Below are 57,671 nucleotides of genomic sequence, written 5' to 3' on the forward strand. Positions count from 1 at the left end.
GCTTACCTAAGGTAAGTCTGGAGGTCGGGTGGCTTTCGCTTGCCCATAATCCTATGAAGCAAGCATAGACCAGAATAGAAAAGTAGCAGCACAGGAATAGCTCTCCTGTACTGCTACCAATACTCCCGTTTAAAGCGAGCTATTCCTCAGCGAGCTTGATGCTTATGGGACAGCCCCCATTCAGCTTCTGCCTATTTTTTAGCTGCCGCCCAAGCGTCCAGCTGTTTTTGTTTCTCTGCGATAATTTTGTCTATTCCCGCTGCTTTCAGCTGTTTATTGAATTCAGGCAGCTTCGAAACAGGATCGACCGTTCCGGTCTCCAGTGCAATTTTGTACTGGTTTTGCACATTCGTTACTGCCGCAATTTCTGTTTTGACGGCATCCGCATTAAAAGTAAAGCCTAGCGCTTTTGATTTCACGGCGTTTCTATTAAACTCAGCCAGCTGATTCCAAAGCTCTGGATCATCGCCATTCCAAATGTGTGAAAGCGATTGGTTGCCAAACATCCAGCCCATTTGGAGGTTGTAGCCTGAGTTTGTGGCATCCACGCCTTGCGGGTAATCAATGACATTGTCGGAAACCTTCACGTAATGCTTGTTCTCAATCCCATAATCCAGCAGGTTGATGAAGTCTTTATCGGTATACATCATATTCAGCAGCATCATCGCTCTTTCTGGGTCCTTCGAGTTTCTTGCGATACTCCACATAACGGAAGTAATATTATACGTCGCTGTTGCTGCAGGGCGGAAATGCACCGATACCATCTCTTTGCCTGTAGATCTTGATTCCTGCGTCTCAATACCCGGCTTCATATGGGATATGAACGAGAATGCCTTGCCGGATTTAACTAGATTGTATTGCGTCTCAGTGCTTGTAGCTGCATCCTTGGCAATATAACCTGCTTGATTCCATCTTCTCACTGTATTCAGCATTTCGGCATATTCCGGCGTCTCATACATGTTCACGACCTTCAGGTCGTTGTCATAGCCTGGAAGCACGCCAAAACCTTCGCCCAAGTTATCAAAGTAGCTGAGAACAAAAATATCGAGAATAGATGTTCCATACTTAACTGTCGGAATCATATCCGGTTCATTATCTTTAATTGTTTTGAATACAGCGTCCAAATCATCCAAAGATTTAATCGCGGCAGTATCAATGTTATATTTTTCAACCAAATCCTTGCGCATCGTGATGCCATAATCTGCTGCCAAATCCCTGATACTTGGTACTGCATATATTTTTCCATCGATTCTCGTCGCATTCAAGAACGCAGTATCAAGGGAATCTAACGCTTCCGTAACCCCTTGTCCATTCTCAGCCAAGTATCCATCAAGCTCAAGAAGCTGCCCTTTAGCTACATCTTGGCTGTAGGTTCCAAGTCCGCTGACGATCAAATCCACCTGTTCATTACCCGACATCATTAGCGTCTTCTGCTGAGCCCATGCGCCAAAGCCGATAGGTACCAGCTTTACCGTCGCATTGATTTTTGCTTTCGTCATTTTGTTGATTTCATCCTGCACCAGCTTTAAGTCCTTTGGCTCGCCCCCGACCGGAAATACCATAACTAGCTCAACAGGCTTGAGCTCCCCGCTGCTGTTGCCGCTTTTTCCTTCTGCTGTTTTTCCGTCGTTGCCTGCATTAGTGCCCTTGTTGTCTCCATTGCCGCATGCACTGATCACCATTGCGAAAGCTAGTACGATTAAGAGAAGCGTTTTTGCCACAAACTTGTTTTTTCTCATTGCTGTGACCTCCCTATTTTTATTTATGATCCGATTCTATCTATAAATGCATGATCCATGCCGTTATAGCGTCTATGAAAGATTTATCCTTTAACAGCACCAATCGTCAGGCCTTTAACGAAATACTTTTGGAAAAACGGATAGGCAATCAACAGTGGAATGACTCCAATTGCGGCCATTGCCATCCGCATTGGCGCAAGCGGAATATTCGCTCCAATATCTGCATTACGGCTGCCTGCCTGCGTAGAAGATTGTAAGAACTGTACGTCCAGCAATATTCGATTAAGAAGGTTTTGAAGGCTATAGTAGTGACTATCTGTAAGATAGATTAAGCCGTTAAACCAGTCATTCCAATATAATATGGTGTAAAATAACCCTACTGTAGCAAGCACCGGCGTCGAGAGCGGCAATACGATCCGGTAAAATATTTTCCATTCCCTTGCCCCGTCGATATAGGCGGATTCAATAATCGCTGTCGGAATTGAGCTTGCAAAAAAGGTTCTCATCAATATGATAAAAAATCCGTTCATCAAAAGGCCCGGTATGATTAAGGCCAGCATCGTATTTTTTAAATCAAAATAGTTGGTGTAAAGCAAGTACGTCGGTACAAGACCTCCGTTAAACAGCATCGTAAAAAATACATAAAATGCGAGCGTGTTGCGAAACGGCATTTCTAGACGCGAAAGCGGATAAGCGACCATCGCGGTAAGCGTAAGTCCAAGCGTCGTACCAATTATAGTCGTTAAAACCGTAATGCTGTATGCCCTTATAATGTCAGAAGAGCTGTTCCACAAATAGTGGTATGCGGAGAAGCTGATTTTATCTGGGAAAAAAGCATAACCGCTGCGAACGAGCTCCATATCATCGGTAAGGGAGGCGGAGAACAGCAGCCAGAAAGGCATGATGCAGAAAAAAGTGAACACTAGCATAACGATATTAATGATCCATTGATAGAGCTTCCCCGATGCTTGCATAATACATCTCCCTTTCTAAAACAACGCGTTGTCTTTGTTGTATTTTCGTACGACCGCATTCGATAAAATAACCAAAATGAATCCGACCAATGCTTGGTACAAACCTGCGGCCGAGGACATCCCGATGTCGCCGAGGTTAATCAATGCTCGATAAACATAGGTATCAATCGTATTCGTTACTGGCATCAGCGCGCCTGTGTTAAGCGGAACTTGAAAGAATAAGCCGAAATCGGAGTAGAATATACGTCCAATGGCGAGCAAGGTCATAATCGTAATAACCGGCGATACGAGCGGAAGCGTAATCTTCGTAATTTGCTGCCACCGGTTAGCTCCGTCGATCGTTGCTGCCTCGTAATACTCATTATCGATGCCGATGATCGCTGCCAAATAGATGATGCACAAATTGCCTACGCCTTTCCACACGCTTACGAGCGTTAGAATCCAAGGCCAATACTTGGTCTCACTGTACCAAGAGATCGGATCAAGCCCCATCATCGGAAGCAAGGTTTTGTTCATGAATCCGTTCTCAACATCGAGGAAGCCGAGCACCAGATAGCCGACAATAACCATCGAGATTAGAAAGGGAAGCAGGATTAGCGTCTGATACAGCCTTGATAAGAAACGTTTGCGAATTTCATTAAGCATGATCGCAAGCGCTAATGCAATCCCCGTATTCAGCAGGATAAAGGTAATATTATAAAGCAGCGTATTTCTTGTAATGATGTAAGCATCCGTTGTTTTGAACAAATACTCAAAGTTTTTAAAGCCAATCCAGTCGCTGCCCATAATTCCTTTGGCAAAATTGATGTCCTTAAATGCGATCACGATTCCGAACATCGGCAAATAGTTGTTAATCAGCAGGTACAAAAGGCCGGGCAGCGCCATCAGTACGAGGGCGCGGTATTTCTTAACCTTTCTCATCTCCGATGCGAATGCTGCTTTCTTCTTCGTCTTCAATGAGACCTGCTTCATATTGGAGGGTGACGTCTCAGGATTTGCTTGCACGGGTCTCAACCACCTTTGGCTTCGTTTAATATGTTGCTTAACTAATAGTAGCGCAAACAAAATAGAGCCACTACTAATAATCCGACATCCGACTTTCGAGTTTCCGACATCTTAAACGGGAAAAGAAAAATGCCGTCAGAGGGTCTCTAATCCTCTAACGGCATCGTTTATTTGGACGGACAGCCTTTGCGATAATACTGGGGTGTCATCGATACTTCTTTTTTAAACAACGTAGAAAAATACGAAAAATTCGAGAAGCCAACCGCGAGTGCGACGTTGCTGATCGTAGTATCGGTTCTTGCGAGCAGCTCCTTTGCAAGATTGATTCTTTCTTTCAAAATATAGTCGGATATCGAGAGCCCCGTCTCTTTCTTAAACAGTTTAACGATGTAATCAGGGCTTAAGCCAATATAATCGGCGATATATTGTCTGGACAGCTCCTCATCGATGTGAAGGGCAATATAGCGCTTGATCTTCTCGACCACCGTCTCCGTCGAATCCAGCTTTTCCATATGGACGAGCGCCTTCTCAAGCACATCCCGCACCCAATTCTGAAGGTTCGTCACGCTTCGTGTCGCTGACAAAATACGCTCTGGCGTCAAATGATCCGAAAAAATTTCATCCGCGCGCAACCCCTGCTCATGCAGCGTATGCAGAACCATTTGCAGAAAGCTTTGATAAAATTGCTGCAGCCTTTTGGCACCTAAGCACTCAATTCGTTTCCACGAATCCAAAAACAGCTGCAATTCATCGAGTACCTTTTTCTTATTTCCTTGCTTAATGAGCTCCGACCATACATTCATGGGCGGCATTGGAATCTGCGATTCCTTCTTTATTGGATCATCGATGAACATCACACAGTCTGCCATATTAACTTGATTCTTTTTAAAAGCAATCAAGCCTTCCACCATATCCCGCACTTCATGGACTTGTGCCGATTTGCCAATATAGCAGGACACATGACAATATAAATAATGATTGCTCATCTCAATAAATGACTGACAGCGCCTTTTAATTTCTTTGCTAAAGAGCTTGCCATCTTCTGTTTGCATAACATCCTGTGCAAACACAATGAGCATGTAATCAGCGTTCATCCGTACGATTTGCGCACTAGCAGCACGCTGAATAACGACCTCCTCAAGGGCGTTGTGTAGCGCATACTCCATAATTTGCAGATCACGGGCGGTTAATGATTTCTCCCAATGCTCGATACTGATAAGAACCGGTAGAAATGTCATAGACCTCGTATACGGAAGCTTCTGCTTGCCGATAACCTCCATCATTTTATGCTGGTTAGACGGAATGGCTTGCTTCAGTACATCCTGCCAAAAACGCTCGGCCGCCATCGTTGCCGATTCCCGTTCCTTCCTGATTTTCTCAATTAGCTTCGTCATCACAAGCTTCAATTCATCATGCGGAACGGGCTTCAACAAATATTCAAAGCTGCCAAGCTGAAGAGCTTTTTTCGCATATTGAAAATCAGCGTGACAGGTTAGAAATACACATTCGGTTTGGGGATATTGTTCACGCACCCATTCAAAGAGCTCCAGCCCGCTGCCCTGCGGCATTTCAATATCACAAATCATCATATCAAATGGCTGAAGACTAAATTCCTCCTTCGCTTGCCGAAGATTATGTGCGAGAGTGACACTTATAATGCCGAGCTCTCTCCAGTTCACACTCGATTTAATGCCATTTGCGATAAAGATCTCATCATCAACGATTAATAAACGGTACATATTCACGACCTCATTTCTTTCGTTAAAGGCATCGTTATTTCAACTGCTGCACCATCTTCGTTATAAAAAGCCATGCTCGCCTTGTCCCCGTATAACAGTCGCAATCTGCGTCTAACATTCCAAATGCCAATATGCTCGCCATCTTCATTCATTAAATTAATTTCCTGCTGCAGCTTCTGCAAAACCTCCTCAGAGAAGCCGCGGCCTGTATCATGAATTTGAATTCGCAATCTCTCTTCTGGCATCAATTCGCATCTTCCAATCGATATCGCAATATGAGTCGGCTCATCCGTGTTAATTGCATGTTTTATCGTATTCTCCGCAAAGCTTTGGATAATTAACGGAGGAATATAACATTCCCTCAGCTCGCCATCAACAGCGATGTCGTACGTAAAGCTTCCGGGAAAACGAAAGGTCTGGATTTTCAAATAGTTTTCACTATGATTTAGCTCATCCTGCAGAAGCACGTAATCCGTCTGGCTGCGGAACATAAACCGGAAGTAGCGGATCAAGGAGAGGGACAGCTCCTGTATTAATTCGTACTTCTTCTCTTGTGCCAAGTAATAGACGATGTTGAGGCTATTCAAAAAAAAGTGAGGGTTAATTTGCAGCTGCAGCTGTTTCAGCTCTGCTTTCTGATTAATCAATTGTTCCTCATATACGTCAATTTTTAATTGTTGAATATCGCAGACCATGCTGTTGAACGTTTCATTCATCATTTCGAATTCATTGGAGGTCGGTTTATTCGGTATTCTTGCCTCCATATAGCCTTCTTTGATTTTGCGCATGGCGACAATAATTCGATTGATCGGCAGCAGGACCACTTTACGCAGAAAATACAAAGCAATCACTAGAATGAGAATCGAGCCTGTCGCAATCAGCACAATGATTCTTTGCAGATAAGGAAGCTTCTCCAAAATATTTTGCTCGGGTACGACAGCTACTAATCCAAATTCACCTTTGCCTGACTTTTCGCCCATGACGAGGTAATTGTTGTCTTCGCCGGAAAGCTGATACGTCTTAGAAATATAGGATAAATCGATTTTATTTTTTTCGAAAAAGTCCTCGTCTTGAAGCGGCCTATTGCTCTCATCAACAAGCAGCGACCTGCCTTCCGATCCGAGGTCTAGAAAGTCCAGCGGGTCCATAACTCCGTCCACATTAACCCCTGCCCCAATGTAAAGGTTGCCAGCCTTAATCATATGCAGCAAATAATTTTGTTCTTTCAAATTCAGCACAGACCATTTATCGTACTGATAGTTTTTCATTGCTTGTTCATCGTTCAGAAGCGCAACAATTCCTTCCTTGATGAAATCATTGTTGGTATAAGCAGAGCCAGTCAGCTTAGGCGCGAACAACAAATCCTGATTCAAGGGTGAATAAATAAAAAAATAGTCCAATGCTTTATAATAAGTCGCATTGTCTCTTAACTCTGTAAATAGCCAAATTCGCTGCAAATTGTATAAATCTACATCTGCTTCTGGGAGACTATCGAGAATATTCAAACCGGATTCTTCCGCAGTAAATTTGAGCATGTAGCTATCTATATCCTCAAGCGTCGTGTCAATCAAACCCATGTATAGATTAAGCATATTGCTGTTGGACTGCGCTACTTGATTACGAACGACATCAATCGAATACAAATTGTTATAAATGAGAAAGGAAACCATCGGAATCATAATAAGCATAAGCCCTGTTACCAGCTTAAATCGAAGCGAATTAAAGAGAGAACGATTAAGTAATTTCAAGTTCTGCTAAGCCCCCATTTGCCTCTTAAATAAAAAATAGAGCTATATACAACTATTAGCCGGGGATTAATCCCCGGCCGCACGTTATCAAACTATTTTTTCTTGCCGTAGTGTTTCGTCCTATCATCCACGATAATCCCGCTCCAGTTTAAGCCATATGCAAAATCATAGGCGTTCCCCTCGGAATCAACATGTACTTCCATATCATGCGCAACATCTTCCAGCTGCTCCTCAACGGTCTTCATATTCGCAGGCATCTGCATCGGCAGCAGCCCTGAAGGCTCAGCTTCACCGGTAATCATATCTAGAATCGCTTGGTCCTGTACCCCAAATGCAGCAATGATTGCATCGGCCTCTGCTTCAAATTCTGCAACGATAGAAGGCTTCGATAATTGAAGCGACACAATGACAGGTTTGCCTTTCATAACCTCTTTCGTTCTCAGTACAGCCTCCAAGTCCGAAGCATTTGTGGTCGTTACCGTTTTCCCCTTATAGGAGCGGTTTAACACATCTCTTTCATCGCCGGCTATACTAATTTCCCTAGCATGCTCTGCAGTATAAGGGGCGTATTGCAAGCTTATCGGAACATAACCGTTTCCACCTGCTTCAGCATCTGCCTTGCTGTATCCGCTGCCGGAATCTGCCCCTGTAATGAACACCATTGCAAAATCAGCTGTCTCCGGGTCATCCGTTACGTTGAAATATTTCTGTATAACATCCATATTGACGGAATATCCGTCAAATGCAGCAGTCGGGAATCCGATCCAATTGGTACCTGCTGGTCTGAAGCGTTTAGGAATATAGACCGTCTTCAGTTTCTGTATCGGGAGAACGTTTCCTTTGTTTTTAAGCAAAACGAGTGATTTGAGCTGCGCTTCGTAGCCTGCAGTCATAAATTCAGCATTGCCGACAATGCGAGTGGTTTGTTCTGGATCACAATATGGGTTCTCGAATAAGCCGACGCGGAACATGTTCTTCAAGAGCCTTACCGCTGACTGCTCAAACCTTGCTCGCATATAGGCTTCACCATGCTCTGCCACACCGATATGATAAGCTTCAATGACAGGACCTGCGTCATTATTTCCACCGAATTGATCTACTCCGGCCATAAGTGCTTTGTAATGACGCTCCGAAGCGGTATAACCTTCCTCAACCCCCCATGCACGTCCTCCTGGAAACAATCGTGTAATATCAGTGCCTTCATCGTCCGTAATTCCCCAGTCCGTGCACACGACACCATCGTAGCCATATTTATCACGAAGCAGGTTTCCGATAATATGAGCATTGTAGGCGTTGCCCACATTCTCGCCATTCACCTGATCTTGATTATAGGAAATTGTATAATAAGGCATAATGGCTGATGCTTTCTCCGTACCCCCCGAGAGCTTGAAAGCGCCGTCCAAGAATGGGATCAGATGCTCCTCGAAGTTGTTGCCTGGATATACCGCAAATTTGCCGTATCCAAAATGAGCATCTCTGCCGCCTTCGCCAGAACCGCCGCCCGGCCAATGCTTGACCATCGCATTTACGCTTCCTGCTCCCCAGCCGTCTGATGGAGACTCTTCTTCAAACGAGGTCTGAAACCCGTCGACGTAGGCTTTTGCCAAATCGGCTGACAGTCTTGAATCCTCTCCGAACGTACCGTCGAAGCGTGACCATCTTGGATCGGTCGCGATATCGATTTGGGGAGAAAGAGCGGTTGCAATGCCAAGCGCCCTGTATTCCTGAGCAGCGATCTTCCCAAACTGATGAACAAGCTCAGGATCAAACGCTGCGGCAAGCCCCAGCGTTTCGGGCCACATGGAAATTGCGCCTCCTGCCCCTGCATTATATTCCTTGCTCGCATCGGATCCATGGCGCGGATCGCTGCTGTTATTCGCCGGGATGCCCAAACCTGTACTTTCGGCCAAGGCTTGTACTTTATTGTTCCAATGAGCAGCAATCTCCGGGCTTTCTACAAAAGTAAGGAGCACATGCCGCAGATGGTCTTGGGTTAAAAACTTTATTTGTTCATCGGATAAATCATGCGGCTTCGCACCGCTCTCCGAATAGGGCTTGCCATTATAAGAGGCGGTGAAAAAGCCATGCGAAGCTGGAACCGCCTGATGCGCGCTGTACAACATCAAACCGGCAATTTGCTCGATGGACATTTTTGAGGCTAAATCCTTCGCTCGCTCTTCTGCCGGCAAGCGCCAGTCCTCGTATTTATCCAGCTTCCCATCCTTATTGAGGTCTTTAAATGCAAAACCATCTTCCACTATAATATTTACGCCTGAATTAGCTGAATACCCGAGTGTTGGGCCACCTTCATTTTTTACATATGTAATCGTTTCCAATTTTGTTTCAGTCCAATGATCACTCATGTCATTACTGCCTCCTAGGACGATTATCATATTCAGACATTAACGTATTCCCTCTCACTAGCGGAAAAACCTTCCCACTGATGGAAAGGCTCCCTTTTATATTGTTTCTCAGCTAATTTAATAAATATTTATTCAAATTCTACAACTTTGCCCGTTTCAGCTGACTTATAGATCGCCTCTAAAATTTGCGTGACCACATAGGCTTGCTCTGGTTTTACGAGAGGCTCGGTATCATTAATAATACTATCCAGCCATTGTCTTGCTTCTTTCACCCCATCATCCTCAGCCCCTGGACCGAAGTAAGCAATGCCTCCGCTAAAGGAAGGTTTCGTCTCCACAAGCTGTCCGTGTTTGGCGCTATTAAAGATGACATCGCTTTTCCCAAACGTTGAGCTAGCTTTCATTTCTGCTCCGCCTTCTGTCCCGCAAAGCGTAGTCATCGCCTCTTTAGCATCGGTTGTATTTAGTATCCACGATGCCTCCAAGAAAATCGTAGCGCCGTTTTCCATTTTAATAAATCCGAAAGCCGAGTCTTCTACATCATATCTTTCCGGGTCCCATGCACCCATCATATTGCCTTCGAACTTATCCGCCATTTTATGATAGACAGAACCACTCACCGATTTCGGCTTATAGTTATCCATGAACCATAATGCCAAGTCCAGCGCATGCGTGCCTAAATCGATTAACGGTCCGCCGCCCTGCTGCTCTTTATCCAAAAAGACACCCCATGTCGGCACTCCGCGTCTGCGCACGGCATGAGCTTTAGTCATATAAATGTCTCCTAAATCACCTTCGCGGCATGCCTTATGCAAAATTTGAGAGTCATTCCTAAATCTATTCTGATAACCAATCGTCAGTTTCTTGCCTGTCCGCTTAGCCGCATCTACCATTTTTTTGGCTTCAATTGAGTTGATCGCCATTGGCTTCTCACACATAACATGCTTGCCCGCTTCTAGTGCATCAACTGTTATATAAGAATGCTGCAGGTTCGGTGTTAATACATGAACAACATCGATTGATTCGTCTTCGAGCAGCTTTTTGTAATCGGCATAAACTTTAGCGCCCTCGCTTCCAAAATCCTGAGCTGCCTTTTGCGCTTTCTCTTCAATAACATCACAGAAGGCAACCATTTCACCCATATGTGAAAGCTTGGCTAACGATGGCATATGCTTCTGGTTCGCGATACCGCCGCAGCCGATGATACCGATTTTAAGTTTTCCTTTGCTCATTGAATATTCTCCTCCTTATGGGCTATACATATTGTTGAAGCACAGTCAGATCCTTGCGAATGCTGGCAAACTTGTCTTCCGACTCGCCCTCGTTCTCCACAAGCGCATAACGGACATGCCCCATTGCGCGGATTTGCTCATACACAGCTGCAAAATCAAACCTGCCTGTGCCAAGGTCAACGAAGTCTCCAGGGCCAATATGCTTCTGATAGATTTGAAATGGTTCAAGCCCTTCTTCGCTGCCTAGCTGCATAGCTTCCATAATATTGAGCTGGCCGGATAGATTATTGCTTATATCCTTCTGGTGGACAATATCACAACGATCGCCAAGCTTCTCTAACACATGAATCGGATCTATGCCTGCACGTACGACCCATGCCATATCGATTTCAAATTTCACATAGGATGGATCTGTATTTTCCAAAATCAAGTCGAACAGCGTTTGATCACCGACCGCTTTAAACTCATGCGCGTGATTATGCAGATAAAACTGGAACCCGCCATCCTTCATTTTTTTGCCGACACTGTTCATTTGCTCCGCAGCTTTCAGCGTATCCTCACGATCTTTGATCCACACGGATGGGAGCACGATTCGTTGGCAACCGATACCCGCGTAATACTTCATAAGCGAATCCCAGTCATGCGAAATCAATTCTTGCCCCGGCATCGTGCCTTCATGAACCGCTACTGCATTTAGACCAAGCTCACGAAACTTATCTCGAACCGCTTCCATAGGAATTTCATCGATATATCGTGTAAAGGACTTCATATTGAATCCAATAAGCTCAATATTTACATACCCTGCGGCAGCAACCTTCTCCAGCGTTCCAAAGTAATCCTCACCAAGTTCCCTGTATACGGAAAAAATATTAATGCCAGCTTCAATAGTCATTCGGCGAAATACCCCCATCTCGATTGGTTGATTGTGTTCTTATTTATTATGATAGAATACCGGAGACTTTCTTTCTTTCACGTATCCGTCATTCTATTATTGAATTTCCGCACTGTGGCTGTCGGAACGAAAGTTTTGCCGCTAACTAGTTGGATAAAAAAAAGGGCTGTCTCAAAAGTAGAATGACCTCCACTTGAAACAGGCCCTGCTTTTTTTGGATAGAGCTTAGGCAAAACGATGTCCTTCCCTTATCATACTTTTAGCTTGCGAACCGAATAACCCTTATTTCGAACATTCATCGTGGTTTATAATTGTAACGAACTCTAGAATCGTTATTTAGAGAAAAGTTGCTCATAACCCCTTATAAAGCATGCTATAACGTTAATAAGGTTCGTTAAAATAAAAGAAAGGACGTTTTCTGCGTAATAAGCATAATACAGTTCGTTAGTGAAATGATCTTGGAATGTTATGCGCTGGGCGAGCCTATTTATAGCCAACCACATTTCTTTCTCTATTAATAAAAAAAGAAAGCCTCAATGAAACAGGCTTTCTCCACTCGCTGAATCTATGCTGTTTACTGAACTTCCTCTACAAACCGATTCGTCAGCGAACCCAGCTTTTCGATTTCGATCGTAACCGTATCGCCAGCCTTCAGCCATACCCGCTTCTCTTCCGGGTAGCCGAGTACAACACCCTCAGGCGTTCCAGTAAGAATAATATCGCCTGGCGACAATGTCATATGCTGTGAGACATAACTCACGATTTCATCACAGCTAAAAACCATATCCGAAGTATTGGACTGCTGACGCACTTCGCCGTTAACCGTGCAGCCAATAGACAGATTGTTAGGGTCTGCAATTTCATCTGCAGTGACCAAATAAGGGCCGAGCGGGCTGAACTTGTCCAATGATTTGCCAAGCAGCCACTGCTGCGTGCGCATTTGCAGATCCCTTGCGGACAAGTCGTTGACGCAGCAATAACCGAATACATGCTCCAGCGCCTGCCCCTTCTCAACATACTTTGTTTTCTTGCCAATGACGATAACCAGTTCAGCTTCATAATCAACCTGACTTGTCACCTTTGTTGGAAGCGGAATATCTTCTCCATGAGCAGCTACGGTGTTATCGAATTTGTTGAACAAAATCGGATACGCAGGAATTGGAGCGTTGGTCTCATGCGCGTGTTTGCGGTAGTTCAGTCCGATGCAAATAATTTTGCCCGGCTCGGTTACACATGGGCCGAATGTAATATCCTCTTCGCGGTATAGGGCAGCAGAATATTGTTCTAAAGCTGCGGACACTTCCTCCACAAACTGGCTTAACGCACCAAGCGTATCCGAACCACCTTCAATCACTTCCATAACTGCTGTCGGTACATTCGGCTTATTGTTGATTTTCAGCGCCTCAACGATATCCAAGACGCCACTCGCTAATTTAACTCCTAAATGAGAGCCATTTTCTTTTTGAATGACAAGCAATTTCATAGTTATCTTCCTCTCTTTTGTGGATGATTCATACTGCCGCGTCAAGCATTTTTGCCAAACACGACGCCTCCATCAATGTAAAGCGGTGAGCCCATCATAAAGCTCGACTCATCGGATGCAAGAAACAGTGCCGCCTTCGCTACATCTTCCGGACGGCCTAATTCATTGCTGAGCTGCCGTGATTTTAGCGATGCGATGGCAGCCTCTGGGTCCTCGTAAGAGGTGCGTAAATAGTTTTCAACAAACGGCGTCATAATCGTACCCGGCAAAAGTGCATTCACACGAATATTGTACTTAGCATAATCGACCTGCATCGATTTGGTAAGTGCCAGTACCGCTCCTTTGGTAGCTGCATAAGATGCGCGGTTTGCAAGACCCATCTCTGCAATACAGGAAGACATGTTAATAATCGTGCCGCTCGCTCGTTCCATCATATGAGGCAGGACATACTTGGAAGGCAAATAAACCCCGCGAATATTGACCCGGATCACGCGATCCCAATCATCCGGCTCCACCTCATGAAGCGCCCCTACACCGCTAATGCCGGCATTATTGAACAGGACGTCAATTCGGTCGTGTGCGGCAAGCGTTTCGCTTACCATGGATTGAACGGAATCTGGATCAGTAACATCCGCATAAACAAACGAAGCCCGCCCCCCTAGGGAGTTGATCTCTTCTACCGTTTCCTTTCCTTTATCTGCGTTCAGATCGTTAACAACAACAAACGCGCCTTCCTTGGCGAATAGCAGCGCCGAGCTCCTGCCAATGCCTGAACCTGAACCGGTAATGAGGACAATCTTATCCGCTAATCTCATATACTAAGCTCCCTTCTATATTCGAATTCACGCCCCAAAACTAACCGCGCGACCTCACAAAATGTTCCTATAGGCTAGGTCCGATACGGTTAATGCTGAATTCTTGATGGCCCAGTGTTTCTGCCTTCGTCCATTTTCCATCCGCTACATCTATGATTTCTTGCCATATTTTCTCTCCTGCCGACTCCAAGCTCAGCATGCCGCCCAGCATATCGCTGACGTCGACGTCCATATTATCTTCCATCCGCTCAAACATCCGTTTGTTCCCTGTAATTTTGATGACTGGCACGACTGCTGCCCCCGTTGGCGTTCCTCTTCCCGTCGTAAAACAAACGATATGAACGCCCCCCGCTGCCATACCCGATACACATTCGATATCATTGCCCGGCGAGTCCATGAAGTAGAGTCCACCCTCCGGTATTTGTTCTGCGTATTCGATAACTCCTTTAATGGGTGCTTTCCCGCATTTGCTAATGCAGCCTAGTGATTTCTCTTCAATTGTAGAAAGGCCGCCTTCAATATTGCCGGGACTCGGATTGCCGCCCCGCATGTCAGCGCCCATCCGCTCTACCTCTTTCTCAAAACGGCCGACAATATGATACAGCATATCCGCTGTTTCCGGCGTGGCACAGCGCTGTGCCAGCACATGCTCGGCGCCGATAATTTCGGTCGTCTCGCCGATAACGATTGTTCCGCCTGCTGCGATTAAAGAATCCGCGGCTTCACCAAGTGCCGGATTCGACGACAAGCCGGAAGTGGCATCGGAGCCGCCGCATTTCACGGCTACCTTGAGTTTTGACAGCGGAACAGGTACTTTCGGCTGAAGCTCTAGCTCCGCCATCATTTTTTTGGCTAGCTCCGTTCCATGCTGGATCGCTTTCACCGAGCCGCCAACCGACTGGATATCAAATACTTCCACCAGTTTGCCGGTTTTACGAATATCCTCTGCAAGCGCGTAAGGATCCACTACCTCACACCCTAGACTGATGATGATCACTCCGCCTACATTTGGATTTTTCCCAGTTCCCGACAGCACCTCGAAAGTACGTTCCTTGTCCGCTCCGATCTGGCTGCAGCCATGCTGATGAGGAATGGCCACAGTACCCGGTACTAGCTGCATGATTCGGTTGCAAACCTGATTGGAACAGATGACTGTTGGAATGATGAGCAGATGATTGCGGATGCCAATATCTCCGTTCGCTCTTTCGTACCCCATAAATGTACTCATGCTTCCACCTTCCCGGCTATGTCGCCTCTGCCGCGTATTCCTTCAATATTGTGGACATGAACATGCTGCCCCGCCAAAATGGCCATGCTCGCTCGCCCGATGGTTTCGCCGTATTTCCGCACTTCCTGTCCTTCGCTAAGCGCCTTAATCGCCAGCTTATGTCCGAATGGAATAGCATCAAGTGCTTTTATTTCATGAATTTCCTCACCATCTCTGTAGCGAATGGTTTCTTCCGCTTCAACATCACGCAGCGCCATCACAACATGATCTCGGTCATCCATAATTAAAGCATCGACGCCATCTGTCATTTGTTGTTTCATTCAGCCACTCCTCCATCTTTTGTTCGTTCATGACTAATCGGTTTACTATCCATTTTGTAATCGTTATCCTTCATAATAATCGAGCATTTAAGATATGAAAATTGCGAGAAAACGCTTAAACATACCCTATTTTGACTATTATTCGGATAGCCATTACACTAGTACCGAACAGCATATTTTTATATCTTTCTCATCAAGGAGGCACCGCCAAAATGAAGCCGATTCGCAAGCAATTTGATGCTGCTGCTTCTTTTCCATTCGAATTCAGCTATCGTGCGGTAAAGGATTCGCATAATGAGCTGCCCAACCACCTGCATGATTGGCATGAAATCGTCTATGTCCATTCGGGAAAAGGCGTGTTTTTTATTGATGGCTCCTTCTATGCCATAGAACCCGGTGATTTATTTCTGCTCCCCGGCAACACCGTCCATCGTGCATTGCCGGATGAAGAAGCGCCGTTGACGGTGAGCGCCATTTATTTTCACGGTCGTATCGTTCAATGGGACTCCTTAGGCGATACTTTTTCTTTTGTTCAATGCTTTGAGGAGGCTAACAAGCGGAAAAGCCAGAAGCTCAGTCTGGATACATCCGACCAGCACTTGATAGAAACAATGCTGGTTCATATTAATGATGAGTTGACGATGGATAAACCAGGGCGCCGCCATGCTGCCGTCCTTCATCTGCTCCAGCTGCTGCTTCTGCTGAATCGCCAAATACCCGCTCCAACAGCCGAACGGAAACATACGGGTGCGCCGGAGTGGATGAGGCTAACGCTTCGTACAATCGACGAACATCCTTTTGGCGACGTCAGCTTATCCACGCTAACCGCCAAAGCGGCAGTGAATCCATCACATTTTACACGTGTCTTTAAGCTCCTTACTGGTATGACGCTAACTGAATATGTCACGGCAAAACGGATCAGTCACGCCAAGGAGCTCCTTCTATCCTCGGATGCGCCAATTCATGCGATAGCGAGCGAATGCGGGTTTGAGAGCCTGCCGCATTTCCATCGCACATTCAAAAAACTAACAGGAACGACGCCAGCCGGCTACAAACGCAGCAGCCTAGCGTCAGACTTTAAATAGGCGCAGCAGGGACTTCATGTTAAGCAGGTTAGCGGATGTATTGATAAATCATCGTACTGTTATCTAAATACAGCTTCAGCTCCTATTTGGTACGATGGGTTCAATTGTTGATAACGAATAGGAGGAAATAAAACATGACAAGTCCATCTAAATTCGGTAGTTTAACGAAAGAACAAATTGATTTTTATAATGAGCAGGGGTATCTTGTGCTTCCAAATCTGCTGTTGGAACAGGACTTAGCACCCGCCAAAGAAGCGATGAATAAGAAAGTATCCATGATTGCAGATGAGTTGATGCATGCAGGACTTATTTGCGATAAACTGGAGCATCGGCCCTTCAAATATAGGCTCGCGGAGTTGTTTGCGGATTTGACCTCAGAGGAATTTCTGAACTACGGTAGAAGCTGGCGTGATAGACTGCCTGGCTACTTTGATTTAATGAGCAATCCAAAAATATTGGACGCTGTAGAATCTTTAATCGGGGGAGAGCTTTTTTCCAATCCGGTCTACAACACAAGACCCAAAATTCCGAAAGTTGCTGCTGGAGCAGTGCCTTGGCATCAAGATAAATCGTATTGGCCCGATGCCAATTCTAATCCTGTCATCACCGTTTGGATTCCTCTTGTCGATGCGAACGAAGTTAATGGCTGCTTGCATATCAAGCCTAAGACTCATCGCACGAAGCTATTGGAATGGCATAGCGAAAGCCATACAGGTACAGGCTACACGGCGTTGCATGAAAGCCAGCTGGGAAAAACAAAAACTGTCGTCTTGCCCGTTCCAGCTGGAAGCGCGATTCTATTTAATGACCGTTGTCTGCATATGTCCACACCGAATGAATCAGACGAGGTACGCTGGAGCGTGGATTTGCGATATCAACCAACGGATCAAGATCCTATGCCATCCCATGGCGCAGGTTTTCTAGCAAGAAGCTATCTTCACCCAGAAAGAGTAGCCACTCTGGAAGATTGGCTTGCAGAAAAGCCCGAACACAACACATAAAATATAAGGGAAAAAGCCGCACTACTTAGCATTTGTTCAGCCAGAAGAACGAGATATGCTCTTCTGGCTGTTTATTTTATAAGCTGCAGAACGTCAGGAATGGCGAAAGCTTAGCCTTGTTTTAAAGTTGAATAACTTGACCTGCACTAATTTTAATAGGTTTATCGTCCACGCTTATCCAGACGTCGAGCGCAGAAGGGTTATGAACAATGCTTCTATCTACTGAGAATCTAAGTCTCTCGAGCGCTTGCATATAGGCTATAATCTCTGCATTCGTAGCGTGCCAGATGGTATCGTTATCCTTTAGCAGCTCCCCCGCTTGATCAATAATCTCCCAGTTATCGTCATTGTCAAACTCATAGCTATGGCCCCAAACATAAAGCAAAGACATTCTTTTAAATCTTTCCTGATAGTCTCTGAAAATTTCAACCTGTTCTAGCAATTGTTTATGATGACATGTTGGATGCCAACGAAGCGGATCAGCTGGCATATCGAATCTGCCATGGCTGTTCACCGTTCTAGCATACTCAATTCCAAGCGCTGGAAGCATAGCAACGACTTTATCATTATAAGTGCCAAAAGGATAACTCATTCCATGTACCGGATATTGTACAAGACTCTCCAGCGTCCGCCGATCCTCCAAAATTTCATGTGCTACTTGATCTGGTGGAGATATTTCTAGAAAAGGGTGACTAACCGTATGTGCTGATACTTCATGGCCCTGAAAGAGCGTTCTAACCTCTTCCGCTGTAATATATCCCTCGCGCCCAAGAAAACCAGAGTTAAGATGAAAGGTACCTTTGAAACCATACTTATTTAATTTCGATACGAGCAGGCGGTCTTGAGTGCGCCCATCATCATAGCTGAAGGTCATCGCCTTCGTTCGTCCTTCTGGAAATAACGTGTACTGAACTTTCATCACATTTCGCCCTCTCTTTTTCTTTTTGCTCAGCTGGACTATACACACTGCTAAAAGAAAAACCCATCAGTTCGATGGGTCAAGCTTCGTGGATAATTACAGCATACTAGGCTTCAACTGCAAAGTAAGCGCTATATCCTCATTATTCCAGCTTGCACTAATAGTTGCAAGCTCTTTTGTACGTTCGATTTGCGGCTTAAAGCTATCAACTTCTTCTCCTATACAAAGAGAGAAAAGAAATGCAGCCTCATTCATTTTTTGAAAATCAATGACCTTCTTTTCACCGGTATGAAGCACAAGGTCGATGCCGAGCAACTCACCCTCCCTAGTTACTTCCCAGCTCCAGTCTCTTACGGCCTCGCCTGCACTCTGATTATCAAAGGCTGCAAACCAGCTGCGCAGCGATACCACAGTCTCCCCTATTCGCAGGCTAACACTGCCTTTCTCCACTACGGTGCTGACCTGATCCAAAGCGCCGCCAATTTCCAGACGGAATCGCAAATCTGAAGCTTCGATTGAGCCATGAATCATATCCAAATTCGGGTGGGTATCTCCGCCATTGACGACAAAATTCACTCCAAACAGCAGATGGTTCTCCCGCTGCTCCCCATGAAAAATAGCCGAGCAATAATCATAACCATCGTGCAGCGCACGCAGATGCAAGTAAGTCGCCTCGCCGCCATTATCAACATAGGCGAGCAAGGTCCTTGTCTGGTTCCACATAATCTCTTTGTTGAAGCTGCCAAGTGAATAGGCCTGTGTCATATAAGTAGTTGCCCACTTCTCTTTACCGTTCCCATTGATCCCGAAGCATTCCTTTATCGTCCGCTGACCGCGCTCAAGGAAATCTTCTACATATTGCTCTGGACATACAGCGCCGCACTTATACCAATCTTCATAATAAGGAAGTTCATCCTCCGTATAGAAAGCCAGTTTTCCTTTGGTTGCTAATTGTAGAAAAGCTTTGCTTTGAGGTGTAAGCAGCGTTTTGTAACAACGGCTGTGCGGACCGGACCACTGCCTTGTACCGGCATGAAAATGATCCGCTACACTTTTCCATGCGATGTTTAGCAAGTCTTTTCCAAGCTTCTTTGCATGAGTATTGCTCGTTTCCGTTACAATAGCAGACAGCTCCAAAATAGCAACATAAGTGTACGTCGGACTATTATATTCTTGAAACGCCTGCCGAGGCATTGTATAGCTATGCAGCTTTTCCAGTCGTTCCAATCCGTATTTCGCATAATCCTGCCGCTCGAACCATTCACCAGCGATGAGCGTAACGAACGCGCCCATAATCGCAATGTTAGTGTAATGCGGTCCTACATTCCGAATGATAATCGCATCACAGGCATTACAAATAGCTTGTTTCACCGACTGCCGCAGCTTCTCTGGCAGCCTTGCGTCGTGCCTTGAAATGATCAGCACAAGCAGCTTGCCGCAAAAGTCAGCCCAGTTCCAATCAGGAGGGGACATTTGATCAAGCGGCTCCTCATAAAACCAAGACCAGATACCGAACGTATTGCGGCTCCGATCTGTATCCTGCAAGGAGACCATTTGCTCAATGATATCGAAAGCACGCTGCTCATACTGTTCTTTCCCTGTATCCAGCAGACCAAGCGCATAGCTGAGAGAACTCCGTGTTGAATGGATAAAATCAGCCTGTTTAATGGTCGTATGATAGCCGGGACTACTGAAGGGTGACCTAAGTAAACGGTTTTCTGAATTGTACTGGGAGTCTAGGGAATCAATCAGCTCAATCAACTTGTTTCTGCTATCGAATGAATTATTGGAATAGTCCACTATGTTCATTTCATCCCTCACCTGTCATCAAGTTATCTTCATTTGTTTGCTCAGAAGTCAGCAAAAGCTTAAATTCTGTCAACAGCTGTAAAGTTAAGCCTTGCCCATAAAGTGTCGGATAGATCGGAATCTGATTATAGGCGTCCACGGATGGCATAATAGGTGTTCCGCCTGAGACACCTGCAACTTCACCATTAGAATTAATTAGCGTTAACACTTCCGATAGTGTTCGCTCAGCCGGCTCCAGAAATGAGGCGTCCAGCAGACCTGTGTTGACTCCTCTAAGAAAACCGCATGCAATTCCAGCACTTGCCGAGGTTTCTTTATACGTATCCGTGCGATCCAGCACCGTATGCCACAGCCCGTCTGCAGCCTGACAAGAGCGTAGTGCAGCGGCAAGAGTGGAATATCGTTTGTTAAGTTCTGTTGGTACGGCTGCTAACCCGCTGATTTCACTTACAATCTCGGGTATGCTCATAACGATCCATGCATTGGCGCGAGCCCAACGAACCGCTGATAAATGGTTGCCTGCCTCGCAGTTCCAGCCATGAAATAACAATCCCGAATTCGAATCCTGCAGCAGCTGCAAGTGAAGCATGGTCTGCTCTAGTGCCTCTGTAGCCAACTGCCTATCACCCGTCATTTTCGCCAGCCTAGCTAGAAATAAGACAGCCATAAATACCGTATCTGCCCAAACCTGTTCACGGAACTCGACCGCCTCCGTAACGGTGTGCTCGAAAGCCCGCTCGCGTGTGCGAGGCGCTTCATTCAGCATCCATTGTGCAATTTCCTGTGACTTGGCGAGCAGCCACGGCTCTTCGGTGCGGCGATATAAGGAAGGAAATACGGCAAAAGGCGCCATTGCATTAATTACTTTCAGAGCATCGGCCTTATGCTTATTCTGCTCTACCCATTTTTCTACGTACTGGATCGCTTCTTCTTGTCCTGACTTCTCACCATAATCCAGAATTGAGATGATACCGACACCAGGAACCCAGTCCCACTGATTCATATCCATGCCCCAATTTCCCTGATGATCATCGGTCATATAACTGTAGATTTTGCTCATCGCCTCTGCAATTTGCCCTGTCATATCAGTTCTCCTCAGTTAATTGATCAATGTCAATGATGCCAATCCATAAGTGCTGATCCTCATCTGCAAAAGTAAACGACACCTTTTTACTATCGGGACTGAACATGGGGTGAGGATGTCCGGGATGATCTCTCCAAAGAGGCAGCTCGCACAGCAGCTTGGAGGTTCTTTTCTCCAAATTGATGAGGACGATTTTGCTTACCTTCATTCCCTCTTCAAACGTATCCGCAACGGCAAAACGCCCATCTGGACTCGGCGCTACATGCCAGTACCTGTAGTCGCCATTGATAAGTTCATAATCTTTGCCCGTTTTTTCAACCCGATATACTCCTGTTGGTTTTAGCGGGCTTTGCGGATACTTGACGAAATACAGATACTCCCCATCTGCTGCCCACATCTCGTGCCCCACATATTCCACATGCTCACCTGTATCCAGCCGCTGCTGACGAAAAATATTACGTATCTCGCGCGTCGTTGTATCCGCAACGTAGATACGATCTGCAATATGGTCTGTCCTGCCCTCATGGGCAAAAAAAACAAGCTGATCATAACGAGGATTAATCATCGAATGATTCGCAATAGGGTAGGGCTCTTTAAACCCCGGTGCAGCAACAATAGAGACCTCACCTGTAAGGACCTCAACAATCCCGACTACCCATTCCTCGCCGCGTTTCCAGTAAGTTCCTATTTTCTTCCCGTCATTTGTGATGGAGAGCGGACCATACACCTCAGTCCCAACCTCCATTTTGCATACGTTGCGAGACAGCATCGTATGCAGATTAAACTCATAAATCGCAGATCCGACATAATAATAGAAATAATCATTTGACGATACAACGCCGCATCCCCAGCTGAGGTTTTCTATCAGTGTTTCAACCGCACTCGTCTCTATATCAAAAAGAACATAACGCCCTTTAAAGCTCTCATCTATATCTGTACAGACCATAATATTGCGGCTGTCTGCCATCCAGGTTTGTGCTGTAAAATAGTTTTGGCCGGTATCCGTACCAGGGTTCCCAACAGCCTGAATAGTGATATTCGTTAAAGGATCCTTCAACTTGCGAATGATCATGCTGCACCTTTCCTCTCCTCTATATTTCAAACTTCTCCATCTTGTTCTCTCCGCGCCCGCTCTCTGAATTCCGTAGGCGTTAGCCCTGTTATTTTCTTGAATAATCTCACAAAGCTATTCACATTTGTATAACCTACGCCCTCCGCAATATCGCGTATTTTCTCTTCCGTATCCTTCAGCAGCTGCTTGGCCTTGTTCATTCGCGTCTCCATCAAATAATCGATAAAATTGCATTCCTGCTGTTCTTTAAACAGCTTGCTGAGATGAGATACGCTCAAATGAAATTCGCTCGCGAGCAAATTAAGCGACAGGTCGCTGCGCATATAATGTTTTTGAATATAGAGCATCACATTGTCAATGACATCATTTCGTTCCCTGCTGCTTCGCTTTTCCTTAATTCGTTCGATGAAGCTCGAGAGGGATTGTATCGTAAAGGCCTCAAGATGGTGCAGCTGCTCATACTGGTTCAACATTTCAACCATATACTGCTCCGGCAAAATCCCCTCGGGGTCAACGCCAATTTCAACAGTGGCTGTCGCGGCCTTCATCAGGCATTGTACAATCAGCTGCATAATCATTTCCGGCGGCACAACATGCTCGGTGAACGATTCGAACCATCTGTGTACTTGCAGCTTCATCTTGTCTGTATCTGACACCTTAACCGAAGCGACAATCCCATCTGTCATGGCAAATAATCGGTAAAATTGCGGGGATTGCTCACTGAACACATCCTCTTTCGTAATAATCGAATTGCTCCCCATTACGAGCTTATAGCTCAGCGCCTCAAGCGATTGCTTATAGGAGCGATGAATTTCGTTGACCGTTTCAACAATATCTCCGATGCCAATCGTAATCGTGCGGTTAAAATACTCCTGAACAAAATCCTTCATTAAATCAGCTACTGCGACCGCCCGCATCATATGGCGCTGCGGATCATCGTGATCGCCGAAGCTCATAATGACAGCGCATTTGCCAATGCTCAGTTCCACTGCAATGCCGCGGCTCTCCGCATTCATCAGCTCCTCTGCTACATTGCAGAGCGCATAGGCATAAAGCTGCAAATCCCGCGGCGAAGCAAATTCATGCTTGTTGTCAAATTCAATGCTCATGACGACATAATGCTCTAGGTACAAACTAATGCCAAGCATATCCATATAAGGCTGCAGCACTGCAATATTTTTGCGTTTCTCAGAAAGCAATTCAGTGAGCAGCTGCCATTTGATAAGCGGCTTGCTCTCAATCACCTGCTTATGCAGCTCTTCCCGATCTTGCAAAATATGCTGTACCGTCGATTCGAAATATTGAAATTCATCCGTGTATTTTCGTGTTGTTCCTTCCTTCGGATGAATTGTCAAATGCCGAGTCATCGCCTGAATAAATCGATTAACTGGCTTGAAAATCCAGCGGCCTACCATCGCTGCCGATGCCGTCGCCACCACAAACAATACAATGGCAAGAATAAGCAGGCCATTACGAATGGCATAAAGCGGCTTTAGAAACTGTGCTTCTGGCACTACCCGAACAATATTCCATCCCGTATAGTCTGACTTCACATAAAAAACGGAGGATGCTGTCCGTTCAACCTGCTCAGAAAAATGGCCGCTCGTTTCCGAGGCATTCAATATTTGGTTAATATACGGAAATTCACTAATGTCCTTGCCCAGCTTGCTCTGGTCTGCATGCAGCACCACAACGCCTTCACTATCCATAATAAAGGTCTGTCCTTTATCCATCGCAGCCGTATTGCGAATCAAGCCATACAGCAGATCCTCCTTAATATTTACGGCGATCGCACCTTCCCGCGTACCTGACGAATGAATAAGCGGATAAGAGCGTACCAGCGTTACAACATTGCGGTATACCGGATATTGCGAGTGATTAAGCTGTACCTTGCGAGTCGACATCCAATTGAAGTATCCATCATACTGCTGAAATTCTGGAATCCATGAGAAATCCAGCTTATAATCCTGTTCAGTCAATACATTTCCTGAAACAAGCCGCTGCGTGCCATAGGAATAAAGATCGATGGAAAAGAGATAATCAATACTATTAATCGCATTCGTAATTAGAGTGGATACGCGAAAAGCATTGTTCTTACTCTCCAAATCGCTCAGCTCATCATTGAAGAACCGTCCCACCTCAGACGTCTTCAGCAGCTGAATTGCCGATTTATCAATATGTTTAAGCGACAGCTCCAGCTTCTGATCCAGTTGTCCTAGCAGTTCCATGTTCGTACTGGTCAACTGCCGCTCCAGCTGTCGGTTGAATACGGAGTATGTCAAAAATGCAGAAGAAAAAACGAGGAAGAACAGCAGCATCGATAGTACTGCAACCGCTTTTACAAGCCGCCGATTTTGTACGAGCTTCATATCTGTTCCTCCTTCATTTTTGTCTTATCGCGCAAATGCTTCGAATTTAAAAGAATCTAGAAGCTGGCTTTATTTTCTTCATACCACTTCTGGGCAATCTCTTCTGCTTTTTCACCGCCAAGGCGTTTCCATTCCTTGCTAATCTGGTCCAGTGCCCATTGACCTGTATATTTGTCTCCTTGGGTTACGGCATTAGCACGTGTTTCCCTAATGAAGGTATCCAGTGTTGAACGGATTTCATTAATTTCATCAAAGCTTGGCTGATATGGAATATCGCGACGGAACTCATTTTTCAACGCAATATCGAGCGATTCCATATCAAGCTTAGCAACGCGTTGTGACAAATCATCGCTGGCCGCTTGAACAAGCAAATTCTCGGCTTTAAAACCGCTCTCGTCACGCAATACAGCGTATTCCCCTGCATAAATAACTTCTTTTGTAAATTTATCCGGATCAAGACGTTTCGCAACGTCACCTACCATTTCATGATGGACGCCTTCCTCTCCATTCACGAGTGTGAACCAGCCCTTCTCCAAAATCCAATCCAAATACTCCATAGCGGCCTTCGGATTTTTCATATCCTTATTGAAAGTGACATAAAATAGCGGCGAAGCCTCCTGATACGTACCATATTTGCCATGCGGAGTAGCAACCGCTTCCAATGGCTCAGGCTTGGCGTCCGGCACATTAATGAGTAGATCCTTCGTTATAATATCGGTATTACCGAGTCCCCATTGCCCCATATAGATTCCAGCTTTACCTGTTGTCCACAACTGAGTTGCACGCTGATTGTTGCTATCCGTTAAATATTCACGATCAACAAGTCCCAAATCATACAGCTGCTTTTCCAGTTCAATCGCTTCACCAAAACGGTCAAGGGTTGCACCATATACCATTTTCCCATCTTCCACATACCATTGATTGTTCATTGCCGCATATAGAGCAGAGTAAATATCGAATGTCGTATGACCGACTATTGGCGTGCTGTCTGGGTAGCGTTCTTTCATCGCTTTGGCTACAGCAACAAGCTCTTCCACTGTCGTCGGCCTCTCAAGCTTCAATTCGTCGAGCCAATCCTGTCTTATCCACATGCCATGGTTTACAATGCCGGTAATCGCACGTTTCGTCACTGCCGCATAAACTTCTCCATTGAAAGTAATATAGGGCAGCAAATCCGGATTTTCTTCCAAATATTTTTTGTAGGTCGTGCTGTATTTCTCAATATAATCACCGATCGGTTGAATAACTCCTTGGGTGACCAGCTTGCCAATATATGTCCGGTCATATTCCCACAGCAAGTCCGGCGCTTGTTTCGATGCAATTAATACGTTAAGCGCATCCTGTGCTTGGTTGCGCGGTACAGGTACGATCGTTACATCAATACCCGATTGCTCGCGAATCCATTTTACCCAGCGATTTTCTTCATAGGTACCCTCATCGCTTGACACTGCTCCTCTATCAAACGTGGAAATGCTGACCTTCTTAGGCATCCCATCATAGGGATCTTTTTCGCCTGTAGAGGACTCGTTGGCAGGTTTGTCAGTGGCCTTGTTCGTTGTATTCGTAGAACTGCTGTTTTCCCCACTGTTGGAACATGCCGTTGCCAAGAGTGCCATAATCATAATCAGCATAAGCAACATTTTTCCTTTTTGTATTCTCTTCTGTTTCATGCTTGACCTCCTACAAAATAATTTTTTTATATCAAAATGTGCATTCTTGGCACCCTTGATATTCAGCTCATGCCGTACATTATCCTTTAATCGAACCTAGCAGCACACCTTTAATAAAATGCTTTTGCAAAAATGGATACACACACAGAATCGGCACGATAGCAAATACGACTGCTGCAGCCCGAATGCCTTCCGGCGTAATCGAGATTTGCGACACACCTTCACCGCTACCACGCAGCAGTTCTGGACTTACCAAATCGATCATCTGGTACAGCTTCACCATCAATGACACTTTATCCGTACTTCGAATGTAGATTAAGACATTCATATAGGAATTCCACCAGCCCACGGCATAAAACAATGTTAATGCAGCGATGACCGGTTTGGAGAGAGGCAATATGATTCGCCATAAAATAGTGAAATCACCAGCACCGTCAATCGCAGCGGATTCTTCCATCTCGTCAGGCAGCCCTTCCAGAAACGACTTCATTACAAACATATTGTAAGCGCTTATAAGTGCTGGCAGCCAAAGTGCCCAATACGTATTGGTAAGTCCAATGCTATTGATTAGCAGAAAATTAGGAATCAATCCGCCGCTGAACAGCATCGTAAATAAAATAGCCATCAGCATGACATTTCTGCCTTTTAATCTCGCTTTAGAGAGCGGATAGGCAGCAATGATCGTAAAAATCATATTCAACGCGGTGCCGATGACCGTAATGATGATGGTGTTCTTCATCGCTACGATTAATTGCCCGTCTTTCAGCAGCTTTAGATAGGCTTCCACATTGAAATCAACCGGCCACATAAAAATTTCCGCCGCATTGATTGCCCTGCTGCTGCTGAATGATACAGCAATCACGTTAATAAACGGAAACAACGCCATGTAAGCAAGCAGCGCCAGCAAGATGTAGTTAAGCCAGCGAAATATGACCGAAAAAACGCTTTGTTTTCCAAGCTTCAGGTTGCATCACTCCTTTCATCCCTTACCACAATCCTCGTTCTCCCAGCGCCTTAATGATTCGGTTCACCGACACAATAAGAATGAGCGCAATCAGTGATTGGAATAAGCCTAATGCGGTTGTGTAACTGTACTGCAGGTTGACAATCCCCCTTGTGTACACGAAGGTACTGATAACCTCCGCCACACTCGTTACCGCCGGATTCCGCAGTGCATAGATCTGCTCGAAGCCAACGTCCATCATTTTGCCTACTTGCAAAATAAGAAGAATCGCAATCGTACTGCGAATGCCAGGCAATGTCACATGCCAGATCTGTCTTATTTTATTGGCGCCGTCAATTTTGGCCGCTTCATACAACGTTGGATCAATTGAGGCCATCGCAGCTAAATAAAGAATCGTCCCAAATCCGGCTTCTTTCCAAATGCCCGACACAATAAACGTCACCGGCCACCATAGCTTATCTGCCATAAAATAAATTGGCTCTATTCCAAACGCCTGCAATAAATAATTCACTATGCCTGTAGATGGCGATAACAGTGCAATAATGATGCTTCCGAGGACGATCCACGAAATAAAATGAGGAATGTACAGCAAGTTTTGCAATGTTCGTTTGTACCACTCCAACCGAACTTCATTGAGCATGATTGCGAGCAGAATCGGAGCAGGAAACGCAAAAAGCAAGCTGTACAGGTTAAGCAGCAGCGTATTTTTTAATACAATATAAAACTCGCGACTGGCAAACAACTTTTCAAACTGCTGGAATCCTACCCAAGAGCTTCCCCAAATCCCATCGGATAATCGATAATTTTTGAAAGCAATGATTTCCCCAGCCATCGGTGCGTATTTAAATAGTAATAAATAGATGGCTACTGGCACTAGCAGCATATAAAGAAATCGATTGCGTTTTAATTCCTTCCGCATGGATCTTATCCATCTCGAGCCTGCTCCTGCTTTGGGCATTTTAGGCATGGGAGCTAGATCTGCTGACTGCGAATGTTGCTTCAAAGTAATCCCCCTTTCTTTTGGCATGTTATCATTCTGTTCAGCAACGCCTTGCCAACTTAACGTAACATGTACAGCTGAATGCGGAAATCTCCACTTTTTGTGCTGCTATTCCTTCACTCTGAAAGCGCACCTTCCATTTTTGTGATGCTATCCCTTTTTCATTATCTATCGGCTGAAATCCCTTTATTTACTTGAGATCTGGGATTTCAGAATACAAAGTCGAAGTTAGAGAGGCAAGCTTGTGAAGCGCTTGAAATTGTTGCCTACAAGGTTTTCATATGAACAACATCTCGCTAATAATAAAAAAAGATCACCCGTATTAGGTGATCTTTTTGTTTCAACTATAAACTTTGCCCACATTTTATGATTTGAAAAATTCGCTCGTATTTATTAATCCTTTTATATAGTCGATCACTTCATTAAGACTTACTCAAATGATTAATTATTATTAGAATGAACTGTGCTGCCTCTGCTCTCGTAGCATTAGATCTCGGATGGAACATATTATTCCCTTTTCCCTGCACGAGGCCCGCTTCATTTAGTGCTGCCACAGAAGGCATTGCCCAAATAGGTATGTCCTTGGAGTCCGCAAACTGAGCGTTCAGGTTTGTATCCTTATTCATGTCTAGCGCTCTTGCAACTAGTACGGTCATCTCCGCACGCGTTATAGGCGCATTAGGAGCAAATAAATCGAGACTGATGCCAGAAACAAAGCCCGCTTTCACAGCGGCTTGCACGCTTGCTGCATACCATGCATCCTCTTTTACATCCTTAAACATCTGCTCATCCTGAGAGGCTTCGAGGTTTAAAGCTCGAACCAAGAGAGAAACAAATTCCGCACGTGTCGTATTGCCTGAAGGCTTGAACATGGAATCATTCACACCATTCACAATATGCTTAGCCGACAACACTTGAATCGTTCTTGAAGCCCAATGGGTAGTGAGCATATCGCTAAACGTCTTTTTGAATTCCAAAACTGCATATTTACTTAAATGCTGAAGTTTAACTGTTAATGTTTTGGCACTGCTGTTTACCTTCCCACCTACATACTCCCAAACCTTAGTCAGCTCGTTATAGTAATAAATCCCGAGAAGCTCCTCATCAACACCATTGGCATCATAGGGTAAAGTAATCTCTACACCGCCTTTTGCCCCTTTAACTTCAACCACGCTGCCGTCTGTCTTTTTTAACTTCATGCTAATTTCATATACCTGACCTGCAATCGTTATTTGTGCAGCTGCATTTTGGGAGGCAATCCGAATGTCTCCCGATTCGGTCACTGACTTAACCTCGACTTCAATTGCTGCCCCTGCACCAAACTGTCCTCTCCACGAATTGAGCAGATTTCGATCAACAGTAACGATTACCGAGCCCGCTTCCACAGATAAAGGATAATCTCCAATTTGCGCTAATGGTATCGATGCGACCGATTCGTCGCTGCCTAGCTTTACTATCGCTTTACCATTTTGAACTGACACTACGCTTCTATTTGCATTTCCATTGCTTCCACTAGAGCCATTATTACCGCTATTTCCACCATTGTTGCTGTCTGTCGAAAAGTCTAATTGATCTAAATATTTGATTTGCCCTTTGGGTTCATTCCCATTAAAGCTCTGAATCCAATTCGGATCCGTAATAACCCAAAGCTTTCCATCCCTAATTCCCCAAGCCTTGCCATCCGCCGAACTATAAAGCACCTGTGTCGTACTTGTCGCATTTGGGTTAAGTACCTGTACCGTTGTTCCATTCTCCAATACCGTAAATTCATTCGTAAAATAGGCATCAATCTCTGGCAACGCTCCTAGGTTTTTGCGGTAGCCCATATAGACGGTATTTCGTTTGCCAGCCTTTAAGCTTCCCTGTGCCACAAGAGCTTCGCCGTAGAGCGTTGTCGCTGGATCGTCCTCCAAGCTGACGACTAAGACATTCGTAGCTATATTGGGATCAAAAGTAGGCACAACCCATTTATTATCGAAGGTTTGAAGCGTGGCTCCGCCCCGATAATCATTACCTGGGAGCACGACATTCCGTCTATTCAGCATCCACCATGTCTCTCCAGCAGGATATACGTAATAGACTTCTGGTAGATAAGTTTCAATATGTGCTAGAGAATCAGGAGCTAGAATCGCATCCTTGTATTCTTTGAGCCAATCGAACTGGATCGGTTTCGCTGTATAATAAGCGTAAGATTCTTGGCATGATGTAAAGTAATCGCAATTAAAGAGAAAATCATAGATGCCTTTGCTCCCTGCCTCCAATACCGAATCAAAATGATTAAACATCGTTTCTTTGTCCGGATAGCCCTTCTCGCCGGATTGATATTTACGTTCCATATTTTCGTCCAGCTGCGTTTCCGTCGTTAAAAACCATAAGGTTTGTGCCGATTGTTCGATTAGCGAAAAGGTATACCCGGATCGTTCTCTCACCAAGTATTCCGTATCGCCGTAAATTTCTCCCCCAACGCCCGCGAACCCTCCAGTCTGCTTGTCATTAATAAAGTATTTCCTTGTGGTTCCAGCGTGTTTGAACACGACGGGCACGTCAACGACACTATTTATCGCATCTGCAAATTTCATTAAATAATCGTTATAGGAGCCCTCTCTGAAATCGACAAAATCATCCCATAAAATGCCGTGATAAGCATCCGCCGCATACGTGGAACCCGGGTTACCCTTGTCAACTAAATACAATTGGTTGTTCCACACAGCCGATCCTTCTCCCCGAACTATGGGCACTAAACGCGCCGCCGTTTCATAAGATTCAATGGGACTGCTCATTTTCCAAGCCTCATTTAGAGCATCCAATGTGGCGTATTTCTGCTTTAACCAATCCACAAATTGAGCACTGTATATGGGAGAGTCGAACAGGTAACCTTCGTCGCTGTTGTATATTCCTGATTCGTTCGTAACAGGATCAACAAACAGTCTAAAATTAGGGCCCAAGGTCACCTTGCCAAGCGTGTCTACCATACTATTAATAATCGAATCTCCAGCATCCCAGATGTTCCTCAAAGTATGGCCAGAATACTTAACCTTAGGGGTAAAATAAACCGTATAGGACGTACTATTCGCACTCGGAAGAACAACATCTGCGTAAAGCTCAAGTGTAGTGGAACCCACCTTCCGAATATTCTCTTCACCGGATTGAATAACTTCACCCGTAGCCGGATTCATGACCACATACAGCGCTGATATAGCATCCTCATAGCCTGAGATTTGAGATGTTGGTACCGTTAAGGTCACTTCTCCGCTGTTCACGATATTCTCTTTCTTTAATACACCCGCTCCTTCATACGCTCTTGGCATATAAGCGGAAAGGGTCAACCCTTGGGCTCCTTGAACTTGCAGGCCGTAAGTAAAGCCTTCCTGGTCTAAGTAATCCAGCATTTTCTGCCATGCCCATGCCGGAACCTCCATGACAGCCGTATTGATATACATATCCATTGCGCCATGTGCCTTCATATATTGCAGCACTTCTACATCCTTATCCCAGTTGACTTTATTGGCTGCAGCATCTGTTTTGGAGTAAAAGAGCAAATAATCCGAAGTAAACATACCGCCGATCGGCACGAACGGTTTACCATCCCAAATCATCGTATGCGATTGGTTAGCATACCAGAAATGAGATTGCCCCAGCTTTCCATCGGTAAAAGTACCGTGCGTTAAGGGCTTGTAATTCGTATTGGACGCAGCGACGTTTACTTCAACTTGTCCTGCTGTCACCTGCTCTGCTTTCAATTTGTGGAGGCCCCATTCCACGGTATAGCTATCAGCAGGCATTCCTTCCGGCAACTTAAAGCTAAACTGTTCCTGTGCTTCAACATTAGCTTGGAGCCCGGAAGTATTCACAGCAGCAAGCTCGGCAACATACCAAAGGACATCGCCTTTATAAAAGCTTAGATATGCTGTCGTATCGAAATCTATGGCTTGATTCAGTCGATAAGCAACAGCCCCGGAAAATGATCTAGCACTTGTCTGGGTCGGCTGCAGCTGCAAGTTAGTGATCGTTGCTCCTAACACAGGTACAGCAGTGTTCGCATCTTCTTGTTCGATATTCAAATTGCCTACTTTAAGCGATCTCTCTCCATCAGCTGCATTAGTATAATGACTATCGACAATGCCGGTACGGATTTCATTTTTTCCTTTTGGAGCATTAAACGGGACCGTTAACTGAATCGTTTCCGTATGCTCCTCGCCAGCCTCCCAAGCTGTTTTATTAAACTCCTTAACCGTCCGTGATACAACTTCTCCCTCATAAACTAATTCAACGAAGAAGCTTAAGGTTGCATTGACTCGCGCTATGGCTTTATTCGTAACCGTAACTCCTACTTGCTCTTCACGATTCGCCAACGATTTATCTAGCGTGCCTGTTACGTATTCATATTTAACGGCTGCCTTATCAAAAGGTTTAGTTAAACCATTTGGCTGCCATTCCCAACCGACAGGTACGACGGCGATTGCATCGATGCCTTGATTGTACAAACCATCACTTGCTCCTTGCCTTGGCGTATTGGTTAAAAACGCTAGGTTATGCTGTCCTTTGCTCAGCTCTGCGCTGCTTAATTTATGCCAGTAAAAGGGCATACCTTCAGCCACAAATATGGAACCCTCCGTCATAACAGGCGGGGTTGCATTGGAACCTTCGTCCAGCTTCCAGCTCCAAGGGGACATCCAAATGCTTATGCCGGTTGCTAGCACCCAGATGTCGTAGCTTCCTGTTTGAGGTATATCCACTTGATACTCCGCAGTTGCCGCGGTAGCTGGCGTATTGGTTTGCAGTAAGAGATAGGTACCACCGCTTGCCAGTGAATCAGCCGTTCCATGATAACCTCCCTGTACTGAATCAGCATTTTCTCCTTCTGTCCATGAGTAACCTTCTTCCACTGGCTGTTCAGGTATAACGGGAGCTGCCGGTTTATTCAAACCATTCGGCTGCCATTCCCAGTCATCAGGTACGATGGCAATGGCATCGATCCCTTGATTATATAAACTATCGTTTGCCCCTTGCCGAGGAGTGTTCGTTAAAAACACTAGATTATGCTGTCCTTGAGTCAGCTCGGTACTATCTAGTTTATGCCAATAAAAGGGCATGCCCTCTGAAACGAAGATCGCCCCTTCCGTAACTACGGGAGGTGCATTATACGAGCCCTCGTCCAGCTTCCAGCTATACGCAGACATCCAAAGACTCATGCCGGTCGCCAGCACCCATATATCGTAGTTTCCTGTTTCAGGGATATCTACTTCATACTCTGCAGTCGCAGATGTGCCTGGCGTATTCGTATGCAAGGCGAGGAACTTTCCTCCGCTTGCTTGCGATTCATCGTTCCGATAATATCCCCCTGGAGAAACAGATAAATAGTCTTCCCCTTCTGTCCACAAGTAAGCGTCTGCCTCTGAGGTACCATCCCTTAAAGTGTTCTCGTCAGATGCTGCCCCATTCGATATAACCGGTAAGCTTGAAAATAATAAGAGGAAGACAATCGTCCATGTCATCCCCTTCTTTAAAGCTTTAAACCTCTTGCTCCTCATGATTAAAACCCCTCTCCTTTTATTAAAGCGCTTACATTAATGATGATATGATGTCGACTCAATACGGTAAATGGAGTATTCGAAAGTCGCAGGGGGAATATTTCACATTCGAACCGCTTGGCAGAACCACTCCATTGCTCTATCGTTTATGTCCAGCTCATGAGCTCCATCAAATACTTCTCTCGACAATCGGTGCATGATATTCAACTGCCCATAAAGCTCAGCTAGTTTATCCAGCTCTTTACGCGCATGCGCATAGTGGAACAGTTCATCCTTTTTGCCCACCTCAATATGCAGAAATCGCGGACAAATTAATCCAGCTACTTCTGCGTCTAGAAACGTATTGCCAGCATTAAACCAAGTAAAATCAGACCAATCATACTTAAAGCGATCGTTGAAAAAACAGGATGAGTACACTGCCTTAATACGAGTATCCGCTGCTGCCGTAAAGAGGGTATAAAACCCGCCATAAGATAAACCGATCATACCGACTTGGTCAGCGGCGATATCATCCCGTGATAATAAATAATCAAGGCTCCGCTGAATTTTATAAATTTCCACCGCAGCAATCGAGCTGCCTACCTGCTTTAATTGTCTATCGATAGACAGTCTGTCATACGGAGAACCATATTCCCCTTCCTTCCAGAGCAGAAGCTGTGGCGCAAATACAGCGATGCTCCTTTGGAGTACTCTCCGCGTCATATCATGATAATTCGTAGGACCATAGAAACCGGAACATAACTCCGGCGTACCTGCTCCTCCATGCTGTGAGATCACGAGAGGAAACGGCCCCTCCGACAGCGGCAAGAATAACAGGCCATACGTCGTCAGACCATATCCCCCTTCAACGATAACCCTATAAATTTTGCTTAAACGATCCTGGGCAACAAATTCAACCCGAGCATTAGGTATGGATGAATCGAGTTTGGCATCACTCAGCGGCCACCCTAGCATCGCTTTGAATTTCTCTCGATAGAGTTCTAGCTCCGCTTCATATGCATCTATCGATGAGGTGTTCGGACGGAAGAATTCCGCCCGATTCTGATCCCCGGCTGCACGCATACGCTCGATGAAGAGCTCGTATTCAAGCTTTTGTTCCTCACGATACCGGTTGCCGATATTTGGAGTTTCTACATATAAGTCGTCCATAGAATCACTCACCCCAGTTCAAAACCACACCCAAACAGGGTTGATTTTTATCCAGAATTAGATTCCATGCTTCTACTGCTTGATCCGCCGGAAACTGATGCGTAATGAGTTTTTCCGTCTGCAGCCAGCCCTCTTCTATCCCACGAATCGTCTCATTCATTCTTTGATTATCCCAGCCCGAGGGATTGTGAAGAGTAACTTCCTTCTCCCGTAGCGATTGGATATCAATTCTGCCATCCGTCCCTAGGAACCCCGCTGATACCAGATGTCCGTTATGACGCAGGTAGGGAAAACATTCGTAGACCGCCGTGAGCGAGCCTACCGTATCAACAATAATGGAAAGATCAGCATGCAGCGAAGTTAGCTGCTCGCTTACGTCATTCTTGGAAGTGTTAATGGAGAATGTTTCATCCGGAAGAAGCGCTAACCGATCCTCATGACGGCCCAGCACGGTAACCTTAGCCCCCCGATGGATCAAGGTTTGAGCTGCCCACTGACCGACAAGACCGTCGCCAATGACGATGGCATGATCCCCTTTCTTCACCGGTGGCCGAGAGCCGCAATTATAGCCAACTTGTGTAAGCACAAGTCCCGCAAACGCCACAGCGCTCATCCCGTCTGGAATTTTCCATACTTGGCTAACATCCGTTACTGCAGGGCTGACATGGCCTCCCTCGTTGAATGCCATCCCCTTTACTTTGCTTACCGTGGCAAAAACACGCTCACCTGCTTGAAACCCATCTACCTGATCACCTAACGCTCTAATTGTACCGACCTTTTGGTAGCCGTTGATCTGTGGAAATGGCAAAGCATCACCCTCAAGGTATGGGACTTCTCCCGCGATTCGTTCGCCCTTTAGGAAGGAAGATTCCGTTCCAATACTAATCCAGGAATGCTCCACGTCGATGACGATATCACGACTCTCTAGCTCAGGAACGGTTACCTCTTGATATTCAACCTTGCCTTTATCAACGAATACAACACCATAGCCTTTCATTGCCAGATCCCCTCCGCCTTGTATATTGGACTTAACTATCGAAATCGGTTTGCGGATAAAAATATACCTTAATCGCTTCCTGCTTATTTAATAAATCAACGGCTTCTTGATACCGATCAAACGTACAATGATGAGTTTGCAGACATTCCATGTTTAATTTCTTATTCCCCACCAGGTCGATCAGCAGCTCATGATCCCTTGGACCAACATTGCGGTATTTATAAGATTCCAGCTTCGTTCCCTTGTACCACAGATGCTCCGGATACTTCACATCTCCGCGAAGAACACCAAATATAACGATATGCTCATCTACGTACTCAATCAGATTTTGCACAGAAGCGGCCGCCCCGACACAATCGTAGCCTAAATTGAATTGCTGACCCTGCAGCTCATCGACAAGGCAAGTCTCGCCAAGTCCAAGCTCTCGAACCTGTCGTACTCGCGTTTCATTAATATCCACTCCGATAACACGTGAAGCCCCCCAGAGGCGCGCCACCTGAATGGCCAGCATTCCCGCAGGTCCAAGACCGGACACGACGATAGATTTACCCCGCAGATCGCCAAATTGCATGATTCCAATTACTACACATTTCAATAGTTCAAGCGATACTGCTTGTTTATCAGAGATGTGATCTGGCAGTTTGATGAGCTCCTCTTCACGGAAGCATAAATACTGCGCATAAGCCCCATTACCATCCAAATGCTCAAGGGCAGCCACACGGTCCCCCACATTCAGCGTACGCACGCTTTTTCCCACCGATTTGACTACACCAGCCAGCTCATGTCCTGGAAACCCCGGGGGTAATGGGTAATCGGGAGATTCATTATAATTAAACATATTGCGGCCAGCCATCATATTCATATCCCAGCGCGGACAAGTCGACACCATCGTTATTTCGACTAATACCTGATCATCATGGGGCTGCGGAATATCATGGTCTAAAATGGTATACGTATTCGCTCCTGTAATTTGCAAAGCTTTCATAGGACAGCATCACCCTTCAATTAGATGTAAAAATGCTTGATAATAAAGCCAATGGCCATAATCATTTGGATGGTTAATATTATTGAGAAGAAGGCTCTCCGGCGTTTTTCCTGCTAGTAGTTCTCTTTTCCATATCTCATTCACATCGGCAACGCCGATATCATATTCCTTCCCCAAACGACGAAGAACTTCAGCGTAACCATCCATCAGCCCACTCGTATATTTCCACAAGGGATTTGGCTCGCAAGGCGTAACAAGCACAATATCTGTTTCACAGCTCCGCATCGTAGATTCTATAATCGTTCGAATATTACTCTCGTAAATAGCATAAGGTACTGCCACTTCTCCCTCGAATAGATTCTGATCATTCATCCCGTACCCTATCGTTAGAAGATCGGGTTGATTAGACACAATATCCTGCTCTATGCGGGCTGCGCCTCCCGTGCTTGTTTCTCCTCCTATTGCTTTATTAACAACACGAAGGTTTCCACCCGAGCTTATAGCAGATAGCCGATGCGCAAAACGTTGATAAAAAGTATAGCTATCCTCACTTGCCTCTCCGCCTTCGCTAATGCTGTCGCCAAAAACCACATAAACAGCTTCTTGTCCGGCATTAAGCTTTTTCATCGTGTTTTTTAATAAACGACTAGCCCCTATGCTCAATCCGGCATTTAATTGATGTTGATGTTGCTCCCTCTCATATTCGTAGTCTATAAATACAGTAAAACTGCGATTACTGTATTCCTCAAACAAATGATGATCGAAGTTCAGGTTTTGAAAGAATACATGGTCAGCCCAATCCCGTATGCTGCTTGCCACCGTTCTTGCAATCAGCCCAGTTTCATAATCAACAATAAAATCCTTTCCTTCTTTATAACTAACCGACTCCACATGCTCGGAATTCGTATGTGTTCTTAAGCTCAAGCTTCCTTTGACGATCGGGTGGAATCGCAGCTGCTGCTGTTCTTGCCCCACAAAAACGAGTGACTCCGCTGTTTGTTTCACGTTATGCACTGACATTTAGCAAACCTCACTCTCCCATTTAACTTTTCACTGCCCCAGCCGTTAAGCCTTCAACGATGTACTTTTGCAAGAATAGATACAATAGAATGACCGGCACGGATACCATAACCAAGTCAGCAAAAACCAGATTCCAATCCGAGGAATGCTGACCAAAGAAAAAGTATACGGTCAAGCTTAAGGTGAAGCGGCTCGCCGTATTTAAGAAATAAAACGGGGTAGTGAAGTCATTCCATACCGACATAAATGCAATAATTAGGACGCTGGCGCTTACCGGCTTCAGCAAAGGGAAAATAATCTTCCAAAACAAGCCGTAAGGGCTAACTCCGTCAATCATTGCGGCTTCATCCAATTCTCTTGGAATGCTATGAAAAAAACCGATGTATACGTAGGTTAGAAAAGCATAATTCCCAGCAATATAAAGCAAAATCACCCCTAAATAAGTACGAACCAGATGCAAATCAAACATCAGCATATACGTCGTAATAATGGAGGAAGGCAATATTAAGCCGGCAATAATAACCGTTTGCAGCAGCCTGCTCACCCGGTTATCTCTCCGTTGAATGAAATAAGCGGACAGTGAACAGAAAATAACGATAAAGAATACACTAATGACGGTTAAAATCGTTGTATTCCATAATGCCTGTGGAATCTTGGCATTTACGAACACATCTGAATAGTTATGCCATAGGTTCCATTTCGTCGGGAAGGATAATCCTAAATCTGAAGCCTCCGCCTGTGTTTTGAAGGAGTTCACAACGACCAAGTAGATAGGAATGGCGATGATACAGCTAATGAACACAGATAGAGCTTCCCATAATGTTTTACGCAATACTCGCATTCCACTCACCCTCTGTTGTCTTTATTTAGATATTTGTTCGTTATGGATACAAGGACGAGAATGATCACAAACAATAACAAGCTAGCGGCAGTCGCTTCCCCATTTCTTCCTTGCGAGAAACTTTTGTAGATCATTGTGTTAATTACGCTAGAAGCATTCCCTGGACCGCCTCCAGTAAGCGCATAAACAATATCGAATACTTTTAATCCGCCAATGAGCGAAATAATAATGTTGGTATTCACAACGGGGAGAATCATCGGGAATATAATATGCCTCTTCTGCTCCCAATTTGTTGCTCCGTCAATCTTGGCGGCTTCAATCATCTCTTTCGGAATGGTCTGAAGTGCTGCCAGAAACAAGATGACCGTTAATCCCGTCCACTTCCATATTTCAACAAAGGAAATGGAATACATCACGATATGGCTATTTGTAAGCCATTGTTGGGTTAGAAAACCAAGCTGAAGTTTCTCCAATAACACATTGATAAATCCACGGCTTGGATGATATAGAGCTGTAAATGCCAGTGATACAGCAATCGGGCTTAAGATAACGGGAAAGAAAAGGGCAGAGCGCAAGAAATTTGTCGTTTTCAGCTTTTGATTCACAAAGTTAGCTAATATAAATCCAAGTCCGACTTTACCGACTGTGGTGACCACTGTGAATATAAAAGTATTTTTGAATGCAATGGAACTGCTCGAATCATCAAATAGGGAAATAAAATTTTCAAACCCTACGAGCCGCGTGTAATGAAAGGTCGCGTCTAAATTGGTGAAGGCATAGAAAAAATTTGAAATGGCTGGCCACACGAAAAAGATTAAAAAGATACAGAGACCTGGAGCTAGCATAGAGTACCTGTAGTAATGACGCTTCAGCATATAGTTGCCCTCCAAAAAAGAGAGAGGGTTTCTTTATTTCAGAAACACTCTCCAAATTTGCTTTTCCTATCGACTATTTCTAGCAAGCTTTACTTGAAGCTTGGATCACCCTTGGCTTTGGCGTTCTTCACTAATTCTTTCTGTTCCGCTTCTTGCACCTGCTCAGGAGTTTTCGCGCCTGCTACTAAATCCTGAAGGAAGGCTGGATAATCCCCAGCTGCATATTGAGTAATGCCACTTGAAGGACTGACACCAACTGGACCGGCTCTCCCTTCTTCTGCAAGCTTCTGAGCATCAAGCTCGGCAGGTGTCAGTAGCGTATTCGTAACCCCTTTAATCGTAGGTATACCACCCTCAGCACCGAAATATATATTCTGAGTCTCTACGGATTCAAAGTAGTTGACGAACTTCTGTGCTGCTTCTTGCTTACTTCCTTTTACTACATACACTGCACTTGGCGGGAAAATCCCGGCCATATTCTTGCCTGTATCATTAAAGGGAATTAGGAATGATCCGATATCATTGACTTGATCTGGGAATTTCGTGGAAATGTCGCTCATGACCCAAGTAGCCATCGGATACATAGCTGCATCTCCATTTGTCAGAGCTTTCTGTGCATTATCATACGTATCGGATAAAAAGTCTTTGTTTACATAACCTTTATCAACAACATCCTTAAGGAACGTAATGCCTTGTCTCTTGGCAGTAAAATCGGACATCGTTCCTTTATTCGTATATGCATTATTTGTTATTTCCTGCAGGTTATCCTGTGCTGCACCGGATTGAAGTGATGGAATTTGCAAGGTCCACGCATCTTTGGCCGACAAATACACCGGAACCTTCCCCGCTTTACTAACCGCCTCAGATAAGGCCCAGAATTCTTCCATTGTGGTTGGGATTTGCAAATTCAAGCTTTCAAAAACCTTTTTGTTATATAGCATAACTGCCATATTTGATCCCCCGAAAGGAGCAGCATAGAAGGTCCCCGACGAAGCAAATGCATCTATCCATATATCCTTGTTGAAGTTAGCCATCCAGGGTTGATCGTCTTGCGGAACGAACTGCTCCTCTGGCTTACCTAAGCCGTCGCTTTCTTTAACAGCTGGATAGAAGAACAATAAATCCGGCTTGTCATTCGTAGCAAATCGAGTTTTGATTAGATTATCTCCATCAGTACCCTCTGGAAGCTTCTCGATTTCTAAAGTGAAGCCCATTTTTTCAGATGCATCCTTCAGTACAGCTTCCATACCGCCCTTTAACCAGCTCGTGTGCATAAGTGCTTTTAATGTGACCTTTTCTATCGGTGCTGATGGTGATGCATTTTCTGTAGTTGGAGCAGCAGTGCTCTCCGATGGCGTATTCGTTGCATTACCGTTATTCTTCGCTCCTGCACAAGCTGCTAAAACAAGCAAGGTAAGAACCATTACCATCCATAACAGCGTTCTCTTTGTGGTGAGACCCCTCATGTTCATTCCTCCAAATTTGTGATGTAAATGCTTACAAAACCAATGTTATGTTTTTTGCTTCTTATCGTAAATGGCGAATTTGAAAGTACTAGGGGAAATATTTCACACTGGCCAAGGCTGCATTTTTAATGTGTTATACTGAACGGGGAGGTCGTCTATGCTGTCTTTCAAAAATTTACAAACGAAATTATATGTGACTTATTCGCTTGTCCTCATCGTCATTGCACTCATTATCAGCACTCCGATGTATGTATATTTGAAAAATAATATTGAAACCAATTTAAAAGAAAATGTGGACAAGCTTGTAAGCGGTTACTCCAATGCTCTGGATGTTTATTCCACCATTAATAACAACGTAACCACCCAGCTATATATTAATCGTGACAATTCCAGCTATACTGCCGTCCAATATTTAAGCTCTATCGCCTATCTCAAAAATACGAGTCCCACCGAAACGTTACAGTCCGAAAAGGCCATTCAAAACTCCCTTTACTTGAATGCTGCCGTCTATCAAACGATTCATAGGATTAATTTGTTTACGTCAAAAGGTGATTTCTACTCAACTAACGAAGCTGACGTAGATATTATGCAAACCATCCTTGCGAATGATGGATTTAAGAATGTTCAAGCTGCGAAGGGCTCTTCCTTATTGAATTTTTCGGAGAAGGACAGATGGCTATCCCGTGATTCCGAAGCCGTCTTTTCATTTCTGCGTCAGATCAGCTGGGACTCGCATCCCGTTGGTTTTCTTGAAATCCAATTCAAAGCCTCCGATTTATTGCATGTAGAGGAATTAGATTCGAAGCAGGATAAACAAATTATGATTGTACAAGCGGGCCAGGTTCTTTATTCGACTACTCCCCTTCCTACAGAAACCTCTTCCCACAAGCTATCTGCTATCCTTAATAAGGTTGGCATAGCAAGTGCAGGGAACGGGTTCATGACTAATGAACAGGGAATAGATGAATTTTTCATGTACCAGACCTCTGAGAAAACAGGCATAACCATTGTGGCCATTATTCCGAAATCCCAATTATTTGCGCCTTTGCTCTTATTTCGTAATGTCACGATCATAAGCGTTCTACTCCTTATTGCCATCTCGGTTTTTGTTTACTTTATTCTCGCCAAAATTTTAACGCATCCTCTTAAAAAGCTAAAAAAAGCGATTGATTCTATTAATTTAGGTGAAACCAATCAAGCCTTTATTGAAAATAAATTTCATATGGGTGAAATCGAAATTATTAACCGTTCCTTTCTAGCCTTGAACCAGCGTTTACAAGATAGTCTTGAGGAGACTGTTCAATTCCGAACCTTGCAAATGCAAGCAAAATTCGATGTGCTTCAAGCTCATATCAATCCTCATTTTTTATTTAATATGTTAGGTGTCATTACCGTTTTATCAGATAGAGGCCAGCAAAAGGCTGTATCGGACACAAGTAGAAAACTTTCTCAATTCTTACGATATTCGATTTCCTCCGGCTCGTCGATCACAACCGTATGTGAGGAGCTAGAATTCGCACAGCATTATTTGGATCTATTAAAATCTCGCTATCAACACCGGCTACATTATGATATAGAAGTTCCTGAATGGCTTTTAAATATTCAAATTCCCAAATTAATGATTCAGCCTATTATAGAAAACGCCATTCAGCATGGTTTATCGGATAGCGATAAGCAATTGAAAATTCAAATTATCGGTAAAATAATTGAAAATAAGTGGGAGATACGAATCAGTGATAATGGTGTCGGGTTTGACCCTGCTTCTTTGGAAACGTTGAAGCACAACATTCAAGGCTATCTTGAACGCATTCAAAATAATCAAACATTAAACGAGCCTATTTCAATTGGAGGAATGGGCCTAGTGAATACGATTGCTAGACTTCAGCTCATGTTCAAGGAGCAATATCAATTCTCCTTCGGCAATAACGAGGATTGCGGAGCCTATGTATGTTTCCATGGCTACATCAAACTTTAACATAAGTTCCCTAACGTATCATGTAATGGAGGCGGCTGCCATGAGGATTATGATTGTTGATGATGAACCCTTCTACATGGATCATCTTAAAGAAGTAATTGAAAACAGCGACTTTAGCAAAAGAGAGCAGACCCAGATTGTCGCCCAATGTATTAGCGCTAGCCAGGCACTGGAAGCCATACCGACCGTTCAACCCCATTTAATCTTTACCGACATTAAGATGCAGCTCATGAACGGGATCGAGTTTGCAGCCATCATTCGGCAAAATTGGCCTCATATCATCGTCGTAATCGTGAGCGGTTACTCATCCTTTGAATATGCCCGGGATGCCATTCGGGCCAATGTGGAGGATTACCTCGTCAAGCCGGTTGATCCTACAATTATCGAACAATTATTAGATAAGACGAACACACGCATCAGCATGGAATCCTATCTTCAGCAGCAATCTTTATTAAATGAATTGCTCGAAAACAAGAGTATAGAGGGAAGTATCCAAACCACTTTACAGCAGTGCTTTCCATTCTCTAGCTATTATGTGTTTTGCTTCAACAAACCTTCACCTTTACAAGACATGGAACGATCTCCTTCTCTGACGGAGCAAGAAATTCACAACAAATTATCGTCAAATCCTTTATTGCTAAAGAACGAGAAGGCTTGGATCATTTCAAGAAATGATTTCAAAAGGGGATTTATTATCCTCGGATTATATCAATGCGGCGACCAGAGGATTAAACAACTTGCTGAGGAAATTGTACTGATAATTGGCGATTCAGGCAGTCACCCTTCCATCGCCGTTAGCCGAAGCTTTAACGATATCAGGCAGCTTCACCAGGTTGCGAACCAGCTTCACGATGAGCTGTACCATCAACTGGTCATTGGACAATCCAAGACGATCTTTTTATCTGAGCAACAACCCACTTTAGAAAAACTCAATCTGCTCCTAAGCAGCACCGATGAGAAGAAAATTGTTATTGCGGTGGATAAAAAGGATTGGAAGCTGTTAAAAAAAATTATTTTCCATTGGTTTGAGCAGTGGGAAGAGCACTCCTGTCCGAACCTCTATATACAAAGAAATGGCAAGCAAATGGTTCAATGGTTAGAAAAGCATTTCCGCACATTAGAACCCCTCACAAGTATCACAACGGAGAAAGAAATGGAGGAAATCATTGAATCCGCCTACTCCTATTCAAATGCTGCTGAGGATATCTGGAACTTGCTATCGCATATTTTCCGATTTGAAGACCATGACCCCGCCAGTAACAAAGGAGTCCGATTAATTGAACAAATCTCCGACTATTTATCCGCAAATTTGAGCGAAACAATTTCAATGACTCATATTATGGATCGATTTCAAATTTCGAGCACCCATTTAGGAAATCTATTTCGCAAGCATCATGGGGAAACCTTTGTCGAATATTTAACTACTCTCCGCATTAATAAAGCGAAGGAGCTCATGCGAATTCATCCAGAGATGCCTCTAAAAGAAATTTCTGAAATTACAGGTTATACAGATCGGCACTATTTCACCAAAGTATTTAAGCTCGTTACAGGTAAATCCCCGACAGATTATAAAGATCAGCTCCTTCAGGAATAGGAGTTCGAGATTTAGGAATTATCCTCCTAATCAGATTTTATAAGTATTAAGACAGACTAAAGCGCCAGCGTTCCATTTCAAACCTAGAAAAAAGAAAAGAACTTCTTACACCCGCTCCCAGCGGAGCGTCTAAGAAGTTCCGATCTATACAACATGGTTTTTGCTACTTTCCTTCATCACCTGCGATAACATGAACATTAGTGAATACTGCCTTATTATCACTTGTACTAGCTGGATTGCTGAGTGCCAAGCCTATATAGGCATCATCATTCATAATCGTTTCAAAACTGCTGACTACCGTCCAGTCCATTCCATTATCTGAAATTGAACCGGTAAATACATTGCCGCTGCGATTCAGCTTAAGCCACAATGGCGGACTCCCATCCATCGTTTGATCGACGGTGCCTCCCCCTTCATTTTCCCGATATTGAAAGGTAGCTCCATTAACTGGGGTAACCATCATGTCTACATGCTTGGCGTCCACGTCCAGCGTCTCACGAATCATCAAGCCTGCTTTGGCCCACTCACTCATTTCTTCCATTACAGTCACTTGCGCTATAATCTCCCCATCCCCGTGCAATGGCTTATAAATATAATTCAATAGATCATTATTTCCCCAAATATCGGTTGAACTTCCTGTTAACGTGAATGTCTCGTCCGCTGCATTATAGGATGCATCGCCAGACTTCAACCCGATATTTCTAGCTTTCCAAGGCTGTGGAAGAACAGCATCATAATCATGCTCCACAGGCGGCTCCCAGCCTGCAGTTGGCCAAGCTCTTCTCGCATCGATTGCCTTAAGCACATTCCAATCCCAAGCGCCATAATTAAAGTAAGAGAGATGTGTAATTGCAGAAAAGTTCTCTCGAATTCCGCCATACACCGCTTGATATTCGTCATCCGTCCAATTGTCATCGAGCGTCGGCACGATCGCTACTCCAGAACCGACAAGAAACGATGTATCGGATAAAATCCCGTTCTTATCATAGACCCATTCCTCATCGAATCCCCAATCATCGAAATAAGCCATCGGAGCGACAAAATTTACTGCATCCTTGAACTTCGAAGCATTTTGGCCAACCTCTACGAATTCCGGAGGCAAAATGAAAACGCCCAGCTCCATGCCCGCTTTAATCTCATCGATATCCTCACGAACATCCTGCACATAGCCGCCGATTTGATCCGTTCTCCATTCATTCCATTCATTCCTGCGAGTAGAATCTTCATCAAAGTTAATCTCAAGCGGCGAATATCCGTATATGCTCTCGTATAGGTTAACCGTGTAGCTGCTTACATCCATATTGTAATTATCGAATCTTAACCAATCGAGAACAACGCCATCTATATCATAATTGCTTACGACCTCTTCAATAATCGAGCGCTCATAAGCTTGAACATCGGGATGGATCGGGTTGACGAAATACTCGCTGCCATTCGAGCCAGTATAAGGAACTGCACTACCGTCTACTAAAGCGTGCATCTGCCAGCTAGGATCCTTATGAAAGGCTGCCTGATCATGGAACTGAGGAATCCATGCACGAACCTCGATACCCTTCAGATGCGCCTGCGTGATCACTTGGGAAAGAGCATCAAAGCTCTCATAGCCATCGGCTATGGGGGCGATCGCACTGTTGTAAAATACATGGCCTGAAGGCACTTCATCGTCTTCGTCCTGCTTGACACTCATATTAATAATATCCACATTGTACTTAACGGCTTGCTCAACAAAGTCCGCTACGTCACTTGCACTCCGAAACTGGTTAACCGTTCGCACCGTGATCTCGGTTTTGAAAGGCGCATTCTCTTCTTTAACTGGCGAGGTTACTCCCCCGTTGCCGTTCCCTCCAGTATTGCCGCCGTTATTACCGTTCCCACCAACATTCCCGTTTTCCGGTTTGATGGGAAGCTGACTTAATTTAACTTGCAGCGAGCGATCCAGGATAACCACCAACTCCGCACGTGTCAATGGATTCAAAGGCTTAAATATGTTTGTAGAATTATAGCCGCGCATTATTCCGTGAATGACCACATTACTAATAGCTTCCTTGGCCCATTCGGCAAATTGTTCACTATCCGAAAACTCCATCATCGCTGCATTTTTGTCCACTTGCAATTGAAGCAACCGATTTATGACGACAGCCGCTTGCTGCCTTGTAATGAACTCTCGAGGCGCGAATTGCTTTGCACTCTTGCCGCTGATATAACCCGCTGCGACAGCCCTTGCAACATCTTGATACAACCAACTATGCTTAGGCACATCTTGGAAGGTCAGCTCCGATTCATTCGTGAATTGAAAGGATCGATTAACAAGCGCTACAAATTCGGCTCTTGTTAAAAGCTGATTCGGCTGAATTGAACCATCCCCGTAGCCTTTCAACCAACCCTTATCCATCCATTCTGTTAATTCCTTATTAGCCCAATGATTGACAATATCCCGTTCCGATTCTGCCTCTGCTGCAAAGCTAAATGAAGTGAATAACATACTAAAAATGAGCATTAATGCAACGATCCTATATGATTTTAATTGACTCATGCTCCGGCCCCCCTAATGTAGATCTGGGTTACACCTTGCTCCAATCAATATTCGGCATTAATTTTCTTAACATTCGCCTGCCATTTCTCGGTTTTAAATTCAAGCAGCCGCTCCAGCCCTGCTTTTTCTGCGTCATTTGCTGTTTTCTCCATGATGGATGCGACCTCATCATCAGATTTAGCAAATACCATATTTGCAAAGGCTACTGTGAAAATATCTGAGATTTGCTGTGAGATAATGCCGAGCTCTGAATCAGGCAGCGGATCCACATTGACGAATTCGGTAATGTCCTTCGATGTCACCCAAGTGACAGAGCTTTGCGCTATCGTCTCCCATGATCTTAGCTTCTCCGACAAGGCCATCTCCAAGCTTACCTTGGCTTTATCGATAAAGGTCGTGTTGCCCGCCCAGTTGAAATCTTCGAATTTTCTCATCGTTTCCGAACGCTTATTGACGTCCCCACTTTTATAGTTTTCATTCGGAATTGGCGATCCGTCCTCATTTTGCTCATCCCAATAAAGGCCTTGCGGTCCGAAGAATAGAACCTTCTGTCCTTCAGGTCCAGTAAGCCAGTCATAATAAGCGAAGATTGCTTCGGGATCTTTGGCTTCGGTCGTAATAACGTTGACATTCCATCCTAAGCTTTCAAATCCACTCACAAAAATATTCTTTTTGTCCAATCCAGCTTTATGAATCGGCCAAATAATTTCGTAACCACCGTCTGGTTTAACCTTAGTCAATTCACGATGCCCTTCTGCTCCGTAAGTTGTAATATTCGATTCGACCATAACAGCCACTCGGCCAGTGTTCACTTTTTCTTTGACTGCATCCTGGGTTTGTGTAATAGCATCTTGGGTAATCAATCTCTCTCGGAATAGCTTGCTAATATACTTCATCGTTTCCTGAAATGCAGAATCCTCATAGATCGAGACTAGCTTGTCGCCTTCCGGATAACCTCTCATGCCGATGAATTTGCTAGTTACACCTTCTTTGAAGCCTCCGTACAACAATTCCAAGCCTGCGCCTTTCTCCCCAACTTCAAGCGGTACAACATCTGGGTACGTGTCTCTGACTTTAATTAAGTAATTGTATAGATCATCGAATGTTTCCAGCTTCGGCCTGCCAAGTTCATTATAAATTTCTATGTTTACCATCCATCCGCCGTTCCCAAAGGTTCCCGATGTATACCAATTTGGAATTTGATAGATTTTCCCATCCTCGGAACGAAGCAGATTGAGCGTAGATTCCTTCACATACTTTTTGAAATTGGGATACTTATCGTAATACTCATCAAGCGGCACAAGCTTACGTGCTTGAACCAAGCGATCGACTGTCGCACCGCGATCCGTAAATATGACATCTGGCAAATCGTCAGAGACAATCATCGTGTTCAGCTTCTCTACCGATGCGCCGCCAGATTGAATCGGCTTAACGGTAACTTTCTTGTTGTCCAGAATCCATTTGGTTGCTTCGTTATCCGCCCAAGGTGCCGTAGTTAACCAATCATAATGACCATAAAATGAAAATGTTACCGGCTTTGGACCGTCGTTTCCTCCTGAATTATCCGGGTTGTTCGATACTTGCGGCCCATTGTTGTTGTTTGAACAAGCAGCCAGAAAAACCATCAGGACAATCAATAACGACACCCATCTCAATCTTGTATTCATTTTTTCCCCTACCTTCTTTTTTTTATTGGGACTATCCCTTTATCGAACCGATCAATACCCCTTTGACAAAATATTTCTGCAGGAAAGGGTAGGTCAGAATGATGGGAATAGTAGCAACCATCATCGTAGCCATCAGAAGAGACTTTGTCGTTATGCTTCGGTTTCTGTTGATATGTTCCATTGCAATTGCATTGCCGGACGACATTTCTGTCATAATATTCGAATTCATAATTTGCCTTAATAAGGTCTGAATGGGCAATAGCTCATCCTTGGAAATATAGATGGCACCGGTAAACCAATCATTCCAATGACCCACCGCCGTAAATAAACCGATGGTAGCTATAATTGGACCCGATATAGGTACAACAATTCGAAAGAAGATTCCATAATTGCTGCATCCATCGATCTTCGCGGATTCTTCCAGACCATCGGGAAGCGCGGAGAAAAAGGTACGGAAAATGATCATATGATAAACACTGATCAATCCCGGAATAATCATGACCCAGAACGTATTCATCAATCCAAGGTTTCGCACCAGCAGGAAGGTCGGAATTAATCCGCCGCTGAAAAACATCGTTACAATGAAGAAAATCATATAGTAGTTCCGTAGCTGTAGATCTCTCTTAGACATCCCGTATGCCAGCAGCGACGTAACGAATACGGACAGAATTGTGCCAATCACTGTACGCATCACCGAGATCCAGAAGGAATTCAACAATCGAGTATCCTTGAATACAACATTATAATTTTCAAGTGTAAATGCCCTCGGCCAGATTGTAACTCCGCCAAGTGCCGTATCTCTTCCTTCATTAAAGGAAATAACTAGAGAGTTCCAGAAAGGATAGAACATCACGATTCCCAAAATGACCAGGCTTGCATATATCAAAGCCTGAAATACTTTATCGCCCGTGCTAAGCCTCATGCTTGCATTCCCCCCTTTATATTGCAAAATGAATTACCAAAGACTAACTCCCGCCCTGCGTGCCACTCTATTGGCTATTAGCAGTAAGACAACACTAATAATAGATTTGAACAAACCAACAGCTGTCGCGTAAGAGAACCTTGAATTTTGAATGCCGACTCGATAAACATAGGTATCTATGACATCTGAATATTCTCTGAGAATTGGATTGGAGGCTAGCAATAGAATATCTTCAAATCCAGCACTAAGGATCCCGCCAATGGCCAATATCATGAAGATGATAATAACCGGCGTTATACATGGAAGTGTCACTAAATACATTTGCTTAAATCGGCTCGCTCCATCTATAGATGCTGCTTCATACAGCGTTGGATCTACACCTGCAATAGCGGCTAGGTATACAATGCTTGCAAACCCAACCTCCTTCCACACGTTGACGCTTACTAGAATCGACCAAAAGTACTCAGGGATGGATAGAAAATTTATGGGATGCTCTATGAGATCCATTTTTGCGAGAAGAATGTTCACTGTACCGTTATCAACCGATAACAATGAGACGACGAATCCGGATACGATGACCCAGGATAAAAAATAAGGCAGGTAGCTAACCGTTTGAATGATGCGCTTAAACGCCATATTTCGAATCTCATTAAGCATGAGAGCCAAAATAATCGGTGCAGGGAAAGAAATGAGCAGCTTTAAAAAACTAATAGCTATCGTGTTGCGCAGCACATTAAAAAATTCCGGAGCATTAAAAAATAGCCTAAAATTAGTCCATCCCACCCACCGACTATCCCAAATCCCTGCGAAAATGTCATATTGCTGAAAAGCCATTAACACCCCATACATCGGAATATAACTAAATACAAATACGAAAATGATTCCGGGTAAAACCATTGATTGAAGATCCCATTGTTTCATAAATAGGCTGCGTCTAGTTGGCTTTGAGTTGATTTTCATTCGCCTTTTGCTCCTTTGCCAAGATTAAATTAATCAGACAACATAGGTATTTAATATCTCTTGAGTTGCTAGATCGAACCACTGCTACCTGCTGCTGCAGCAGCTCATCCTTCCTATAGGAATAGTTCTAACAATATAATGGAACCGCTTTCAGCATACGAAAAATTCAATGGCACCAAATCTGATCAGGAGCATAGCTGGCATGATTCGATTACAGATAATTCCCACTCACTATAATTATTTTTTACATCGTTTTTTGAACATTTTGAATATTTCGAATATTTTTTAGCTTAAATTCGGTTAAGCTATTCATAATATCGGGTGAAACCTCCACACCACTGCTCTCCATGGCTAGAATGAGAGCACCAACCGCCGGCTCCGTATTTAAAATAGTAATCGAACAACGCGGCGCTGCTTGCTTAGCCTTTCGTTCAATAATACTCCGCAGCAGCCCGTCCTGGTCGCCGCGTGTCAATATACTGCCTGCCAAGACAATATCGAATTTCTCCTCGTTCATAGCTAATCGATTGATGGTTGCTGCGGCCGCTAAGCCTAATTCTTCGCCCTGCTTTACCAAGATACGCCTCGCTACTTCATCCCCTTGCTGCACGGCATCGAACAACAATCTTGCAACTTCGACAGGCAAATAGTTGGAGTAATCAAGGAAATTATCCCTTAACGCCTCAACGCTTTCATACCCTAATTTATTTATTAGCAAATTCGATAAGCTCGTTTCTTCCTCTCTTCCCTCCCAGGCACGCATTACGCTGCGGAATACCTCTATACTCAAATCTTGCCCTCCACCAAAGTCACCGAACATATAGCCGAATCCCCCACATTGAAAGGATTCGCCTTTTCTGTTCATTCCTGAGCAATTCACTCCTGTTCCACAGATGAGAACAACACCAAATGGCTGATTCGTTCCTGCTCGAAGCGCTATTGTTGTATCACACGAAATATTTGTATTCGGAAGATTCATCTTCTGAATGATTGGCCTTAAGATGCGATAGTCGCTTTCTCTGTCCGCACCAGCTAAGCCAAACCAAGCAAATTCGATTTGATCAACGTTTAATTGGGCTTGCCTTAATGCATCTGAGACTGCACTACGCAGGCTTGCTTCCGCTTGATCACGATTGGTTTGGTGATTGCCGTTTCCCCCTCTTCCTACACTCAGAATGGTTCCCTCAGAATTAGCGACGAGGGCATAGGTTTTACTTCCCCCTGCATCAATACCCATATAATATTTCAAGTAAATCGTCACTCCTATTTATATTGAGTTATTTTTTCTCAAGTAGGCCGTTGATTCTCTAATTAATAATTGGGGTGTCAGCTTGGTGATCGTCGTTTCCTGAATCGTGCCGTTAATATGCTTCAGGAGCAGTTCAACTCCGATAGTGCCTAATTGTGCTTCAGGTTGCCTGACGGTCGTTAATCTTGGGAAAAACCCAGCAGCCAGCACCTGATCATCATAACCTACGACTGAAATATCATGAGGAACACTTAACCCTTCTTCACTTAGAGCATGGATAACCCCAAGTGCAATGAAGTCATCTGCTGCGAATATGGCCGTCGGCAGGCTATCATCCCTGATCCATTTCTTAGCTACTTTGTAACCATCACTTACCGTAAACTGGCTATACTCAATAGCAAAAGGGGTTAGCCCTGCTTCGGATAAGGCTTGCAAGTACCCCCTTCTTCGCTCCTTAACGCTCAAGAACAGCGTTGGTCCCCCAATATGGGCAATCTCCGTATGACCTAGATCTATCAAGTGTTTCGTTGCCTCATACCCACCTAAATAATTGTCAACAACCACACTCGATACATCCTCATGCTCTTCTTGATTATCCAGTAGAACGAAAGGAATATTTTTTCTTTTCAACTCGGCGATATAGCTTTCTTCTTCAATCGGGGAGAGGACAATAATGCCATCTACCCTGTCCTTCTGAAATAAGAAATTGCTGGTGTCCCCTTCCCCCTCATTTTCCGAAATAGACAAGGTTAGAAAGTAGCCTTGCTCTGCTAATTTCCGATTAGCAGCCTTAATCACTCTATCGTAAAAAGAATCGTTAAGATTCATAATGGTCATGCCAATAATTCCGGTCTTTCCTCGAATTAAGCTTTGGGCAGCGGAATTGGGCTGATAATTCATTTCTTCCATCGCCTTTAATACCTTCTCCCTGTTCTTTTCACGAACAGACGGTGCATTATTGATGACTCGAGAAACCGTCACAACAGATAAACCGGATTTTTTTGCCACATCATGTATATTCACTGTAATGTTGTTCTCCTTTTAGTAAGTATTAAAGTTAAATCCTTTTAATTTCAATGTGATGCTAGCATCCATCCAGCATTGTGTCAATCCTGGATGGATGCTAAGCGTTGTGTATCCTATAAATAACTCCTTAACGCACAATCTTGACCTCATTGAACAATGCCTGATTGGAGGTAGAACTGCCTGGATTGCTTAGAGCGAGCCCAATGTAAGCTCCGCTGTTCATGGTCAACGTGCGTCTGCCAACCTCTGTCCAGCTAACCCCGTTGGAGGAGATATAGCCAATGAATTGATTGTTTATTCGCTCCAGCTTAACCCAGCGCGGCAAGGATGCGGCAGTTACGGTGTCCGTAGTTATGCCTCCAGCTGCCTGCCTGTATTGAAACGATGCTCCATTGCTAGGGGTGATAAGCATGTCGACATGCTTCGCATTGGCACCCAAAGTCTCACGAATCATGACTCCCGCTTTTGCCCATCCGTTCATATTTGTCATATTTGAAACCTTAGCGATAATCGATCCATTACCGGTTAAAGGAAGATAAGCATATCGCATTTTGTCTGCGGTTCCCCATATATCAGTGTCTCTGCTCGATAAAGTATAAGTTCCTGACTGAAAATGGGCAGCTCCTGTAGTCGAGTTAATATCCGTGGTTTTCCACAGTACAGGCAAAGCGCCGCTAAGCGAGACATGATCGATTAGCGCTTGACTATTGGCCGAGCTGCTCGAATTGCTCAGTGCCAAACCTATATACACATTGCTGCCCATTGCGATTGATGCGCTGCTCACTGCGGTCCAGTTTTCCCCGTCTGTAGATATCGAGCCTGTGAACTGATTGCCGCTGCGCTCCAGCATTATCCACGACGGAGGAGCTTCAGCTATAATATGATCGACCGTGTTCCCTTGGGTAGCTGCGCGGTATTGAAATGCGGCTCCATTCACAGGAGTTACGATCATGTCCGCATGTTTAGCATCCACAGCAAGCGATTCACGGATCATTAAGCCTGCTTTCGCCCAACCGTCCATATTATTCATTCCTGCAACCCTAGCAACAATCGCTCCATCCCCTTGCAGAGATTGATAGATGTAGTTTAATTTATCCTCATTGCCCCATATATCCGATGCGTTGCCTGACAATGTGAAGACCCCGCCGCTATAGCTAGCACTACCTGGCTTAAAGCCAATATTTCTTGCCTTCCATTCCGTTGGAATATTCGCTGCATAGTCTTGTGCAACAGGCCAGGTCCTACGCGAATTAATATCGCTTAGCACGTTCTCATCCCAAGCTCCATAGGAGAAGAAGGAGAGATGAGTCACTTGTGGAAAGTGATCTCTAATACCGCCATATACCTCCTGATATTCATTCACTGTCCAATCGTTATCCAGTGTTGGAACAATCGTTACTCCAGAACCAGCAAGCGACGATGTATCTGACAAAATCCCATTGGCGCCATAGACCCATTCCGTATCAAATTCCCAATCATCAAAATAAGCCATTGGTGCAACAAAATCAATCGCATCCTTGAACTTCGCAACATTTTGACCAACCTCTGTGAATTCCGGCGGCAAAATATAAACACCGAGCTCCATATCTGCATTTATCTGATCAATGTCTTCACGAACGTCCTGCACATAGCCGCCGATTTGATCCGTTCTCCATTCATTCCATTCATTCCTGCGATTAGAATCCACATTAAAGTTAATATCGAGTGGAGAATATCCGTATATACTCTCGTATAGGTTAACCGTGTAGCTGCTTACATCCATGTTGTAATCGTCAAATCTCAACCAATCGAGTACTACGCCATCTATATCATAGTTGCTTACAACCTCTTCAATTATCGAGCGCTCATAGGCTTGAACATCGGGATGGATCGGGTTGACGAAATACTCACTGCCATTCGAGCCTGTAAAAGGAACTACATTACCGTCAACGAAAGCGTGCATTTGCCAGCTTGGATCCTTAAGAAATGCTGCTTGATCATGGAACTGGGGAATCCATGCACGGACCTCGATACCCTGCTGATGCGCCTGCGTGATCACATGCGAAAGCGCGTCGAAATTCTCATAGCCGGCGGCAATCGGGGCAATCGCACTGTTATAGAATACATGACCAGAAGGCACCTCATCATCTTCATCCTGCTTTACGTTCATGCTAATAATATCTACATTGTACTGAACAGATTTTTGAATGAATGCGGTTACGTCGGCGACATTTCTAAATTGGTTAACGGTCCGTACAATGATCTCGGTTCCGAACGGTGCTTGTTGGATTGCCTGAACTCCCAATGAATGAGTAGGAAATAGGACACTAACAAATAACACAAACACCAGCAATTTCAATCCTTTAGTTTTAATCACCCTAACATCTCCACCTTTTTTATCAAAAGTTTAAAGCATTTAACTTTCAGGCTAAAAAAAATGCTAAAACCGTGAGATTACATATTGAGCGACTAACTGTTTGTTGATTAAGTCCTAATAATGGTTTGTTTATTCAAGTTGTTATTCAATCCATTGCAAACATTCCAAAAGTTTAAAGCTTTTAACTTTAGCTAGATATTATCATTCAATTGGAAATACGTCAATAACTGGAAGAAAAAATATTGTTCTTCCGTGCAAGCGATTCAGTACTGTACTGACCCACATTCAGGAGGTAAATCAGGTGCCTCGCGTTTATCCGATCGCGTTCGTAGAGGGCAGAAAAGGAATAAGGGATCAGAAAAAGGAAAAGAACTCCTTACCCTCGCCCCTAGCGGAGCATGCAAGAAGTTCCTAACGAAATATTGGAGTTAAAGCATCTACTTGTTCAACCTAAGCTTCTTCAACAACATAACAATGCATGCTGCAAACCAATACGTATTATAAAACAGTGACTACATTATTTAACGACGCCATGGGGATCTATAACAAATTTCCGGGAAACGCCGCGATCAAAATCTTGATAAGCTTTTGGAGCCTCATTTAATGATATAAGCGTGGCATTCACGGCTTTAGCAATTTGTGCACGGCCGCTCATGATTGCCATCATTAATTCTCTGTTGTATTTCATAACTGGCGTTTGGCCTGTCACAAACGTGTGGGACTTCGCCCAACCGAGACCAAAACGAATTTTCAATGTTCCAATTTTAGAATCCTCATCCACAGCACCTGGATCCCCTGTTACATAAAGTCCCGGAATTCCTAAGCTGCCGCCTGCACGAGTAACTTCCATAATGGAGTTCAATACCGTTGCTGGCGCCTCGCCATGCCCCTTCCCATGCCCATGCGCTTCAAAACCAACACAATCTATCGCTGAATCTACTTCAGGAGATCCCAAAATTTGATCAATTTGTCCGGCCAAATCACCATTCTCACGCAGATTAATCGTCTCACAACCAAAGCTTTTTGCTTGGGCAAGACGCTCTGCATTTAAATCACCGACGATAACAACCGCTGCCCCTAGCAATTGAGCAGAGTGCGCTGCGGCAAGACCTACCGGACCTGCACCGGCAACATATACCGTTGATCCTGGGCGAACCCCAGCACTAACCGCACCATGATAACCTGTTGGGAAAATATCGGAGAGCATCGTTAAATCCAGAATTTTTTCCATTGCTTTCTCTTTATCATGGAACTTCAATAACTGAAAGTCAGCATAGGGAACCATGACATATTCGGATTGTCCGCCCACCCATCCGCCCATATCCACATAACCATAAGCAGAACCAGGACGGTCTGGATTGACATTTAAACATATATTTGTATTACGTTCTTTACAACTGCGACAACGTCCGCAGGCAATATTAAAAGGAACAGAGACCAAGTCGCCCTTTTTTATAAACTCGACATCACGGCCAACTTCAATAACTTCACCTGTTATCTCATGACCTAAGATAAGACCGGATGGAGCCGTTGTCCTTCCTCTAACCATGTGCTGATCGCTTCCGCAAATATTCGTTGTAATCACTTTCAGAATAACCCCATGCTCACATTTACGTCCTACATTTAATGGATTGACACCGGGTCCATCCTTCAATACCAAGTCTGGATAAGCGGTGTCTCGTACCTCAACACTTCCTGGTTTACTATAAACAACTGCTTTATTTCCAGACATGTTCTCATCTCCATTTACTAGATTATTTAATTACAGTTTAGATGCTTTATCAGCCTGTATGCCTAAATAATGAAGATTGTTTACCACGAAATTATGCAAGTGTAAGCTTAGTTATACGTCCATCGAAAATCCATTCCGCAACATAGACAGAACCTTTGGAATCCACACAAATACCATGTGGTGAACTAAATTTATTATCCCTGTAGTAAGACTTAGGCAAATTCGGCCAGCCTGCTTGTTTGTAAGCCTGCTGATCTTCACCTAAATGACAGATCAACCGAT

41 protein-coding genes (1 of these 41 running past the window's edge) are annotated in these 57,671 nt (G+C 44.4%); 4 read left to right on the plus strand and 37 right to left on the minus strand.

Features of this window, described 5'->3' with window-relative positions; all coding sequences use genetic code 11:
* Positions 1-191: 191 nt before the first annotated feature.
* The 12 genes from BK120_RS08500 to BK120_RS08555 form a co-directional block, all read right to left on the minus strand.
* Positions 192-1,739: an ABC transporter substrate-binding protein gene (locus tag BK120_RS08500; RefSeq protein WP_076267075.1), complete on the minus strand. Its 1,548-nt coding sequence runs from the start codon at positions 1,737-1,739 to the stop codon at positions 192-194.
* 83 nt (positions 1,740-1,822) lie between these two features.
* Positions 1,823-2,713 carry a carbohydrate ABC transporter permease gene (locus BK120_RS08505; RefSeq protein ID WP_076267076.1) on the minus strand — a complete coding sequence of 297 codons (891 nt, stop codon included), beginning with the start codon at positions 2,711-2,713 and terminating at the stop codon, positions 1,823-1,825.
* A gap of 15 nt (positions 2,714-2,728) precedes the next feature.
* Complete coding sequence (locus tag BK120_RS08510) at positions 2,729-3,634, minus strand: ABC transporter permease (protein WP_372238971.1); 906 nt, start codon at positions 3,632-3,634, stop codon at positions 2,729-2,731.
* Positions 3,635-3,885: 251 nt separating this feature from the next.
* Entirely contained in the window at positions 3,886-5,457 is a 1,572-nt protein-coding gene (locus BK120_RS08515) for a response regulator (protein ID WP_076267077.1), read from the minus strand.
* Positions 5,458-5,459: 2 nt separating this feature from the next.
* Positions 5,460-7,205 (minus strand): sensor histidine kinase, encoded by a 1,746-nt coding sequence (locus BK120_RS08520; protein ID WP_076267078.1) that lies wholly within the window; start codon positions 7,203-7,205, stop codon positions 5,460-5,462.
* 92 nt (positions 7,206-7,297) lie between these two features.
* Positions 7,298-9,568 carry a glycoside hydrolase family 3 protein gene (locus BK120_RS08525; protein WP_076267079.1) on the minus strand — a complete coding sequence of 757 codons (2,271 nt, stop codon included), beginning with the start codon at positions 9,566-9,568 and terminating at the stop codon, positions 7,298-7,300.
* Between the two features lie 128 nt (positions 9,569-9,696).
* Positions 9,697-10,800: a Gfo/Idh/MocA family protein gene (locus BK120_RS08530; RefSeq protein ID WP_076267080.1), complete on the minus strand. Its 1,104-nt coding sequence runs from the start codon at positions 10,798-10,800 to the stop codon at positions 9,697-9,699.
* A gap of 22 nt (positions 10,801-10,822) precedes the next feature.
* The gene (locus BK120_RS08535) at positions 10,823-11,692 is read right to left on the minus strand and encodes a sugar phosphate isomerase/epimerase family protein (protein ID WP_076267081.1); all 870 of its coding nucleotides are present in this window, start codon (positions 11,690-11,692) and stop codon (positions 10,823-10,825) included.
* 574 nt (positions 11,693-12,266) lie between these two features.
* The gene (locus tag BK120_RS08540; protein ID WP_076267082.1) at positions 12,267-13,175 is read right to left on the minus strand and encodes a fumarylacetoacetate hydrolase family protein; all 909 of its coding nucleotides are present in this window, start codon (positions 13,173-13,175) and stop codon (positions 12,267-12,269) included.
* Positions 13,176-13,216: 41 nt separating this feature from the next.
* Positions 13,217-13,990 carry an SDR family NAD(P)-dependent oxidoreductase gene (locus BK120_RS08545; protein WP_076267083.1) on the minus strand — a complete coding sequence of 258 codons (774 nt, stop codon included), beginning with the start codon at positions 13,988-13,990 and terminating at the stop codon, positions 13,217-13,219.
* Positions 13,991-14,057: 67 nt separating this feature from the next.
* Positions 14,058-15,218, minus strand: a complete 1,161-nt coding sequence (locus tag BK120_RS08550) for a UxaA family hydrolase (RefSeq protein ID WP_076267084.1) — start codon at positions 15,216-15,218, stop codon at positions 14,058-14,060.
* Entirely contained in the window at positions 15,215-15,538 is a 324-nt protein-coding gene (locus tag BK120_RS08555) for a UxaA family hydrolase (RefSeq protein ID WP_076267085.1), read from the minus strand. Before BK120_RS08555 ends, BK120_RS08550 begins: the two co-directional genes overlap by 4 nt.
* Before the next feature lie 212 nt (positions 15,539-15,750).
* Here BK120_RS08555 and BK120_RS08560 point away from each other — a divergent pair, with 212 nt between their 5' ends.
* On the plus strand, positions 15,751-16,623 hold the full coding sequence (locus BK120_RS08560) for an AraC family transcriptional regulator (RefSeq protein ID WP_076267086.1): 873 nt from the start codon (positions 15,751-15,753) through the stop codon (positions 16,621-16,623).
* Positions 16,624-16,757: 134 nt separating this feature from the next.
* Positions 16,758-17,624 (plus strand): phytanoyl-CoA dioxygenase family protein, encoded by an 867-nt coding sequence (locus BK120_RS08565; RefSeq protein ID WP_076267087.1) that lies wholly within the window; start codon positions 16,758-16,760, stop codon positions 17,622-17,624.
* A gap of 121 nt (positions 17,625-17,745) precedes the next feature.
* On the opposite strand, the gene BK120_RS08570 is transcribed toward BK120_RS08565, so the two are convergent.
* From BK120_RS08570 to BK120_RS08645, 16 genes are all read right to left on the minus strand, one after another.
* Entirely contained in the window at positions 17,746-18,543 is a 798-nt protein-coding gene (locus tag BK120_RS08570) for a polysaccharide deacetylase family protein (RefSeq protein WP_076267088.1), read from the minus strand.
* A 96-nt stretch (positions 18,544-18,639) separates the two neighbouring features.
* Positions 18,640-20,352, minus strand: coding sequence for a hypothetical protein (locus BK120_RS08575; RefSeq protein WP_076267089.1), 1,713 nt, complete (start codon positions 20,350-20,352; stop codon positions 18,640-18,642).
* 1 nt (position 20,353) lies between these two features.
* Positions 20,354-21,436 carry a glycoside hydrolase family 88/105 protein gene (locus BK120_RS08580; protein ID WP_076267090.1) on the minus strand — a complete coding sequence of 361 codons (1,083 nt, stop codon included), beginning with the start codon at positions 21,434-21,436 and terminating at the stop codon, positions 20,354-20,356.
* Position 21,437: 1 nt separating this feature from the next.
* Complete coding sequence (locus tag BK120_RS08585) at positions 21,438-22,508, minus strand: TolB family protein (protein ID WP_076267091.1); 1,071 nt, start codon at positions 22,506-22,508, stop codon at positions 21,438-21,440.
* A gap of 26 nt (positions 22,509-22,534) precedes the next feature.
* Positions 22,535-24,877, minus strand: a complete 2,343-nt coding sequence (locus BK120_RS08590; protein WP_076267092.1) for a helix-turn-helix domain-containing protein — start codon at positions 24,875-24,877, stop codon at positions 22,535-22,537.
* A 56-nt stretch (positions 24,878-24,933) separates the two neighbouring features.
* Positions 24,934-26,547: an extracellular solute-binding protein gene (locus BK120_RS08595; protein WP_076267093.1), complete on the minus strand. Its 1,614-nt coding sequence runs from the start codon at positions 26,545-26,547 to the stop codon at positions 24,934-24,936.
* Between the two features lie 79 nt (positions 26,548-26,626).
* Positions 26,627-27,433 (minus strand): carbohydrate ABC transporter permease, encoded by an 807-nt coding sequence (locus BK120_RS08600; protein WP_083681751.1) that lies wholly within the window; start codon positions 27,431-27,433, stop codon positions 26,627-26,629.
* 100 nt (positions 27,434-27,533) lie between these two features.
* Positions 27,534-28,514 (minus strand): ABC transporter permease, encoded by a 981-nt coding sequence (locus tag BK120_RS08605; protein ID WP_256710831.1) that lies wholly within the window; start codon positions 28,512-28,514, stop codon positions 27,534-27,536.
* Between the two features lie 419 nt (positions 28,515-28,933).
* Entirely contained in the window at positions 28,934-34,042 is a 5,109-nt protein-coding gene (locus tag BK120_RS08610; protein WP_076267095.1) for an S-layer homology domain-containing protein, read from the minus strand.
* Positions 34,043-34,144: 102 nt separating this feature from the next.
* Positions 34,145-35,191 (minus strand): dienelactone hydrolase family protein, encoded by a 1,047-nt coding sequence (locus tag BK120_RS08615; protein WP_076267096.1) that lies wholly within the window; start codon positions 35,189-35,191, stop codon positions 34,145-34,147.
* Positions 35,192-35,195: 4 nt separating this feature from the next.
* Positions 35,196-36,188, minus strand: a complete 993-nt coding sequence (locus tag BK120_RS08620; RefSeq protein WP_076267097.1) for a zinc-binding dehydrogenase — start codon at positions 36,186-36,188, stop codon at positions 35,196-35,198.
* 31 nt (positions 36,189-36,219) lie between these two features.
* Positions 36,220-37,173, minus strand: coding sequence for a zinc-dependent alcohol dehydrogenase (locus tag BK120_RS08625; protein WP_076267098.1), 954 nt, complete (start codon positions 37,171-37,173; stop codon positions 36,220-36,222).
* A 9-nt stretch (positions 37,174-37,182) separates the two neighbouring features.
* A complete protein-coding gene (locus BK120_RS08630) occupies positions 37,183-38,193 on the minus strand; it encodes an SGNH/GDSL hydrolase family protein (protein WP_076267099.1) in 1,011 nt (336 codons plus the stop codon).
* A gap of 22 nt (positions 38,194-38,215) precedes the next feature.
* The gene (locus tag BK120_RS08635; RefSeq protein WP_076267100.1) at positions 38,216-39,034 is read right to left on the minus strand and encodes a carbohydrate ABC transporter permease; all 819 of its coding nucleotides are present in this window, start codon (positions 39,032-39,034) and stop codon (positions 38,216-38,218) included.
* A gap of 5 nt (positions 39,035-39,039) precedes the next feature.
* Positions 39,040-39,909 carry a carbohydrate ABC transporter permease gene (locus BK120_RS08640; protein ID WP_076267101.1) on the minus strand — a complete coding sequence of 290 codons (870 nt, stop codon included), beginning with the start codon at positions 39,907-39,909 and terminating at the stop codon, positions 39,040-39,042.
* A gap of 89 nt (positions 39,910-39,998) precedes the next feature.
* Positions 39,999-41,375, minus strand: coding sequence for an ABC transporter substrate-binding protein (locus BK120_RS08645; protein ID WP_076267102.1), 1,377 nt, complete (start codon positions 41,373-41,375; stop codon positions 39,999-40,001).
* Between the two features lie 157 nt (positions 41,376-41,532).
* On the opposite strand from BK120_RS08645, the gene BK120_RS08650 reads away from it, so the two are divergent.
* Both BK120_RS08650 and BK120_RS08655 read left to right on the plus strand, forming a co-directional pair.
* Entirely contained in the window at positions 41,533-43,350 is a 1,818-nt protein-coding gene (locus BK120_RS08650; RefSeq protein ID WP_076267103.1) for a sensor histidine kinase, read from the plus strand.
* A gap of 40 nt (positions 43,351-43,390) precedes the next feature.
* Positions 43,391-44,944 carry a response regulator gene (locus BK120_RS08655; protein WP_076267104.1) on the plus strand — a complete coding sequence of 518 codons (1,554 nt, stop codon included), beginning with the start codon at positions 43,391-43,393 and terminating at the stop codon, positions 44,942-44,944.
* Positions 44,945-45,107: 163 nt separating this feature from the next.
* Here the strand turns inward: BK120_RS08655 and BK120_RS08660 are convergent, their stop codons facing one another.
* From BK120_RS08660 to BK120_RS08700, 9 genes are all read right to left on the minus strand, one after another.
* The gene (locus tag BK120_RS08660) at positions 45,108-47,477 is read right to left on the minus strand and encodes an S-layer homology domain-containing protein (RefSeq protein WP_076267105.1); all 2,370 of its coding nucleotides are present in this window, start codon (positions 47,475-47,477) and stop codon (positions 45,108-45,110) included.
* 44 nt (positions 47,478-47,521) lie between these two features.
* Positions 47,522-49,144, minus strand: coding sequence for an extracellular solute-binding protein (locus BK120_RS08665; protein WP_076267106.1), 1,623 nt, complete (start codon positions 49,142-49,144; stop codon positions 47,522-47,524).
* 31 nt (positions 49,145-49,175) lie between these two features.
* Complete coding sequence (locus BK120_RS08670; RefSeq protein ID WP_076267107.1) at positions 49,176-50,066, minus strand: carbohydrate ABC transporter permease; 891 nt, start codon at positions 50,064-50,066, stop codon at positions 49,176-49,178.
* Positions 50,067-50,099: 33 nt separating this feature from the next.
* Entirely contained in the window at positions 50,100-51,026 is a 927-nt protein-coding gene (locus BK120_RS08675) for an ABC transporter permease (RefSeq protein WP_076267108.1), read from the minus strand.
* Positions 51,027-51,270: 244 nt separating this feature from the next.
* Positions 51,271-52,275 (minus strand): N-acetylglucosamine kinase, encoded by a 1,005-nt coding sequence (locus BK120_RS08680; RefSeq protein WP_076267109.1) that lies wholly within the window; start codon positions 52,273-52,275, stop codon positions 51,271-51,273.
* Between the two features lie 18 nt (positions 52,276-52,293).
* Entirely contained in the window at positions 52,294-53,298 is a 1,005-nt protein-coding gene (locus BK120_RS08685) for a LacI family DNA-binding transcriptional regulator (protein WP_305953880.1), read from the minus strand.
* A 130-nt stretch (positions 53,299-53,428) separates the two neighbouring features.
* Positions 53,429-55,657: a family 10 glycosylhydrolase gene (locus BK120_RS08690; RefSeq protein WP_076267111.1), complete on the minus strand. Its 2,229-nt coding sequence runs from the start codon at positions 55,655-55,657 to the stop codon at positions 53,429-53,431.
* Between the two features lie 517 nt (positions 55,658-56,174).
* Positions 56,175-57,389, minus strand: a complete 1,215-nt coding sequence (gene fdhA, locus BK120_RS08695) for a formaldehyde dehydrogenase, glutathione-independent (protein WP_076267112.1) — start codon at positions 57,387-57,389, stop codon at positions 56,175-56,177.
* Positions 57,390-57,480: 91 nt separating this feature from the next.
* A protein-coding gene (locus BK120_RS08700; protein ID WP_076267113.1) for an NHL repeat-containing protein crosses the window boundary here: on the minus strand, positions 57,481-57,671 show its 3' end. 742 nt of this gene lie beyond the right edge of the window; only the last 191 of its 933 coding nucleotides appear in the window; its start codon lies beyond the right edge, outside the window — the gene reads right to left on this strand; the stop codon is at positions 57,481-57,483.

Origin of the sequence: Paenibacillus sp. FSL A5-0031, assembly GCF_001956295.1 — a bacterium.
Taxonomy (GTDB): Bacteria; Bacillota; Bacilli; order Paenibacillales; family Paenibacillaceae; genus Pristimantibacillus.

What these genes read in the sequence shown, in the direction of transcription:
- BK120_RS08500 (WP_076267075.1), bottom strand. Translation starts at nt 1,739, where the DNA reads ATGAGAAAAAACAAGTTTGTGGCAAAAACGCTTCTCTTAATCGTACTA.
- BK120_RS08505 (WP_076267076.1), bottom strand. Translation starts at nt 2,713, where the DNA reads ATGCAAGCATCGGGGAAGCTCTATCAATGGATCATTAATATCGTTATG.
- BK120_RS08510 (WP_372238971.1), bottom strand. Translation starts at nt 3,634, where the DNA reads ATGAGAAAGGTTAAGAAATACCGCGCCCTCGTACTGATGGCGCTGCCC.
- BK120_RS08515 (WP_076267077.1), bottom strand. Translation starts at nt 5,457, where the DNA reads ATGTACCGTTTATTAATCGTTGATGATGAGATCTTTATCGCAAATGGC.
- BK120_RS08525 (WP_076267079.1), bottom strand. Translation starts at nt 9,568, where the DNA reads ATGAGTGATCATTGGACTGAAACAAAATTGGAAACGATTACATATGTA.
- BK120_RS08530 (WP_076267080.1), bottom strand. Translation starts at nt 10,800, where the DNA reads ATGAGCAAAGGAAAACTTAAAATCGGTATCATCGGCTGCGGCGGTATC.
- BK120_RS08535 (WP_076267081.1), bottom strand. Translation starts at nt 11,692, where the DNA reads ATGACTATTGAAGCTGGCATTAATATTTTTTCCGTATACAGGGAACTT.
- BK120_RS08540 (WP_076267082.1), bottom strand. Translation starts at nt 13,175, where the DNA reads ATGAAATTGCTTGTCATTCAAAAAGAAAATGGCTCTCATTTAGGAGTT.
- BK120_RS08545 (WP_076267083.1), bottom strand. Translation starts at nt 13,990, where the DNA reads ATGAGATTAGCGGATAAGATTGTCCTCATTACCGGTTCAGGTTCAGGC.
- BK120_RS08550 (WP_076267084.1), bottom strand. Translation starts at nt 15,218, where the DNA reads ATGAGTACATTTATGGGGTACGAAAGAGCGAACGGAGATATTGGCATC.
- BK120_RS08555 (WP_076267085.1), bottom strand. Translation starts at nt 15,538, where the DNA reads ATGAAACAACAAATGACAGATGGCGTCGATGCTTTAATTATGGATGAC.
- BK120_RS08560 (WP_076267086.1), top strand. Translation starts at nt 15,751, where the DNA reads ATGAAGCCGATTCGCAAGCAATTTGATGCTGCTGCTTCTTTTCCATTC.
- BK120_RS08565 (WP_076267087.1), top strand. Translation starts at nt 16,758, where the DNA reads ATGACAAGTCCATCTAAATTCGGTAGTTTAACGAAAGAACAAATTGAT.
- BK120_RS08570 (WP_076267088.1), bottom strand. Translation starts at nt 18,543, where the DNA reads ATGAAAGTTCAGTACACGTTATTTCCAGAAGGACGAACGAAGGCGATG.
- BK120_RS08575 (WP_076267089.1), bottom strand. Translation starts at nt 20,352, where the DNA reads ATGAACATAGTGGACTATTCCAATAATTCATTCGATAGCAGAAACAAG.
- BK120_RS08580 (WP_076267090.1), bottom strand. Translation starts at nt 21,436, where the DNA reads ATGACAGGGCAAATTGCAGAGGCGATGAGCAAAATCTACAGTTATATG.
- BK120_RS08585 (WP_076267091.1), bottom strand. Translation starts at nt 22,508, where the DNA reads ATGATCATTCGCAAGTTGAAGGATCCTTTAACGAATATCACTATTCAG.
- BK120_RS08590 (WP_076267092.1), bottom strand. Translation starts at nt 24,877, where the DNA reads ATGAAGCTCGTACAAAATCGGCGGCTTGTAAAAGCGGTTGCAGTACTA.
- BK120_RS08595 (WP_076267093.1), bottom strand. Translation starts at nt 26,547, where the DNA reads ATGAAACAGAAGAGAATACAAAAAGGAAAAATGTTGCTTATGCTGATT.
- BK120_RS08600 (WP_083681751.1), bottom strand. Translation starts at nt 27,433, where the DNA reads ATGGCGTTGTTTCCGTTTATTAACGTGATTGCTGTATCATTCAGCAGC.
- BK120_RS08610 (WP_076267095.1), bottom strand. Translation starts at nt 34,042, where the DNA reads ATGAGGAGCAAGAGGTTTAAAGCTTTAAAGAAGGGGATGACATGGACG.
- BK120_RS08615 (WP_076267096.1), bottom strand. Translation starts at nt 35,191, where the DNA reads ATGGACGACTTATATGTAGAAACTCCAAATATCGGCAACCGGTATCGT.
- BK120_RS08620 (WP_076267097.1), bottom strand. Translation starts at nt 36,188, where the DNA reads ATGAAAGGCTATGGTGTTGTATTCGTTGATAAAGGCAAGGTTGAATAT.
- BK120_RS08625 (WP_076267098.1), bottom strand. Translation starts at nt 37,173, where the DNA reads ATGAAAGCTTTGCAAATTACAGGAGCGAATACGTATACCATTTTAGAC.
- BK120_RS08630 (WP_076267099.1), bottom strand. Translation starts at nt 38,193, where the DNA reads ATGTCAGTGCATAACGTGAAACAAACAGCGGAGTCACTCGTTTTTGTG.
- BK120_RS08635 (WP_076267100.1), bottom strand. Translation starts at nt 39,034, where the DNA reads ATGCGAGTATTGCGTAAAACATTATGGGAAGCTCTATCTGTGTTCATT.
- BK120_RS08640 (WP_076267101.1), bottom strand. Translation starts at nt 39,909, where the DNA reads ATGCTGAAGCGTCATTACTACAGGTACTCTATGCTAGCTCCAGGTCTC.
- BK120_RS08645 (WP_076267102.1), bottom strand. Translation starts at nt 41,375, where the DNA reads ATGAGGGGTCTCACCACAAAGAGAACGCTGTTATGGATGGTAATGGTT.
- BK120_RS08650 (WP_076267103.1), top strand. Translation starts at nt 41,533, where the DNA reads ATGCTGTCTTTCAAAAATTTACAAACGAAATTATATGTGACTTATTCG.
- BK120_RS08655 (WP_076267104.1), top strand. Translation starts at nt 43,391, where the DNA reads ATGAGGATTATGATTGTTGATGATGAACCCTTCTACATGGATCATCTT.
- BK120_RS08660 (WP_076267105.1), bottom strand. Translation starts at nt 47,477, where the DNA reads ATGAGTCAATTAAAATCATATAGGATCGTTGCATTAATGCTCATTTTT.
- BK120_RS08665 (WP_076267106.1), bottom strand. Translation starts at nt 49,144, where the DNA reads ATGAATACAAGATTGAGATGGGTGTCGTTATTGATTGTCCTGATGGTT.
- BK120_RS08670 (WP_076267107.1), bottom strand. Translation starts at nt 50,066, where the DNA reads ATGAGGCTTAGCACGGGCGATAAAGTATTTCAGGCTTTGATATATGCA.
- BK120_RS08675 (WP_076267108.1), bottom strand. Translation starts at nt 51,026, where the DNA reads ATGAAAATCAACTCAAAGCCAACTAGACGCAGCCTATTTATGAAACAA.
- fdhA (WP_076267112.1), bottom strand. Translation starts at nt 57,389, where the DNA reads ATGTCTGGAAATAAAGCAGTTGTTTATAGTAAACCAGGAAGTGTTGAG.